Source organism: Bacteroidales bacterium, from assembly GCA_035299085.1.
Lineage (GTDB): Bacteria > Bacteroidota > Bacteroidia > Bacteroidales > UBA10428 > UBA5072.
Map to the genome: position 1 here is coordinate 57,672 of DATGXG010000017.1, position 57,671 is coordinate 115,342.

Annotated in this window: 35 protein-coding genes (2 of these 35 cut by a window edge); 11 read left to right on the forward strand and 24 right to left on the reverse strand. The window is 43.1% G+C overall.

The window, feature by feature from the left end:
* The 3 genes in view from VK179_04710 to VK179_04720 are tightly spaced (at most 38 nt apart) and all read right to left on the reverse strand, a layout consistent with a single transcriptional unit that may run on beyond the window.
* A protein-coding gene (locus VK179_04710; GenBank protein ID HLO58018.1) for a RagB/SusD family nutrient uptake outer membrane protein crosses the window boundary here: on the reverse strand, window positions 1-627 show its 5' portion. Its footprint begins 849 nt before the window's first position; 627 of the gene's 1,476 nt are visible here — the first part of the coding sequence; it begins with the start codon at window positions 625-627; the stop codon falls past the left edge of the window.
* Window positions 628-645: 18 nt separating this feature from the next.
* Window positions 646-3,861: a SusC/RagA family TonB-linked outer membrane protein gene (locus VK179_04715; GenBank protein HLO58019.1), complete on the reverse strand. Its 3,216-nt coding sequence runs from the start codon at window positions 3,859-3,861 to the stop codon at window positions 646-648.
* A gap of 38 nt (window positions 3,862-3,899) precedes the next feature.
* The gene (locus VK179_04720) at window positions 3,900-6,209 is read right to left on the reverse strand and encodes a fasciclin domain-containing protein (GenBank protein ID HLO58020.1); all 2,310 of its coding nucleotides are present in this window, start codon (window positions 6,207-6,209) and stop codon (window positions 3,900-3,902) included.
* 397 nt (window positions 6,210-6,606) lie between these two features.
* On the opposite strand from VK179_04720, the gene VK179_04725 reads away from it, so the two are divergent.
* Both VK179_04725 and VK179_04730 read left to right on the forward strand, forming a co-directional pair.
* On the forward strand, window positions 6,607-10,476 hold the full coding sequence (locus tag VK179_04725) for a T9SS type A sorting domain-containing protein (protein HLO58021.1): 3,870 nt from the start codon (window positions 6,607-6,609) through the stop codon (window positions 10,474-10,476).
* A gap of 117 nt (window positions 10,477-10,593) precedes the next feature.
* On the forward strand, window positions 10,594-14,760 hold the full coding sequence (locus tag VK179_04730) for a glycoside hydrolase family 44 protein (protein HLO58022.1): 4,167 nt from the start codon (window positions 10,594-10,596) through the stop codon (window positions 14,758-14,760).
* Between the two features lie 95 nt (window positions 14,761-14,855).
* Here the strand turns inward: VK179_04730 and VK179_04735 are convergent, their stop codons facing one another.
* Window positions 14,856-15,572, reverse strand: coding sequence for a methyltransferase (locus tag VK179_04735; protein HLO58023.1), 717 nt, complete (start codon window positions 15,570-15,572; stop codon window positions 14,856-14,858).
* A gap of 133 nt (window positions 15,573-15,705) precedes the next feature.
* Here VK179_04735 and VK179_04740 point away from each other — a divergent pair, with 133 nt between their 5' ends.
* Both VK179_04740 and VK179_04745 read left to right on the forward strand, forming a co-directional pair.
* Window positions 15,706-17,049, forward strand: a complete 1,344-nt coding sequence (locus VK179_04740) for a DUF4038 domain-containing protein (protein HLO58024.1) — start codon at window positions 15,706-15,708, stop codon at window positions 17,047-17,049.
* A gap of 171 nt (window positions 17,050-17,220) precedes the next feature.
* On the forward strand, window positions 17,221-18,585 hold the full coding sequence (locus VK179_04745; GenBank protein ID HLO58025.1) for a DUF4038 domain-containing protein: 1,365 nt from the start codon (window positions 17,221-17,223) through the stop codon (window positions 18,583-18,585).
* Between the two features lies 1 nt (window position 18,586).
* Here the strand turns inward: VK179_04745 and VK179_04750 are convergent, their stop codons facing one another.
* Window positions 18,587-19,687 carry a glucose 1-dehydrogenase gene (locus VK179_04750; GenBank protein HLO58026.1) on the reverse strand — a complete coding sequence of 367 codons (1,101 nt, stop codon included), beginning with the start codon at window positions 19,685-19,687 and terminating at the stop codon, window positions 18,587-18,589.
* Between the two features lie 145 nt (window positions 19,688-19,832).
* Between VK179_04750 and VK179_04755 the strand changes: the two genes are divergently transcribed.
* Window positions 19,833-20,603, forward strand: a complete 771-nt coding sequence (locus VK179_04755) for a TIGR02757 family protein (GenBank protein ID HLO58027.1) — start codon at window positions 19,833-19,835, stop codon at window positions 20,601-20,603.
* 137 nt (window positions 20,604-20,740) lie between these two features.
* Here the strand turns inward: VK179_04755 and VK179_04760 are convergent, their stop codons facing one another.
* From VK179_04760 to secDF, 3 genes are all read right to left on the reverse strand, one after another.
* The gene (locus VK179_04760) at window positions 20,741-21,397 is read right to left on the reverse strand and encodes an ABC transporter ATP-binding protein (protein HLO58028.1); all 657 of its coding nucleotides are present in this window, start codon (window positions 21,395-21,397) and stop codon (window positions 20,741-20,743) included.
* A gap of 18 nt (window positions 21,398-21,415) precedes the next feature.
* Entirely contained in the window at window positions 21,416-21,727 is a 312-nt protein-coding gene (locus tag VK179_04765) for a twin-arginine translocase TatA/TatE family subunit (GenBank protein HLO58029.1), read from the reverse strand.
* A 105-nt stretch (window positions 21,728-21,832) separates the two neighbouring features.
* A complete protein-coding gene (gene secDF / locus VK179_04770) occupies window positions 21,833-24,886 on the reverse strand; it encodes a protein translocase subunit SecDF (GenBank protein ID HLO58030.1) in 3,054 nt (1,017 codons plus the stop codon).
* Between the two features lie 389 nt (window positions 24,887-25,275).
* On the opposite strand from secDF, the gene VK179_04775 reads away from it, so the two are divergent.
* From VK179_04775 to VK179_04795, 5 genes are all read left to right on the forward strand, one after another.
* Window positions 25,276-27,147, forward strand: coding sequence for a PKD domain-containing protein (locus tag VK179_04775; GenBank protein ID HLO58031.1), 1,872 nt, complete (start codon window positions 25,276-25,278; stop codon window positions 27,145-27,147).
* Between the two features lie 129 nt (window positions 27,148-27,276).
* Window positions 27,277-27,873, forward strand: coding sequence for a DUF3109 family protein (locus VK179_04780; protein HLO58032.1), 597 nt, complete (start codon window positions 27,277-27,279; stop codon window positions 27,871-27,873).
* A 282-nt stretch (window positions 27,874-28,155) separates the two neighbouring features.
* Window positions 28,156-30,345, forward strand: coding sequence for a glutamine synthetase III (locus tag VK179_04785; GenBank protein HLO58033.1), 2,190 nt, complete (start codon window positions 28,156-28,158; stop codon window positions 30,343-30,345).
* A 176-nt stretch (window positions 30,346-30,521) separates the two neighbouring features.
* Window positions 30,522-32,510, forward strand: coding sequence for an OmpA family protein (locus tag VK179_04790; GenBank protein ID HLO58034.1), 1,989 nt, complete (start codon window positions 30,522-30,524; stop codon window positions 32,508-32,510).
* Between the two features lie 196 nt (window positions 32,511-32,706).
* Window positions 32,707-33,201 (forward strand): hypothetical protein, encoded by a 495-nt coding sequence (locus VK179_04795; GenBank protein ID HLO58035.1) that lies wholly within the window; start codon window positions 32,707-32,709, stop codon window positions 33,199-33,201.
* Between the two features lie 236 nt (window positions 33,202-33,437).
* Here the strand turns inward: VK179_04795 and der are convergent, their stop codons facing one another.
* The 6 genes from der to VK179_04825 form a co-directional block, all read right to left on the reverse strand.
* Complete coding sequence (gene der, locus VK179_04800; protein HLO58036.1) at window positions 33,438-34,742, reverse strand: ribosome biogenesis GTPase Der; 1,305 nt, start codon at window positions 34,740-34,742, stop codon at window positions 33,438-33,440.
* Between the two features lie 9 nt (window positions 34,743-34,751).
* Window positions 34,752-35,057, reverse strand: coding sequence for a Dabb family protein (locus VK179_04805; GenBank protein ID HLO58037.1), 306 nt, complete (start codon window positions 35,055-35,057; stop codon window positions 34,752-34,754).
* Window positions 35,058-35,080: 23 nt separating this feature from the next.
* Complete coding sequence (gene era, locus VK179_04810; GenBank protein ID HLO58038.1) at window positions 35,081-35,953, reverse strand: GTPase Era; 873 nt, start codon at window positions 35,951-35,953, stop codon at window positions 35,081-35,083.
* A 13-nt stretch (window positions 35,954-35,966) separates the two neighbouring features.
* Window positions 35,967-38,444, reverse strand: a complete 2,478-nt coding sequence (locus VK179_04815; protein ID HLO58039.1) for a DUF5686 family protein — start codon at window positions 38,442-38,444, stop codon at window positions 35,967-35,969.
* A gap of 4 nt (window positions 38,445-38,448) precedes the next feature.
* A complete protein-coding gene (glmM, locus tag VK179_04820) occupies window positions 38,449-39,834 on the reverse strand; it encodes a phosphoglucosamine mutase (protein HLO58040.1) in 1,386 nt (461 codons plus the stop codon).
* Between the two features lie 98 nt (window positions 39,835-39,932).
* The gene (locus VK179_04825) at window positions 39,933-40,112 is read right to left on the reverse strand and encodes a hypothetical protein (protein HLO58041.1); all 180 of its coding nucleotides are present in this window, start codon (window positions 40,110-40,112) and stop codon (window positions 39,933-39,935) included.
* Between VK179_04825 and VK179_04830 the strand changes: the two genes are divergently transcribed.
* The gene (locus VK179_04830) at window positions 40,111-40,944 is read left to right on the forward strand and encodes a pseudouridine synthase (GenBank protein HLO58042.1); all 834 of its coding nucleotides are present in this window, start codon (window positions 40,111-40,113) and stop codon (window positions 40,942-40,944) included. The genes VK179_04825 and VK179_04830 overlap by 2 nt on opposite strands.
* A 79-nt stretch (window positions 40,945-41,023) precedes the next feature.
* Here VK179_04830 and VK179_04835 read toward each other — a convergent pair whose 3' ends face one another.
* The 10 genes from VK179_04835 to VK179_04880 all read right to left on the reverse strand — a co-directional run.
* Window positions 41,024-41,374 (reverse strand): hypothetical protein, encoded by a 351-nt coding sequence (locus VK179_04835; protein ID HLO58043.1) that lies wholly within the window; start codon window positions 41,372-41,374, stop codon window positions 41,024-41,026.
* A gap of 96 nt (window positions 41,375-41,470) precedes the next feature.
* Window positions 41,471-42,733 (reverse strand): HAMP domain-containing sensor histidine kinase, encoded by a 1,263-nt coding sequence (locus VK179_04840; GenBank protein HLO58044.1) that lies wholly within the window; start codon window positions 42,731-42,733, stop codon window positions 41,471-41,473.
* Between the two features lie 4 nt (window positions 42,734-42,737).
* Entirely contained in the window at window positions 42,738-43,415 is a 678-nt protein-coding gene (locus tag VK179_04845; GenBank protein HLO58045.1) for a response regulator transcription factor, read from the reverse strand.
* A 65-nt stretch (window positions 43,416-43,480) separates the two neighbouring features.
* A complete protein-coding gene (locus VK179_04850; protein HLO58046.1) occupies window positions 43,481-46,630 on the reverse strand; it encodes a SpoIIE family protein phosphatase in 3,150 nt (1,049 codons plus the stop codon).
* Between the two features lie 6 nt (window positions 46,631-46,636).
* Entirely contained in the window at window positions 46,637-47,611 is a 975-nt protein-coding gene (locus tag VK179_04855) for a hypothetical protein (GenBank protein ID HLO58047.1), read from the reverse strand.
* 90 nt (window positions 47,612-47,701) lie between these two features.
* A complete protein-coding gene (locus tag VK179_04860; protein HLO58048.1) occupies window positions 47,702-49,123 on the reverse strand; it encodes a PKD domain-containing protein in 1,422 nt (473 codons plus the stop codon).
* Window positions 49,123-50,028, reverse strand: a complete 906-nt coding sequence (locus VK179_04865) for a PorP/SprF family type IX secretion system membrane protein (protein HLO58049.1) — start codon at window positions 50,026-50,028, stop codon at window positions 49,123-49,125. The genes VK179_04860 and VK179_04865 overlap by 1 nt, the downstream gene beginning before the upstream one ends.
* On the reverse strand, window positions 50,029-53,616 hold the full coding sequence (locus VK179_04870) for a gliding motility-associated C-terminal domain-containing protein (GenBank protein ID HLO58050.1): 3,588 nt from the start codon (window positions 53,614-53,616) through the stop codon (window positions 50,029-50,031).
* A gap of 108 nt (window positions 53,617-53,724) precedes the next feature.
* Window positions 53,725-57,378, reverse strand: a complete 3,654-nt coding sequence (locus tag VK179_04875; protein ID HLO58051.1) for an ATP-binding protein — start codon at window positions 57,376-57,378, stop codon at window positions 53,725-53,727.
* A gap of 10 nt (window positions 57,379-57,388) precedes the next feature.
* Window positions 57,389-57,671 carry the 3' portion of a 23S rRNA (pseudouridine(1915)-N(3))-methyltransferase RlmH gene (locus VK179_04880; protein HLO58052.1) on the reverse strand. It continues 185 nt past the right edge of the window, so 283 of the gene's 468 nt are visible here — the last part of the coding sequence; its start codon lies beyond the right edge, outside the window; the stop codon is at window positions 57,389-57,391.

A 57,671-nucleotide genomic window follows, 5' to 3' on the forward strand; every position in this document is an offset into this window, starting at 1 on the left:
CTTGTTTTCCTCAGGAGTCAGGTATCCATCGACAGTAGCCCAGTTACGGGCCTTAACCAGGTCTTCGGTAATACTCTGAAGGATATTACTTTCGGTGTCTTTCTTCACATACACATCAGTGGCATCAGTAAGTGTAGGCTCGGTAACATAAGGAACATCCTTAAAAATTCTGACCAGGTAGAAATAACTCAGGCTCCTCAGAAAGTAGGCTTCAGATAAATAACCATCGAGCAGGTAATCACTGAACGTATTGTCCTTTTCCTGCACTTTCGGGGCATATTCAATAACCTCGTTGCAATAATTTATAATTTCATAGAAAGTAGCCCAGTTGCATAAATAGTTGTCAGGGTATATGCTTCCTTCCATGATTTTGCGTTCATCGGAGGATGATTGGTTATAATCATATTTAAGAAATTCCCCGCGTAATTCACCGTATTTAAAAAGCCTGTCATCCATGGATGCAAATTTCGAATAGGTACCCATGATAACGGCCTCCACATCCTCCTTGCTTTTCCAGAATTCCTCACGGATCAGGCCTTCGCGGGGTGGAAGTTCCAGCCAGTCTGAGCATGAAAACTGACCGGCAAACATCAACAGGATCAATAACAATTTCGCTGATATTTTCATAATTTGATTTTTTACAGGTTAGAATCCAACAGATACAGCAATTGTGTAAACTCTTGGAGGGGGAGTATTGGCTTCATCCACACCAATCCAGAACGGATCCTGCGCATTCTGACCGATCTCCGGATCCTGGCCGGAATATTGGGTCAGAGTAAACAGCTTCCTGGCGCTAAAGGTAACACCCAGTGTTCTTAGGTTCAATTTATCACAGAATTCCTTTTCAAAGCGATAACCTAACATAACATTCAATAACCTGAGGTAATCGCCTTTTTCTACATAGCGGTCAGAACCAAGGTTGCTGGCAGGATGGCCCATATAAGCCCTGGGCAGCATATCTTTTTCATTCTGTCCGTCAATCCTCCATCTGCGAAGCACAGCCTTGCTCTGGTTGTTTTTATTATTCATACCCTGGGTTTCCATGGCCACTTTATTAATTATATCGAAACCCATCCGATAGTGGAAACCAAGATTCAAATCAAAATTCTTGTATTTCACTGCTGCACCAAAACCGCCTATAAAATCAGGGTTGGAGTCACCGATATATACTACGTCATTCAAATCGATACGACCATCGTGATTTATATCCGCATACTTCGGGTCACCGCCTTTGAATGTGTAGGTTCCATAAGACATGGGAATCGGATCACCGTTATAATCCCTGAGCAAATTACCACTGGCATCAACAGCATACGCTGCTTCATTTGTCGGGTAGACTCCCAGGTAATGGAATCCAAAGAAAGAACCGATGGGCTGGCCCTCCTGCAAGCGCAGGGGGTATTCCTCATTCAGGATGGATGTTGATTTTTCGCGGTTGAAATTATCCGGAAATCTGCTGAAGGAATTCACGTTATGAGATGTATTGAAATTTACGGATACCCTGAGATCTTTTTTACGGATAATCCTGTAATCAAACATTAATTCCCACCCGTTATTGACCATTTCACCGGCATTGAGGTAACCCAACTTATCAAATCCTGATGATGTAGGAAGTTTGTAGTCCTGGAAAAGAATGTTTGTACTCTTCTTTTTATATAGATCGCCCTGGATAAAGAGCCTGTCATTAAACATGTTCAGTTCAATACCTATATTTGATTGTGTAATCGATTCCCACTGGAGGTTATCCAACTGGATTTGAGAGTTGACAATACCGGGGTAATAAATATAATCGGTTGAAGAATTATAGGTGGCAAAACGGGCATACTGGTTGGTAGGCTGACGTCCGGAAACTCCCCAGGAAGCCTTGATCATACTTTCACCTAAGAAATTCAGGTTATCCATCCATGGTTCACTTGAAAAGCGCCATCCGAGTGCGACTCCTTTAAATAATCCCCACCTATGATTGGCTCCGAATGAAGAAAATGCATCGCCCCTTATATTACCCTGAATCATATAACGGTCTTTGTATTTGTAATTCAGGTTAGCCAAGGCACCAACGCCGCGGGATTCCCATGAAGCATCGCCTATCCAGTTAATCTGGCCGCTGACGGCAGGGTCCGTAATCTCAGTACTTGGAATTTTATTACTCTGCATGTTCATCCACTCACCGGATGCCTGATTTGTAATCCAGGTAATGGCTCCTGAAAGAACATGATCACTTGAATCAGCAAAGGGAACATCAAAAGCAATTTGCGATTCCGTATTAATATAGGTCTCCATTGAGTTACCTTCTTCCGCCTTATTCACAGTCCATTCAAGCCAGTCGGTTCCCAGCGCATTGTAAGGAAGGTAACGGCTTTCTTTTTTCCCGATAACCTGGAACGACAAGGTTTCACGGAATTTAACCCAGTCAAGGATGTTATAGCTTAATGTAAAGTTGTTTTGCAGGTAGTTTTCCTTCCTGTCGTTTTTACCCAGTTTGGCAACTGCTATGGGATTGAAAAAGGTGCTTCCGCTTCCCTGGTAACTATTGATAGGTGTAAAATATTCGCCTGTGGGCTTTCCATAAGCATCGTATTCCCAAATGCTCATGTTAGGAGCTTTAATATAGCCCATTTCACGCACATTTTTGCCACCTACCTCGGCATTGCCATCCACGTTATTATTAGAATAGCTGAACTGTATGGAGAACAGCGTCTTTTTTGAGAGGAAGTAGTCAAGATTAACGCGCGTCGAGAAATCTTTTGCGCCTGTGCTTATAGTAGTACCCTTCTCGTCGATATAACTGAAAGAAGTATAATAGCGTGTCTTTTCACCACCGCCTGATATATTAAAATAATGATCATGGGTACGGCCGGTTTGTGTTAAAGCTCCCAGCCAGTCGGTATTTGCAGAATAATTGTAGAAGCCGGGATAATCTTTATCATAGGCAATTTCTGAAGGAATATCAAAAACACCATTACTGTTATGCAATTCCTCAAGCTGAAGCATAATATACTCATCACCGCTGAGCATGGGGATCGCTTTGGGCTGATAGTTCAAACTTCCTTTATAGGTATAGTCGAACTGAACTTTCCCTAGTCTTCCTTTATAGGTTTCAATAAGAAGCACACCATCAGCACCTCTTGATCCGTATAAAGAGGTTGAAGCAGCGTCTTTTAATACCTCAATTGATTTTATATCCTGCAGCGCAATATTCAATTCGTTGCTTATATCTTCCTGGTCGGCGGAACTCAGGTCAAAGTCCTGTGACAATTTGTACTGCGGAATACCGTCAATAACAACAAGAGGCCTGTTATTACCCATTGAGCTCAAACCACGGATTACGATCTGGGATCCTGAACCGGGGTCTCCTGAAGCGTTCATGATATCAAGTCCTGCCACTCTTCCCTGTAACGCATCGGTTGCAGAAACCGCACCGGATTCGCGCATGTCGGCCATGTCAATTTTTACTGTGGCGGTTGCTACGTCTCTTGCGTCAACGTTGGTCAGACTTAGTTCCTGGCGTTTCCTGGCGGTAACAACAACTTCGGCCACCTGGTTAACCTTTGGTTCCAGTTCAATTGTAATGGAAGAGGAGGCACCCGGTGTGATGGTCTTGGTGTTATACCCTATCATAATGACCTTTATAACATTCTGAGGGTTTTTGACAGTAAGTACAAAGTCACCGTTCACGTCACAGACTGTTCCGTTCACAACACGGTTTTCTTTGTCATATTCAACGATGTTGGCACCAATAACCGACATCCGTTCGGTCTTGTCAATAACACGACCGCGGATTACAACTTCGTTTTGTGAAAATGCAGTTCCGAAACTGCAAAGACACACTACGAGCATCAGCACATATCTTATTTCTTTCATATTGGAGAAAAGGCTTAATTACTGTTTAATACAATCGGTTATTCAGTGTCAAGGTCACTATAGTTCAGGACACCATTGATTTCATGCAATACACCGTTTGTTACGAGTGTGGGGAAAGTGGTGGCCGCATTCGGATTGATAATGCGGGCAGCCATTTTATTAGTCGCATCGGATTCATTCACTGTAATGTTGGTGAATCCGTCTTTCCCACGGAAATAAATAGCATCTGATCCGGGTGTTATGTAAATCTTGGTATAGATTTTACTGTATTGGGTAGATTTCTCATCCACACGGGCAGTTTCATAATAACCCGCAGGCATTCTTCCGTCAGTAAAAATCAAAGAACCCTGGACAAAATGCATCATCAGGAATTTTTTAAGCTGTTCTTTGGGCAATGATGCATAATCGAATTCCGCAAGCACAGCATCAGTCGGAGCAAACACAGTGTAGTATTCATCATCCGACATAAAATTATAGCTGAAAGTGGTTGTATTAACAAGTCCCGCTACCTGCAGAAGATGGTGAAAGGCGGGATAGGAAGAAGATATTATATTATATATCGTAGTGGATGTGAAATTCATCCAGTTGGCTATATCGTAAACTTTCCCGTTATATGGGGTTATATCCGTGAGTTCCTGCGGATGTAAAACTACAGGAGCACCATGAAATCCAAAAGTGGAGGGACCGCTTCCTTTTACTTCGCCTGTTTCATTGTTGATCACAATGTAATTTCCTGCCAGGTTACGGATAAATTCTTTCCTTGCATTACCTGTGGGCAATTCCGTTCCGATATGATTTAAGATCAGGTTACGGATATCTGTTATAGTGGTAGGTTGTCTTGAGTTTACTTTACCCAATATGTTATACACGGCGAAATCTTCACGTTCGGCCGTATAGATCAGTGATGAATCGACGGCCAGGTTGGCATCGTTTTCAACAAAAAGCATGTAATGTGCTTCAGGCCTTTTAAGCGCTGTGAGCAGACCCGTCTGACCGATGGCATACATGGCGGTTGAATAACCCCTGCGAAGATAAACAGGGCCCGTTACACTTGTAAAAGCCTTAGGAACAAGCATCTTGTTGACACCAATAAAGGTACAATTGCTGGCGTATTCCTTTTCAACAATGGTTGACTGATCCAATTCCATCAGGTCGTTTTCACCGTTAAGAAAGCCGCGTTCAAAATTGCTGGGGTAAAGGGGACCGTTAGCCATTTGGGAACTAACGATCATTTTCCTTATATGCCGGGGAGCCTGTGCGATGGATCCCCAGCGTCCCTGGCCAACCAGGTAAGTATTGACAAAATCGTCAAAAGCAGCGTTTGTAGGTGCCACTAAACCATGTTGATAGCGGATTGTAGGATTGGGCACATAAGTTCCCCTGGGTGGCAAAGTTTTTTCATTTACTATTGAAAAAGTCAGGTCAGGATAGGTAATGTCGAACAGCGAGTCAACAGTCAAACCTTGATCAGCACCGGGCTGGTCAAAGGTTTTATCTTCGTTGTAATCAACTTCGGGAAAAGTATTGATAAGGTCAAGGAATTTATCATAGGCGTATGTCCCGTTCTTTTTACTAAGGATCTGAAAGGCATTTTCAAGAGGCTCCACTACCCTGTCAATAACATGAACAAAACCATTTTCAGCAAAAATGTCCTTTGTTATGATTTTTGCATTAGCAAAGTAAACGTTAGGCGACTCGAAAGGACGGCCAAAATAAAAGGCATAGTCCTCCGATTTCAGATCGTAAATTGAAAAGTAATCCTGGTAAAAAATAGGGGCATATTTTCTTGAATCAACTGCCTGCCTGCGGTACCAGTTTGATTTCAGCGTATCCACAATAATGTATTTCCTTCCCTCTTCAAGATCGGTGACATCATGACGGAGGTTAATACCGTATTTCATGTTAGGTTCTCTCAACAAGGTTTCCCGTTTAAATCCCCTCGGTTCGTCGTTATTCAGGTCGAGTGAGTCAATCCAGCCGTACACATCAAGTTGCTGCAACTGGTAAACGCTCCATGGACTCTGAACAATGTGGAATTTAACTATGCGGCTTAATACGCTTAGTGGAATGTCCTCAACTGAATTGAATTCCGGATGTTCTTCGAAGTAAAGGGCAAATGCATCATTGTCAGGAGCAAATACGGTATAACTTCCCGAAACGTTAATCACACTATCAAAACCAGTTAATTCAATGCATTTTGCAAACTCGCTCAATTCGGGCCTTGCCTTGATCTGTGAGAAAAGTTTTCCGGCGAGCCAGGGTGGTCTGGAATAGATATCTTCCTTTTTGCAATTATATGCCAATAACAGGTTAATTATCAGCAATAAGAAAAGTAAAATCTTCCTCATATGTAAATTTTTGTAAGGGAATAAAATTATGTTTTTTTTTGAAATGTGCTACCTGAAGTGCTATTTTTTAACAAAAAATAGTGTATGCAAAATTGAACAAATTGCAGAAATAGCGCGCCATCACGGTGTTAGCGTAACTTTTACAGTAACCATGGTTTTTTTTCGAACTCATTTAACATTTTTTAATTTTATTTTTACTATTTTTAATCTGTATTTATGTGCTTTGTCGATGATTTCTTTCAGCATATATATATAGGTACAACTTGAAGCCAACTCTAATCAGATAATTTCAGATAGTTTTAGTATTAATTAAAAACCCAAATTACACATCAACAAATTTTTTAACAACTTGATTCACTAACATTTTAATTTCTTTTCTAACTAAAAACCTAGCTTTATGAGGACTAAAATTTTACTATTTTTTTCACTTTTCTTGTGCGGTGCATTGAACGCCCAGGTGGACGATACCATCCGCACATTGATTATCTCAGAAGTAAGGCTTGATGATGCAAGGCGTGGCTATATAGAAATTGCCAACGTTGGTGCTACTGCAGTCAACCTTAAAGATTTTGAGATTGGTCGTATTGATGCCTGGACTGCCCCGTGGGGAAATCCGGTAGCTAACTGGCTGATGCTGCCCGACAAAGAACTTGCACCGGGAGCAACTTTTATTATTGCTGCAATGCGCGATTTCAGTCCCGAAATGGCAAAGAGCAACCCGGAACAATGGGATCCGGTGGGCACGAACAAGAAGGAATTCTGGACTCTGGCCGACATACAGGACCATGTTGATGAGCAATCGGTTGGAGATCCCGCCGGTGACTCCGTCAGCCCTGCTCATGGACGTGAATTGCTCACAGTTTGGAACGGACGTGATTGTTTCTATCTGAGATACCATATTGGCGAAGATTCAACCGTTGTTGATCAGGTTAACGGTATTTTTGGTGGCGGTGGCAATACAAGGCCTGACCCAAAAGGCGGTGTAGCTGTAGCCGGTGTTGATAATGCAACACAGACATGCACTCTTGTACGTAAGTTTTCGGTAACCACAGGTAATCTTAATTTTGCATCAGCAAAAGGAAATGACCTTACTGAATCGGAATGGATTCCCATTCCTCACCAGGCTGGTGGAAGATGGGCTGACAACACCAGGAGACTTTTCTGGACAGCCGGATTCCATGGCGATGCAGTTATTGATGACGGCACACTCGTTCCGCTTGAAAAATTCGCATCCACCGTTGCTGTTGACTGGGGCGCAAAAACTATTACTGTTCCCTGGGGAACAAGGCGTGATGACTCCATCATGTTCATGTTCAACAAGGTGCCGGGATTGGCTTGGCATTATGACTATCTGGATAACTATGAAGATTCAGCTTTTGTTTCCGCTCAGACAGGTGATTCACTCACTGTTTATGCAACCGGTAGTGAACTTACCCTGGCTAAATTCGGAATTGTAGTAACTCCTGCAACTAACGATGCAAAGATCGTTGTTCCGAAAAAAGCTCCGAATAACAATGGTTTCTACACAGGCGTTGACGATCCTGTTTATTTAATTACTGACGGACTCGAAATGGATACAATCGGCTCAATGAGATTCTTCGGTGTTCCGTTTGCAACCCGTGTTGATACTCTTTATAAATATATTGAGGCTCCCGCCGGTGCTACTCTTGATATAGTTTTTGTTGACGGCAACGAAAGAACCGACCTTAAAGAAGGCGATATTCTGAAAGTTACGGCTGCTGACAATTCAACAAAGGAATACTACATTAAGGTTGACCGCTACAGAAAAAGTCATGACGCTTTACTGAGCTCCATTACATGGCCTGACATTCCTGCAGATTATCGTGGTCTGTTCGGCTGGATGGGTGATACCATTCCTAATTTCGTTGCTTCATCCTTTGATTATGTGATCCAGGTACCGCCCAATACAGTCGGTGTTCCTGCACTCGTAGGTAAGAACGCATCATTACAGGGTAAACACACAGTTGACATCGCTACCACCCTGGACGGAACTGCAGAAGCTAAAACTGTAACCTTCAACTCAGTTGCTGAAGACGACACGTCTCACAAAACCTATAAAGTTCAGATTTCGAAGATGCAGGATCCTGCTTCAGTTCAACCCTGGGATGGTGATCCTTTCATTTCCGAATGGGTATTCTGGGAACAATGGGGTGAAAAGAACTGGATTGAGCTTGCTAACCCAAGACCCGGTGAAATGGATATGAGCCATTATATGGTTGTTGTTTCATGGGAAAACAATCCTGCAACAGCTATTTCCAATACACGTACACAGGCTGACCAGTGGCTGAACCGCTATCGCCGTTACGTTCCCGGTTACAAATGGGTTGATTCATTGACATGGACTGCCAACCCGGGTATGCTTGTACAGGACCTCGCCGTTAACCCGGTTGTAAAGGGTGGCGATGTATTTGTTCTTGCAACAGTAAATGGCGGAAGAGGCAGTGAGCCTGCTACAAACTGGTGGGCAGTAAAACAGACCGATGTTCTTCTTTCCCGTTTGAACGGGGCTTATCCTAACCCATGGAATGAAAGACTGAATGAAGGTGTTGCTCATTGGAAGAACAATAATATTTACCTCTTCAGGATCGATAACGATTCCATTCTCAATGGTTTGAAGAATGCCAATGATCCTAAAGACTTTACCCTTTTAGACGTTATGGGTAATGGCGACGGAACTGACATGGTAATGGGCGGAGTAACGGTAGATATGATCCAGGCATACTCGAGAAAGCCAGGTATTTACCATGGTAATCCTGTGTTCAAGGCTTCAGCCGGAACCACACCTGAAAACAGCGAGTGGATCAAGAAAACCGGTGATACTTATGCAAGTGAAGGATGGCCGAACAGCATCCTCTTCATTACAAAGGATATCGGCAGCCATTTCATGAACGATGTGACGATTTACAGATCCACTGTTACATCCTCTGTATATAAAGTCAGCCCGGGTTACGGCCAGGCAGAATCAATCAGGGGCGTAATAACCAACACTGATGTTGATGGCCTCTACGCTAACCTTATTAAGGCTGATGCCGGCCAGGTACTTAATGTTGTTTCAGCCACATCAGGTGAAGCACTTGCATCTACCGATTCAGTAGAAAACGGTGACACTCTTGTTGTACTTTCAGCTGACGCTAAAAATACTTCCAAGTATATCCTTGAAGTAACCGAAGGAGGATTGAACAATGATGCCACCCTTACTTCAGAACATTGGGATATAGCAGTAGATGGCAATGAAGGTGTAATATCCGGATTTGATCCGTTTATGTCATTCAAAAACCTCATGGACAGTATCCAGGTTCCTTCAGGTGCTGTAGTAATTGCCACAGGTGCTGATGGTAAGTATGTTCCTTACACTATGCTGAACTTTGATACAGCTTACGTTGCTGTACCTGTAAGTGACCAGATAGTACTTACAGTAACTGCTGAAAACGGTGTAAATAAGATTACCTACACACTCGAACCTGCCGGTAGCACTGCTGATGCTTATGTAACTTCATCAATCTTCGGTGTTGACCAGAACCTGTCACTTATATTCCTTGTTCCTCCGGGAACTCCTGTATCCAACTTCCTTGCTGGCCTCACACCGGCACCGGGAGCTACAATTGAGCTGCAGGATAAAATGGGATTTGTAAGAGAAATTGGTACTGTAATTTCCGATGACACCCTCATAGTGACTGCTGCTGATGGCACCACAACCAGGAAATACGGATTAGGTATGCTCGGCGGTTTGACAGCCAGTGATATAGCTTATGTTATTTCTGAAGTATATCTTGTTGACCAGGATGGTATGGTGATTTCAGGTGATGCAATCACTGCCGGAATTACTGTGGCTGCTTTCAAAGCCAACCTCATTGCTTCAACCGGAGCTTCTATAGTTATAACTAACGCTGCCGGTCAGCCGAAGAACTCAGGCAATATGGCAGAAGGTGACCTTGTAAAAGTTGTTTCAGCTAACGGTTCGAACATTGTAACTTATACAATTACCTTCCATGTGGCTGTTAACAACAATAATTCCGATAACCTCGTTGTATTCCCGAATCCTGGAAGAGGCCTTTACACTATCAGTGGTGTAAAAGCAGGAAACCGGATACAGGTAACCAACATTATCGGTGTTAAAGTTGCTGAAAAGATTGCTGTTGCTGACAGAGAATCTGTATCGATTGAAAAGGAAAATAACGGTATTTACTTCATCACTGTAAGTGATAATAACAAAGTTGTTGGCCGTTACAAGATTGTTAAAGAATAATTACAATCACTGAAATTAAGAAGCCCCGTAATCTTACGGGGCTTTTTTTATTATCTTACGATCCAGAATTATTTTGGATTTTAAGTAAAACGACTCCGCTAATTAATACTAACCGGCATGAAAAAGTTGTTTCCATGGCTAATACTGATATTCTTAGTGAATAACTCTCTCTATTCACAGTCAGTAACCCTGTCAATTGATGCATCGGATCAGAAAAAAAAGATTTCGCCATATATTTATGGTAAAAACAACAGTCTTTCAGGTAATCCTTCTGATCCGCTTACGATTATCGAATGGCAACGACTAAGGGACATGGGTATTACTATGTTCAGGGAAAACGGCGGTAATAATGCCTCCAAATACAACTGGCGAAGGAAACTTTCAAGTCATCCCGACTGGTACAATAATGTGTACGGCAATAATTGGGATTTTGCCGCATCAAGTCTTGGCCCTAACCTGCCCTATGCCCAGGGAATGTGGGCCTTTCAGCTAATGGGTAAGGCGGCTAAAACAACATCTGCCAATTTCAACGATTGGGGCTATAATGGTTCGGCATGGTGGTCGGGTACCGGACAAAACCTGGCCGGTGGAGGTACCGTGAATCCTGCTGGCGGAGGAAAGGCCCTTGTGGACGGTAATCCGGATTTATATCTTGAACCCTGGAATGCTGATTCAACAACAGGCATTCTCACTCATTGGTTTGGAAACAACGGACTGGGACTGGATTCAACCAAAATCCGATACTGGAGTATGGATAATGAACCTGAAATATGGAGCGGTACTCACGATGATGTATGGAAAACTCAACCTTCGGCAGAAGAATTCATGCAAATGTACTTTGCCGTGGCTAAAAAAGCCCGGGCATTGTATCCCGGAATTAAACTGGTTGGACCTGTTCCATGCAATGAATGGTTCTGGTATACCTGGAATGGCGGAAAGATAAGCTATAAGGGTAATCAGTACACGTGGCTGGAATATTTTATCCGGCGTATAGCCGAAGAACAAGCCGCCAGCGGAATGCGATTGCTTGATGTAATTGATATTCATTTTTACCCCGGCGAAAAGTCGGCATCCGATATTACCCAACTCCACAGAATATTTTTCGATACATTGTATGACTATCCCGGAGCAAACGGTGTAAAAACATCAGGATCCGGGGGCTGGGATAACAGTATCACAAAAGAATACATTTTCAAACGGTGCACCGACTGGCTTTTGAAATACATGGGACCTGACAACGGTGTAACGTTCTCCTTATCTGAAGTATCCCTTGCCCAGCATGACAATCCGAATCTCACTGCCAACTGGTATGCCTCAATGCTCGGGGAATTCGCCCGCCAGGGAGTCGAGATTTTCACACCATGGGACTGGTTTACCGGCATGTCAGAGGTGGCTCACCTTTATACCCATTACGGAAAGAAAAACTATATCCCGGCTGTTTCAACAGATGAACATTATCTTTCGGGGTATCCGACAATTAATGAATCGGGAGATACAATCACACTGTTCCTTGTTAACCGCGACCTGACCCATTCAAGAGAAACAGAGATAAATCTCAGCAATTTTCATATTAACGGAACATACAGCCTTTACACCCTTTCAGGACTTCCTGCATCGGAAACATTTCAGTCACACACAGTGAACGCACTTCAGAAATCCGAAATCCAAGCAAATGGTAATACGGTTAACGTTTCCCTCCCTCCTCTTTCGGTTTCTGCATTAATACTGGTAAAATCATCATCCTATGACAAATGGAGAAGTTCTCTTTATCCTCCAAACTGGACTCCTGGTTATAAAGACACTGGAGGACGATTCCTGCACGATTTTTCATACGCAGGATATCATAAAGGCGAACTCAGCGTTCCTGAAAGGAATCACAATATTCTTGATGTAACCGCACCCCCTTACTCTGCAGATAATACCGGAAACACCGATGTGACGGCAATAATCCAGAAAGCTCTTGATGATGCCGGCGAAGCCGGTGGCGGCATTGTATATCTTCCCGCAGGAAAATACAGGATCGGAGAAACAGATACAACATGGGTACTCAGAATATCCCATGACAGTACTGTTTTGCGGGGCGCCGGAACAGGACTCACATTTCTTCTGAATACAAAAACCGACATGAGGTATAAGGATATTATCCAGGTTAAACGAATTTATGGCAGTTGGTTTTATCCAAAAGATCCCTCCTCATTGATCACAATGGATCTTTCAGATCCTGTGCGAGCCATACCGGTTGAATCCGTAGCCGGATTTCAGAAAGGTGATCCCGTTGTGGTAATGTCAACACCTACAGATGCATTTATTCAGGAACATCAGATGACAGGACTGTGGACCGCATCAGGCATCAAGGGAGTGGCCTTTATGCGGCGTGTGGATTCAATTGATGCACATCACAACGTCTTGTTTATTGATGTACCCACAAGGTATCCGTTGAAGACAAGAGACCAGGCAAGGGTTTATAAAATTGAGGAACCCCTTAAAGAATCCGGAATTGAGAATATCTCAATCGGAAATTTAGAGAATAAAGGCTCAGGATGGGAAGAGGAGGATTATTCCACACCGGGAACCGGCTCTTATAATGTGCATAATTCGCACATGATACAACTTATAAATGCTGAAAACTGCTGGGTAAGGAATGTAAGTACTTTTCATCCGGATCAGAACACAGGTGACTTCGATTTACTTTCGAATGGTATAAAACTCAACCAGTGCCGTTTTGTTACAATTGATTCATGTAACCTCGAAAAACCCCAGTATGAAGGCGGCGGAGGAAACGGCTACATGTACACAATTGAATCAAATGACTGCCTGATTGAGAATAGCAGGGCAAATGACGGAAGGCATAATTATGATTTCAAATATCCTTACAGCAACGGCAATGTTATATTGAAATGCAGGGGCGAGAATTCAAGATATGCAAGCGATTTTCATATGTACCTCAGTATGTCAAATCTGGTAGACGCCTGTACATTCAATAAGGATTTTATTGAATCAACCTTCAGACCCTATGGTGGCCCGCTTCACGGGTATACTTCATCACAATCGGTATTTTACAATATTACCGGTGAAGCTTACCATGACGGCATTTCTTATCTGATTGAGTCAAAACAGTTCGGTAACGGTTATATAATCGGAACTTCCGGCCCTGCTGATGAAGTAATGGTTGACCCGGTACAAGGCACTATGAACGGCTATGATTATAACACATCTCCGCGCGATTTTAAAGAAGGGGTTGGTTACGGGGCATATCTAGAACCTTCCTCACTTTATCTGGATCAGCGGTCTCGAAGAAAATCGGATAAGTATCCTGTTTCGGGATTTACACTGAAAATAATTACCATTGATGCTAAAACACGGCTTCCCCTTTCAGGAAGTGTAATTAAGGCATTCAGTGACACCCTGATAACCAACCAGGATGGAATTGTTGAATTCAGCGATATGCCCGAACTGGTCAGAATAAAAACAAAGAAAGAACATTATCTGCCTGTTCCTGAAATGAATCTGCATTTAAAGGGAGATAGCACGATTACCCTTTTGCTGACCCTTGAACAATTCGATGTTTCCGTCACTGTTTTGAAGGCCGGCTCAACAGATCCGTTGAGCAATACCACAATCATCCTCGGAACTTCATCACAGGTTTCCAATACAGCCGGTAAATCTTTTTTTAATAATATCCTCAGGGGCTCCATGCCGTATTCAATTACTAAAACTTATTATGGCTCACTGCAGGGAGATATAACCATATCCTCGGATACTTCATTTACGTTTTATATGACAAAAACCGAAGGTATTCTCAGATTCAGACTAAGGGAAGGGAACACCCCGGTTTATAATGCATCAGTAATAGTCAATGATGATACTTTGAGTAGCAGCGCTATTGGCGATGCGGTTTTTAGTCCTTTGCCGTTGAACGGGTCTTACTCATACCGGGTGGTAAAAACCGGTTACCAGGAAGTAACCGGATCTGTCATGCTGACAAATGACACCCTTGTACTAGTGGCCATGATACCTGTAATCATTAATTCAGAGGACGGGTCAGCAGCAAAGGGAATTCAGATTTGGCCTAATCCCGCTAATGACCGGCTTCATTTTACACCTGGTAATGATTTAAACGAAGGCACCATCGAAATCATGAATATGCAGGGAATGGTTCTTTATAAAACAAAAAAAATCAACAGCGAAAATGAGATTGACATCCATTCGTTAACGCCCGGTTCTTATATTTTCCGTTTTCGTTCTCAAAAGAATGTTTTTATATCAAATTTTGTAAAAAACTAAAGAATACCGTAAAACACTGAACATGAACACCGATTTAAGAATATTGAAGATTGTATTATTAATCGTAAATCGTATATCGTAAAATCGTAAATCTCTTAAATATTCAGATAGAAATCCGCAGTAAGATCCCTGTATTCCTCCGAATATCCATCCTTCTCCCCTTTTCTGATTAAAATTTCATTGGTTTCAAAATTGGCAGTATGTTGCCGGCCAAATTCCACAAGGCATCGGGTGAAGTTTTTACCCGGATAAGGCCGCACAGTAGATTTTCTATAAACATAAAGCTGATTAAACCAGGCATGGTTTATAAACTGATCTGACTGATCGTAGGGCAGAATTACTGCCAAATGCCCGGTCGGAGATAAAAGTTTGATCGAATTATGAATGAGGGTTTCCGCATCAAGCCTGTCGTCATGACGTGCCAAAGACCGTTTTCCATCCGGCGGTTTTAATGAATTTCTGAAATACGGCGGATTGGATACGATTACATCATATGTGAACAGTGTTTCAAGGGCATATTGCTGAAAAGGCTTGCAATATACCTGTATCCTGTCCTTCCATGGTGAATTTTTAAAATTAACTGTGGCCTGATCCGAGGCATCCGGATCTATTTCAACCGCATCGATAAAGGAATCTGAACGTTGCGCGCACATTAACGCGATAAGGCCTGTACCGGTTCCGACATCAAGGATCCGTTCAGCGTTTTTTACTTCAGTCCATGCTCCAAGCAGAACACCGTCAGTGCCGACCTTCATGGCACACCGATCCTGAATTACTGTAAATCGCCTGAATGCAAAGTAATCATTCGACACTTTAAGAGATTTTTAAGATAAATGCAATATCAGCGCCTTTTTTTATGAAAAATTAAGAATTATTAGAATAATCAGTTCGGTGCGGGTATAATTATTGAAAAATTTAAAAGCAAATGGTTAATTGAAATTGGTCATGGTTAAACAAATTAAATCATATAGAGTACCTGCCTTTATCATGTTCATGTTAACAGCTTTTTTCGGCTGCAAGAAGGACGAAGTGCCTGATATTAAATCTCCGGAGGTATTTCCTTTGTCAATTCGGTCGGGACAATTAACAACCAGTAAAGGTGAACCATTTCTGATTACGGGCGATTCACCATGGTATTTGCTACAGGGTACTGACCGGAAAGGGGCGGAAACATATCTCGAAAACCGTCGCAAAAAGGGTGTGAATTCCATAGTATTATGCCTTATTGCCAGCCCGCTTTATGGAAAAGCCAATGCATACGGTGAAAAGCCGTTCATAACCGACAATGATTTTTCGACTCCCAATGATGCTTATTTCGATCATGCTGAATATGTTATCAGGAAAGCTCAGGACAAAGGTATAGCTGTCTTCCTTTACCCTGCCTGGCTTGGTTTTGATGATGGCAAGGGCCACACAGAAGGGTTTTACACGCAGATGATTCAAAACGGTCCACAGAAGCTCCACACTTATGGGGAATATATTGGTCAGCGTTTTAAAAATATGTCCAACGTAATTTGGGTAATGGGAGGAGACAGTCCTCCAAAAGACGCCCTTGAAGGAGTTCGTGCTATTGTAGAGGGCATTCAAACCACAGCCGGTGACCAGATATTTTCCACACAGAATGCCCGTTACAGTTCAGGTATTACTCATTATCACCAGGAATCGTGGGTTGACCTGAACACTACCTATTCGGATAATGACTCTATAGCAATACACCTGAAAGATGATTATGAAAAAGAACTGCCATTTTATTTTACCGAAGGCACCTATGAGAATACCGGTATTTCAGACAATGAACTCAGGGCCCAGATTTATCTTCCTGTCCTGATGGGTTCATCGGGTTATTTCTATGGAATAAAACCATTGTATGCTTTTGATCAGGGTTGGGAGAATCTTCTGGAAACACAGGGTTCTCATGATTTACAGCGATCTTCTGAATTTTTCAGGTCCAGGCCATGGTTTAATCTGATTCCGGATATCAGTTCGGAATTCCTTAAAAACAGTTCTGTTGAAAATCAGCTGTTTGCTGCTCTAACCGCCAATGGTAATACAGGGATCGTGTATGTTCCGGTAAAGCAGGAAATTGAACTTGACCTGACAAAGATGAGCGGTACAATTGTAAAAGCATGGTGGTATAATCCTGCCACCGGCAAAACGACTGACGGTGGAACCATTGATCACAACGCTTCAGTTAAACTGATGCCACCGGGTGAAGGGGATTGGTTGCTTGTACTGGATGATGCGGATACAAACCCGGCGCCTCCCGGGACCAAAATAACTTACAATTAAAAACAGACGATACGTTATTCAGAATAATTTTAAATTACGGTACACTCTTATACAAAAACAATATGAAACGTATAAATTAGTTATATAGATATATCTTAGCATAATTCGTGATATTAAAAGGGATTCGAAGCTGCGGGATGACTAACGGTTACTAATTTAAAAGTTATTGAAATGAAGTTTGCAATCAGGATACATATTGGGTTATTGCTATGCCTGTTGTTAGGGGTGAGTTGTTCGAATGATGAAAACAAGTCAACTGACACGAATATCCAGGTACCGGTGTCGAATGATCCGGAAAATTTTCCTTTGAAGGTAAGTGAAGGAAGGCTTGAAACTCAATCAGGACAACCATTTCTCATTGTAGGTGATTCGCCATGGTACCTGATGCAAAAGGTTGATCGGAGCGGTGCCGATAAATATCTTGAAAATCGTCACGCCAAAGGAGTAAATTCCCTTATATTATGCATGATTGCCAGTCCTATGGTCGGATCTGAAAATGTTTATGGAGAAAATCCTTTTCTTCAGGATCTTGATTTTTCAAAACCCAATCCCGCCTATTTTGATCATGTGGATTATATTGTCAAAAAGGCCGCGAAGGAAGGAATAGCCATGTTTCTATTCCCTGCCTACCTTGGTTATGATATGGGTGATGATCATCCTGAAGGTTTTTATGAAGCCATGATTGCCAATGGTCCTCAAAAAATGTATGAATATGGCCGGTTTATCGGAAACCGCTACAAAAATTACAGCAATATTGTGTGGGTTATGGGTGGTGATGCTTCTCCCGGTGAGACACTGGATGAAATCCGCGCCATGGTGAAAGGTATACAGGAAACTACCAATAACCAGATATTTACTGTTCACAATGGCCGTTACAGTTCAGGTGTCACTGAATACAATGGCGACAGCTGGATCGACCTGAATTCAACATACGCAGATTATTTAACTGCTGCCGAATATCTCATGAAGGATTATAACCGTAATTATCCTTTTTATTTTATCGAAGGAACTTATGAGAATTCAATACACAACGATATTTATGTAAGGAGCCAGATGTATACACCCGTTCTGCTCGGGTCACAGGGGTATTTTTATGGAAATGAAAAGCAGTATCCATTTGATTCGGGATGGGAAACCCAATTGGAAACCCAGGGTTCAAAAGATCTCGAAAGATCCGGGAAATTTTTCAGATCAAGAGAATGGTATAGCCTGGAACCCGATATTGCCGGAACATTCCTCGTTTCCGGGGCCGGAGATGTAAGTTCACCCGACTTTGCTCCTGCTGCTGTAACTCAGGATGGTATAACCGGGATTATATACACACCCGATAACCGTGAGCTTACCGTTGATCTCACCCGAATTAAAGGCCCCAGGTCACATGGATGGTGGTATCAACCGTCTACAGGCATTGTTACCGATATCGGGGTTATTGAGGACGCAGCGGATGTATCATTTGTACCGCCTATGGAAGGCGACTGGCTGCTGGTTTTGGATGATGCTTCACAAGTTCTTCCTGAACCGGGAACAAGCCTGTAATTTAGCGGCTCCATTCAACTATTGCCTTGATTTCATCCGATGAATGCAATTCAAGGACATTCCTGAAATCCCTGTAATTCACTCTTTCAGTAATGAGTTTTGAAACCGGGCTGCTGAAGGTGTTTTTAAACCTGACAAGTTCTTCGGAAGCTTTAATGTAATGATCATAGGATGCATTTACACTGCCCAGCATGACCTGGTTTTTAAGCACCATTTTTCTCATCAGGTCGGCGCCAAGAATGGTAACCGGTCTTTCCCCGGCCGGAATTCCGGCCAGTACATACACTCCGTTAACGGCAAGCGCATCCATAAGCTCGAATTCCAGTTTGGCAATACCCGTAGCTTCAAATATGAAATCCATAGGCCCGTAGGTATTGTCAATGTTTTCAGTCTTTAATTCGAGCCCGTTAATGTAATGTCCTCCGATTTCACTGAATATGGATGGCCTCACAGATGCCGGTTTTACAATGTCAAGACCATAAATATCCGCACCTTTTAGTTTAAGAACCAGGGCTGCAAGAAGGCCAATCGGTCCCAATCCAGCAACTAAAGCCCTTTTCCCTTTTATCAGATCAGGAACAATTCCGGAAAACCGGCACGACTGAAGCATGAGGGCTTCATCAACCGCTTTAATTACAACCGAAAGAGGCTCAGTAAGCACCCCGATATCGCGGATCTCTTCGGCTACCGGAATCACAAAGTTTTCATGATCAACGACAAATTCGGTTTGATATCCGTGAATTCCCTTTATACCCCTTTCGGTGTAGTCACCGCTTGAACACATGTCGCTCCGGTTATTCAGGCAAAACGGACAATGATTACAGGGTCTTCGTACCATGAGCATTGCATAGTCGCCCTTTTTGATTTTTGTAACACCCTTACCGGTTTCTACAACGCGTCCGAGCATCTCGTGTCCGATCACCAGTTCAGATGAACCGGATGGTGCATCGGCCCTACCACCCACAATTTCTTCACGGTCTGTTCCGCAAATGCCCACTTCAAGCACCTGGAGCTTGACATCCTTATCGTTTTTTACTGATGGTTCCTCGATATCGATCAGGCGGGCATCGCCCTTCCCGGGTGTTATGGCTATTGCTTTCATTCTTTCATTCTTTCATTCTTTCATTCCTTCATTTCTTCATTCTTTCATTCTTTCATTCTTTCATTCTTTCATTTAAATCAACAAACCGTCATACAAATAAGTTGTTTTGTATTTTTGCATCGTGCAGGCAACAGGCAAATTCGAATTGAATAAGACGAGAGATTTTCTTGAGGAAAAAGTAAGGCTGTTTAACAATCCGGCTTTTATAGAAACCGATCCGATTCAGATCCCTCATCTGTATACAGCCAGGGAGGATATTGAAATTGCAGGATTCCTGGCGGCAACCATATCATGGGGTAACCGGGCTTCAATTCTAAAAAATGCAAGGAGATTGTTATCCCTGATGGGTGATTCACCATATGATTTCATTTTAAATCACAAGACCCATCATTTAATGAAGTTTGAAGGTTTTGTACATCGCACTTTCAATACCGATGACCTGGTTACGTTTATAAACGGGCTTCGGCATTTATATAAGCGGGCCAACGGGCTAGAAGGGATTTTTTTGAAATATAAAACCGTTGATTCGCTTCAGCCTGCCATTCATGAATTGAAAAAAGAATTTTTCAGCATTGAACACCTGCCGAGAACCAGGAAACATCTGCCTGATCCTATAACAGGATCCGCAGCTAAACGTATTAACATGTTCCTCAGGTGGATGGTACGAAAAGATAATGCCGGCGTGGATTTTGGAATATGGAAAAACATTCCTCAATCCATTTTATCCTGTCCGCTTGATGTTCATTCCGGTAATGTGGCCCGAAAGCTCGGCCTTCTGACAAGAAAACAAAATGATGCCAAAGCCGTGTCAGAACTGGATGCCATACTCAGGCACTTCGATCCTGAAGACCCGGTTAAGTATGATTTTGCGTTGTTTGGATTGGGAATAGAAAGGAATTTACGATTTACGATTTAGTGATTTACGATTTAAAAGTGATTTGTGACTGGTGACTGGTGACTGGTGATTGGTAACTGGTAACTGGTAAGGTCCCTAATGTCCCTATAGTCCCTAACCGAATACCGATCACCGAATACCGAATACTGATTACCGAATTACGCCAGCAACCCGTCATGCATTGTAATGGTGCGGTCACTCATACCAGCCAGTTCATTGTCATGTGTGACAATCACAAAAGTCTGGTTGTATTGTTTTCGCAAAGTAAAGAATAGCTCGTGAAGTTCTTTTTTATTGTGCGAGTCAAGGTTTCCTGAAGGCTCATCGGCCAGCACCACATCCGGATTATTGATGAGTGCCCGTGCAACAGCCACCCGCTGTTGTTCACCTCCTGATAATTCTGCAGGTTTGTGTTCTATCCGATGGGTTAACCCGAGAAAGCCAATGATTTCTTTTGCTTTTTTAACAGAGTCCGATTTCGATAATCCTGCAATAAAAGCAGGAATGCACACATTTTCAAGAGCTGTAAATTCGGGCAGAAGGTGATGAAACTGGAACACAAATCCGATATGTTTATTGCGAAATCGTGCAAGTTCTTTGTCTTTCAACCGGCTGACCTCGGTTTGATTGATGATTACTGAGCCTGAAGTGGGTCTCATCAATGTTCCGGCAATTTGCAGGAATGTAGTCTTACCGGCTCCGCTGGCGCCGACTATTGTAACTATTTCACCCTGTTGAATGGAAGCGTTGATTCCCTTTAATACATTAACGGAACCGAATGATTTTGTAATGTTATTGGCCTCAATTAATGCCATTGACAAGGCATTTATGCATTATTTCGAAGCTTCGTTGATACTTTTATTGATGTCGGAAGTGGTTTTATTCAGATCCGATGTGATATCGCTTGTTATATCGGTAAGATTACGGCGTATCCCTCCCACGCTGTCACTGATATCCTGGGTAATGCCGTCGGTGCTCTGACTTATTTCGCGTTTAATATCATCAGTTGCTTTTTTGAATTCCCTCAGACCCTTTCCTAACCCTTTTGCCAGTTCCGGTATTTTATTTGAACCAAAGAAAAGCAGGAAGACCAGGAAAACCAGCACTAACTCTCCGCCACTGAGAAATACGAATGTATGGTACATATGCTTTAATTAAGGTTACAAATATAGCAAAAGATCAAAATAAAAACCCCGGATATTTTTCCGGGGTCTTATGGAGTAATCTTTTCAGAATATTTAACACTACAGTTATTTAACCGTCGATTTCAGTTCCTTTTTGTTACGCGTATCATAAACCAGGGCCGTTGCAATAAATACGGTTGAATAAACCCCTGATATCAGACCGAGCAGCAGCGCGAAGGCGAATCCCTGTACACTTTCACCGGTTACGAAGAAGATGATGGCTACTGTAATCAACACAGTGAGTGATGTGACGATGGTTCGGCTGAATGTATCGTTAATGGCCTTATTCATCAATTGGGCGTAATCCATTTTGGGATGAAGACCCCTGTATTCCCTGATGCGGTCGAAGATAACAACCGTGTCATTCACCGAATATCCGATGATCGTAAGGATTGCCGCCACGAAAGTCTGGTCGAGCTCCATGGAGAACGGCATGAATCCGTAAAGCAAGGAGAACATAGTGATCACAAAGAAGGCGTCATGTGCAAGTGAGGCCATAGCTCCCAATCCGAAGCTCCAGTTCCGGAACCTGAAACCGATATACAGGAACATAAAGAAGAGTGCGACAAACATGGCAATAATTGAATCCCGCTTGATATCGGCAGCGATGGTCGGCCCGACTTTTTGCATACCCTGGAGGTAATTATTCCGGAAGTCATCATAGCTTATATTGGGATCCATGAATGATTTAGAACCATCGTAAATCTTGCGTTCTATTTCATTCTCAACACCCGGGTCTTCTGAATCAATCTTATACTTTGTAGTAACACGCACTTTATTGTCTGAACCGTAAGTGATGACAGTCGGCCTGATGCCCAGTTCCTTTTCCATGGCGCCTGCCACTTCAAGATTGCTTACCGGTTTTTTGTATTCGATGATATAATTACGACCACCGGCAAAATCAACACCCTGGTCCAATCCGCGGGTAAACAAAGAAACGAGTCCAATTACAACCATTGTACCTGAAACAATATACCATGTTTTCCTGTGCCTGATATAATCCAGGTTGATATTCTTAAAGGCGCCCTGTGATAATTTGGTACTGAAAGTCATTTTATAACCTTTGTCCATCATAACCTCAAAAACGAGCCTGCTGATGAAAATAGCAGCAAACATGGAGGTAATGATACCTACAACCAGTGTTGTGGCAAAGCCTTTTACAGGACCGGTACCTCTGACAAACAGGATAATACCTGTGATCAGCGTGGTAAGGTTACCGTCGACGATTGCTGAAAGAGCATTTTTAAAACCGTCAGCTATTGCTATGCGGCCGCTCTTTCCGGAAGCGACCTCCTCGCGGATACGCTCATAAATCAGCACGTTCGCGTCAACCGACATACCGATGGTGAGCACAATACCGGCTATACCGGGGAGCGTGAGGGCAAGTCCCATTGAAGCAAGAACCCCGAAGAGGAAGAACATGTTCAGGAACAGTGCTATATCTGCAATCAAACCGGCACGGCGTGTATAGTAGAAAATCATGAATGAAAAGATCAGCACGAATGAGATAAGCAGTGAGTTGAGACCTGACTTGATGGATTCCTTACCAAGCGACGGCCCGATTACTTCTTCCTGGATGATCTTACAGGGTGCAGGCATAGTACCTGATTTCAGAAGGTTGGCAAGGTCACCTGCCTCCTGGGCTGTGAAATTACCTGTGATACGGGAGCTGCCGTTCGGAATTTCCTCGTTAACACGGGGATAAGAATAAACGTAGTTGTCCATTACAACAGCAATGATCTTACCCACGTTTTCACGCGTCATCCTTGCCCATGTTTTGGTCCCGTCAGCATCCATATCCATCGATACAAAAGCTTCTGCTGTATTCTGATCGAATTCATTCACGGCACGGTCAATCACGTCACCGGTGAGAGGAGCTCTGCCGTCACGGCTTGTTACCTTGATGGCATGTACCTGGTAATAATCGGTAGGTTTCTTTGTATTAGGATTTTCGATCGGCTTAGCGGACCAGAAATATTTGAAATCGCGGGGGAATAATCCGCGTTCCATGCCAAGGCGCAGGTATTGGTTAACCTTGGCCGTATCTTTATAATGAACCTGTCCGAAAACCGAACCGGGGATGAGTTCGTTGTTCTGCGTTACATAGGGTACAAGAACGCTGAAAAGAGGATTTTCCTTAAAGAAAGCATCCGAGGCTTTTGCGCTGTCAACGCCACCTTTAGCTGTTGAATCGGTGCTAAGCTGTTGAAGAAGGGATGGTGCACCTGCACTGGTATCTTTCTGGGCAGTTGCTGAAGTATTCTGAGCTGTAGCCTGAGCAGCGGCCGGTGTTGAGGCAGAAGATGTTTTTGCCGACTGGTTGATTTCACGAACCAGGTTATTCAATGACATCAGACCATTACGGATCTGACCATCGGTATTATCATAAGTTTCCCAGAATTCAAGTCGGGCAGCACCCTGCAATAATTTTCTCACCCTGTCTTTTTCTGACACGCCGGGTAATTCAACCAGAATGCGGTCGCCGTTCTGAAGGCGCTGAACATTGGGAGAAGTAACGCCAAAGTGGTCAATACGGGTTGTGATGATATTGAATGAATTGGCAATGGCCTTATCTGCCTCTTCCTGAACAAATTTAAGTACATCGGCATTAGATGTATTATAATTTACTTTTTCACGGAATTCAGCGGATGTGAATATGGCCGACAGTTTAGCATTGGGATCAATCTGTTCGAATGCCTTGCCGAAAAGAGCTACAAAGTTTTCGTTTGATCCGACCTGGTTCTTTTTAGCCAGGGCCAGAGCCTTGTTAAAAGTTGAGTCCTTGCTGTAATTAGCCATGGAACGGATTACATCCGACACATTCACTTCAAGCACAACGTTCATACCGCCCTGGAGGTCAAGACCGAGAGCAATCTCCCTTTCCTGGCACTCGCGGAAGGTATATTTCTTCATCCATAAAAAGTTGTAAACCGGCTCGCTGGCTATCGAATCAAGATAGTAATCAGCTTTTTTAAGGTCGACAACATTTGTATTTTTATCGCGTGCATAGGCTTTCGCGTCTTGTTTTACCTTGTAAGTCACCACAGTAAAGGATAACTGGTAAAGGCAAACTACTGCCAGCGCTATAGCCAATGTCCAAATGGCTCCTTTATTACGCATTTCTAGCTTTTTGTTAGTTTATAAAAGGTTTTTTTACAGTGCCGCAAATATATAAAAATTTCTGCATGGCAATACTTAAATTTAGTAGTTTAGAAGTTTAGAAGTTTAAGAGTTCGTCATTGCGAGGAGCCAGAAAAATTATTTGAGTTCCCGGAATTTAACTGCGACGAATCAATCTGCCAGCACTGGCACGACTTTACCAGGATATCTTTTTGATTTCTCACTTTGTCAGGCCCTTCCTGTTCGGGCAGATTGCTTCTGACCGCAGGAATCGGTCATCGCAATGACGATCTTTTGCGCATCCGGCATCTGTTTTTTTCCTACCTTTAAGCAACCTATTTACACCTTGTATCATCATAGTTTCAGTTATATAACCTAAATACTGACTTATGAAAAAATTCGCTACCCTTCTGATTGCATTGCTTGCAGGTATCGTATGCTTTGCACAACCCCCTGTTAAGGACACATTATATACATGCCGGAACGGATTCAATATCCTTCTCATTGAATCTTCACCCGACTTATACCGGTTTTTGCCGGTAAGAGATGACAGCCTTGGTCAATTTTTCTGGGATTTCGGCGACGGAACATATGCTTACGATATGAGTCCTTTGCACGCTTACAAAGTAACTGGCAACTATGTAATCAACTTTTATTATACCTCACCTGATGGGCAGTGCACTTCATGGGCCTCAGATACTCTTACTGCAACAGGATCTTCCAAATGCGATGCCTATTGGGTAGCATATCCGGCAGTCACCGTAAATAATTCAATAATTCCTGATTCGGGATTCTACTCAACTGGCAGTTATTTATTCGAAGACCTTTCTAAGGGACTTATCATATCGCGTAAATGGGATTTCGGGGACAGCACGTATTCCGAAGAACAAAATCCGGTTCATGTATATGCAAAAGCAGGAGTTTACAATGCCTGTCTTGTCATAACCACGGCCGACAGTTGTTCAAGTACCTGGTGCAGTGAAATCATTGTTGATTATCCGGGTTTCTGCTCACTGACAGGAACTGTAAAAGATTATTCAGGTCTCGATGGCTGCGGGCTTGTTATTGAACTCGATAACGGGGTAGTTCTTGAACCTGCTGAAATCGTTCCCAATTTTCTTTTGTATGACGGTGAACGGGTAAAGTTATCGTATACAGAATTAACTGACAGGGTAAGTATTTGCATGGCAGGTATAATTGCAAGGATTGATTGTATTACTGAAATACCCCGTGATACCTGCACAGCCGAATTCAGTTTTTATTCTCTCCCTTGGGTATCTTCCGTTCCCCCGATTTATCAGTTTGAGATGCTTACCAGCCATGAAAATGCTGAAGTAAGCTGGGATTTTGGTGATGGAACTGTTACAAATGAAATATCACCCATGCACAGGTTTCCCCATGATGGTTATTATAACGTATGCCTGACATTGAAGACTCCGGACTGCTATACAAGCAGTTGCCAGACGGCCTGGTTTGACGGCTATGATCCGGAACCCGGTTTATGTGAAGGCTTGATCCGGTTAAGCACGGATATTATTTTGAATGGGCAGCAGTGTAACGGTTCTGCCACTGCAACACTTGTTGATTCATACGGGAATGAAATGCAGGCAGCGGGATATTATTGGTCCACCGGTGAAGAAGGCCAGGTTATTTACAATCTTTGCCCGGGCTTAACCTATAATGTTGTTGTTACAGATACTACAGGATGTGCAGTGTCAGGTTCATTTTCATTCGGTGGTTCGGTTTCATATCCTGATTCACTTATTGGTTACTGGAACTACCAGCAGGACAACTTCGATTTCCTTTTTAACCTGCCGGTATATTCTGACAGTATATATTGTGAATGGGATTTCGGTGACGGAGAGAAAGCAGAAGGAGCATCAGTTGCCCATACATTTGATGAAGCCAGCAACTATATGGTAAACCTGAAAGTATATGACAATAATGGAAATGTACTGTATGATCAGAACATCCTAGTTTCAGCCGGACAGGCCATGGGAACAAACCATCATAATTCCGGCATGCCGGTAGTATACCCGGTTCCGGCGAACGACAGGCTTTTTATAACCTTACCGGGCCAGGATTTAAAAGCCGAAAAAATTGAAATACTTTCAGCCGGAGGTCAGACCATATTATATAACAGCATTTCACAGGAGAATAATACGGTTGAAATAAATGTATCCGATCTGAAGCCGGGATTTTACCTTGGGAGGATAATTTATCCTAAAGCAAATTCGCAGACATTCCGGTTTACGAAATAGGCTGATAGTCTGTTAGTCTGTTAGCAAATCTTCTTAAATCATAAATCGGTGTTCTATGTTCGGTGTTTTTGTAAGCAATAAAACACCGAACAAGGAACACCGATTTAAGAATATCGAAGTTTTTTATCTTTGCAGGAAACTTCTGCTATGCTCGCTATTGGCCGATCCGTTATCAGTATAGATGTGGTGACATCCCGTTTTTCGTGCGATCTGGATGCATGCAAGGGCGCATGCTGTGTAAGCGGTGATTCGGGCGCTCCCCTTGAATCCGATGAAGTTAAAATACTTGAAGACATCTATCCATCGGTTAAATACTATCTGAGTGCTGAATCTGTCAGAACGATTGAACAATACGGCACATCGGTAATTGATATAGAAGGCGACACCGTTACACCCCTGAATGATGGCAAAGAATGTTCTTACGTTGTTTTTGAAAACGGAATTGCCTTTTGTGCTATTGAAAAGGCCTTTAAGGACGGCGTAATCTCATTTCAGAAACCCGTATCGTGCCACTTATACCCTGTGAGAATTAAAAAACACCGCCATATTGATGCAGTAAACTATGACAGGTGGGAAATCTGTAAGCCGGCCATTGAAAAAGGGAATAAATCTGACACTCCCGTTTACCTTTTTACCCGAGCTGCTCTTGAAAGAAAATATGGAATTGAATGGTTCCAAAAATTAGTGGCTGAAGCAAAAAATTTAAGCATCAGTCGGGAAGAATAAGGGATTTTTATCACTTTCTTTTGTTTTTTTTATCCGCAAAGGCCTCAGAAAAGCCATGTTATACCTGTTTTTTTCAGTTTTATCCTTAATAATTCATTTTTGAATTTTCGAAATTTACATTTTGTTTGAAAAGATCTTTTTCGGTCTTATTTTTAAATTCATACCCCCTTCATTTTTTATTAAAATCACTTTTTTTCATTTTTTTATATTTTTTTCTTACTTTTTTTGGGGGTATAAGAATATTTTTTGTATTTTTGTCGCATAATACTAAAACACTAAACAATGTCCACAATTCGATTTACCTCTCTCGCCGCTGCTTTTAGCAGAGATATGAAACCGTACGCAAAGCCTAAAGAACCGATATCGGAATATTTTGGCTCCAATGTGTTTGACAGGAAAAAAATGAAAAAATACCTGTCGACAGAAGCTTATGAGCATGTTCATGAAGCCATTGAAAAGGGCACTAAGATCGATCGCAAGATTGCTGACCAGATCGCGTCAGGCATGAAAGCCTGGGCTGTTGAAATGGGAGCCACACATTACACCCACTGGTTTCAGCCATTAACTGAAGGAACCGCTGAAAAGCATGATGCTTTTATCGATTTCACTGAAAACGGTGATGTAATCGAATCGTTTTCAGGGAAACTCCTGGCACAGCAGGAACCGGATGCATCAAGTTTCCCCAGCGGCGGTATTCGTAACACTTTCGAAGCAAGAGGATATACAGCATGGGATCCTTCCTCCCCGGCATTCATTTTAGGTTCCACACTGAGTATACCTACAATATTCGTTTCTTATACGGGCGAAGCACTTGATAATAAAACACCTCTTCTTAAGGCACTGCATGCTGTTGATAAGGCAGCTGTGGATGTTTGCCAGTATTTTGATAAAGATGTTACAAAAGTGGTGGCCACCCTTGGTGTTGAGCAGGAATACTTCCTCATTGATGAAGCTCTTTATAATGCCCGTCCAGATATTGTTTTAACCGGCCGCTCACTTATGGGACATGCTTCGGCAAAGGATCAGCAGCTCGAAGACCACTATTTCGGATCAATTCCTGAAAGAGTGACTTCTTTTATTGACGAGCTTGAAACCGAAGCTTTCAAGCTTGGTATACCCATTAAGACAAGGCATGATGAAGTGGCACCCAACCAGTTTGAATGCGCACCGATTTTCGAGGAGTGCAACCTGGCAGTGGACCATAACGTGCTTTTGATGGACCTGATGAGGCGTATCGGCCGTCATCACAAGCTTGCTGTACTTCATCACGAAAAACCCTTTAACCACATCAACGGTTCGGGAAAACATGCTAACTGGGCGCTGGCAACCAATACCGGTATAAACCTTTTCTCACCCGGTAAGAACCCGAAGACAAACCTGCAATTCCTCACTTTCCTTGTAAATACGCTAAAAGCTGTTTATAAACATGCCGACCTCTTGCGCGCCAGCGTTGCCACTCCCGGAAACGCACACCGCCTTGGAGCTAACGAGGCACCTCCGGCTATTATTTCCGCTTTCATTGGCAAACAGCTCACCGATATGCTGAACCGTATCGAGAAGAAAGTGACAAATGAAAAGATGACGCCCGATGAAAAAATAGAACTCAAGCTCAGCGTAATCAAGGTTCCTTCGATTTTACTGGATAATACCGACAGAAACCGTACATCACCTTTTGCTTTCACCGGTAATAAATTTGAATTCAGGGCAGTTGGTTCATCAGCAAATCCTGCAGTTGCAATGACAGCTCTTAACAGTGCCGTCGCGCAGCAGTTGATTGAATTCAAAACCGAAGTGGATAAGCTTATAGAAAAGGACGTAAAGAAAGATGAGGCCATTTTCCAGGTTCTGAGACAGTATATTACCGATTCAAAACCGATCCGTTTTGAAGGAAATAACTACAGCGAAGACTGGAAGAAAGAAGCTAAAAAACGCGGTCTGAATAACATTACAAATACAGTTGAAGCTCTTGATGCATATCTGACTCCGAAATCGAAAAAGCTGTTTACTGACCTTGATGTAATGACAGAGCGTGAAAATGAAGCCCGCACATTTGTAAGGTGGGATAATTACACAAAGAGGGTGCAGATTGAAGCCAGGGTTATGGGCGACCTCGTGATGAATCATATAGTTCCTGTTGCTATCCGCTATCAGAGTGAACTTATCGAAAATGTAAAGGGCCTCAAGGAAATATTCGGCGAAAAAGAATTCAAGGAACTTGCCGGTGCAAGGCTCGAGCTGATCCGCACCATTTCGGGACATGTCAGTTACATTAAATCGAAAGTAAACGAAATGATTGAAGCCCGTAAGGTGGCCAACAAGATTGAGGATGAACGTGAAAAGGCAATGGCATATTCAACCCAGATATTCTGTTACCTTGACGATATCCGGTATCATGTGGATAAGCTTGAGCTTATCGTGGACGACCAGTATTGGCCGCTTCCCAAATACAGAGAATTGCTTTTCTCAAGATAGTCTAGTGTTATTGTTAGGTTTGAAGTGGACAAAAGCCGGTGTTATACCGGCTTTTGTTTTTATGTAAAGCGCTATTTACCTGTGCATATCTTCTTTTTACTATATTTGTTCATTATACTAATTTTGCATACGAAGCATTGTTTTTTTTCGTTTATCCGTTAAAACACAGGAATACAATGAAAGCGTTTACATACTTGCTGCTGATCTGTATTATTATCACTGCTTTTAGCCGTCACGTTGAAGGCCAGAGTAAAAAAACAGAAAAAGCCTATACAACATTTGAAGCAGGGGAATATTATGCAGCAATAGACCAGTTTAAGGAAGCCTATCAGAAAACATCAGATAAAAAGGAGAAATTAAACATTGCCTTTTATATTGCCGAATGCTACCGCAAAACCGATAATGCGCCCCAGGCTGCTTTGTGGTATGGCAAGGTGATCGCCAAAGATTATGACAATCCTCTTTCGATCCTGTACTATGCCGATGCACTAAGAATGAACCAGAATTACGAAGAAGCAAAGGCTCAGTACCAGCATTATAAAGAGCTTGTACCTGACGACCCGAGGGCATCTGACGGCATCCTCTCCTGTGATTTCTCCCTGCAGTGGATTGATCAGCCAACAGGGTACCAGGTAGAAGAGCAAAAGTTCATCAATTCGAAATTCAGCGACTACAGCCCCTCCTACTCCCGTGGCGACTATTCCGAAGTATTCTTCACATCTTCCCGTGACGAAACTACGGGCAATTCGGAACATGGAGGCACAGGACAGGAATTTGCCGATATTTTCTTTTCCACCATGGACAAAAAGGGCAAATGGAGTACCCCGGTTCCCCTGCCTGAACCGGTCAACACAGAGGCAGAAGAAGGCACTCCTGTTTTTTCGTCGGATTACAATACCATGTATTTCACCCGATGCAATGTGAGCAAACGTAAGGCACTCGGGTGTGAGATTTACACGGCCACACGCAGTGGCGATAAATGGTCGGATATTGAATCACTTGGAATTGAACCGGACAGCATTGTAGTGGCTCATCCTGCCATTTCGCCTGACAATAATACGCTATACTTTGTTTCTGATATGGATGGCAGTATGAAAACACCTGAAGGCACAAACAGCAAGGATATCTGGATGACAACCCGTGAGGGTAAAGGATGGAGTGCACCGGTTAACCTGGGAACGCCTATAAATACGCCTGGAGATGAAGTTTTTCCGTTTGTCCATTCCGACGGCACTCTTTATTTTTCATCGGACGGGCACATTGGCATGGGCGGACTTGATATTTTCAAAGCTGTAAAAGGTGAGAACGGTCAATGGCAGGTTGAGAACATGAAGTACCCTATTAATTCGGCTGCAGATGATTTCGGTATTGTGTTTGAAAAGGATAAGGAAAGCGGGTATTTTTCATCGTCCCGTAAAGGAAAAACTTCCGATGATATCTATTCCTTTATGCTACCTCCGCTTAAATTCACTATCACAGGCGTTGTGAAAAATGAAAAGACAGATGAGATTATCCCTGAAGCTGTTATCAAATCCATTGGCAGTGATGGTATCACTCTTGACACTAAAGCGGGGAAAGACGGAGTTTTCAAATTCAACCTCAAACCGGGAACTGACTATGTGTTCATTGCTGAAAAACCCGGCTTCCTGAAAGGAAAAGAACGTGAATCAACCAAAGGTGTTGCCAAGAGCACGGATTTTAAAACAGAAATTTACATGGCATCCACAGAAACGGCCATCCAGGTGGAAAATATCTTTTTCGATCTTGACAAGGCAGAGTTGAGACCAGAGTCGATGGTTTCTCTCGACAAGCTGGTTGAAACGCTGAACGATAACCCTACTATCGTAATTGAACTTGGGTCACATACCGATGCCCGTGCTTCGGATGCCTATAACCTCGATCTGTCGCGCCGCAGGGCTGAATCAGTTGTGAATTATCTCATCCAGAAAGGAATTGCAAGAGACCGACTGGTGGCCAAAGGCTATGGCGAATCACAACCAAAGATAGTGGATAAAAAGGACCATGCTGCTTACGCCTTCCTGCCGGTAGGAACCCGGTTAACCGAAGAATTCATCAACAGCCTGGGCGATGATGACCGCATGGAAATGGCACATTTTCTCAATCGCCGGACGGAGTTTAAAGTCCTTAGAACTGATTACAAATGAGGTTTGAAGTTTGAAGTTTGAGGTTTGAACATATCGTCATTGCGAACCCCGGTTCCTGCGGGGTGAAGCAATCTGCCCGCACAGGCAGAGCGTAGTTTGGGTTTGAACTTATCGTCATTGCGAACCCCGATTTCTGCGGGGTGAAGCAATCTGCCCGCATAGGCAGAGCATAGTTAGAAGTTTAAAAGTTTAGATTATGAGAAAGACTTCATTCATACTGGTATTGATTGTTATACTGGTTACGGTATTTGTCGGGTCATGCGAGCCGGTGAAAGACATAAGCGATATACCTGTTGTGAAATTTAAGAAATTTGATGGACCGTACCGGATAGTAAATGGTACAGTTACCTATATCGGTGCCACTCTTGTTTTTTCTTTCTCCGATGGTAATTCTGATTTTGGGGTGGATATGACCACCCATCCGGCCGATACTAATAATTTCTATATGATCCCTTTTCAAAAGCTGAATGGAAGCTATGATTCAGTGGATGCTGAAATTTACGGACGGAAATACATGATTAAAAAGGCGGACAAACTCGACCGTGACGGTGAGCCTATTCAGGGAGAAATAAGTGTGGACATCCAGTACCTGATTCTGCCTCCCTTTGACACCATGAAATATGAATTTTATATAACAGACAGGGCCGGGAATAAGAGCAATGTGGAGAGCACGGGGGATATTGGGTTTTGAATAAGAAGCAAAAGCCGTCATTGCGAGGAGCGTGATATACTTTTGATTATAGGATAATCTGACGCGACGAAGCAATCTGCCGGAACAGGCAGAGCGCAACCAAGAGAAAAAAATATAATTTCGATATTATCTTAATTAGGCTCTTCCTGTGCAGGCAGATTGCTTCGTCGCGATACAAATTACTATAATCATTAATTTTCACGCTCCTCGCAATGACGAACCCCTAAACCGCTATTCTACTTCTCCCTCATAAAAATCTGCACCGGCACACCGGTAAAGGTAAAGTTTTGTCTCAGTTTGTTCTCCAGGTAGCGCTTGTAAGGATCCTTTACGTATTTGGGGAAATTGCAGAAAAATGCAAATGCAGGGGCATGAGTCGGCAACTGGGTTACATATTTGATTTTAACATATTTCCCCTTAACTGCCGGAGGCGGGTAATCTTCAATGGCCTTTAGCATTACCTCGTTCAATTGTGATGTAGGTATTTTGCGAATCCTGTTTTGATAAACCTCCATGGCTGTATCAATTACCTTATGGATCCGCTGCTTATTCAAAGCGGAAATAAACAACACAGGTAAATCCCTGAAGGGCGCAATACGGTCAAGGATTTCCTTTTCGTAATCGCGGGCTGTGTTTGTTGATTTTTCAAGCGCATCCCATTTATTGATGAGTAAAACAATACCCTTGTTATTCCGTTGAATGATGCTAAGAATGGCCAGGTCCTGTGCCTGTAAACCTTCAACTGCATCGATCATGAGCAGAGATACATCAGAATACTCAATTGTACGGATAGATCTCATGACCGAATAAAACTCAATATTCTCGGTTACCTTTCCTTTTTTACGGATACCGGCAGTGTCGACAAGGAAAAAATCGTGATTGTATTTATTGTAACGGGTATAAATCGAATCGCGTGTAGTTCCGGCAATCGGAGTCACTATATGCCTGTCCTCTCCCATTAGCGCATTAATCAGCGTAGATTTGCCTACGTTGGGTCTACCCACGACAGCAAACCGGGGCAGATCGGGTAGTTCACCTACAGGTTCACCGGTGAAGGATTTTACCACATCATCAAGCAGGTCGCCTGTTCCGCTTCCGTTCATGGATGAAATCTTATACAGATCACCAAGGCCAAGCGAATAAAACACATCGGCTTCATATTGCTGCATTGTATTATCAACCTTATTCACAACCACCATGGCTTTCTTTGAACTTTTCCTCAGGAGCGCAGCAACCGTTTTATCCATATCGGTTATTCCGTCTCTCACATCCACTACAAACAGCATTACATCAGCTTCATCAATAGCAAGCAACACCTGCTTGCGGATTTCCTCCTCGAAAACATCATCCGATCCTTCCACGTATCCGCCGGTGTCAATTACCGAAAAATCGACACCGTTCCACACCGATTTACCATAATGCCTGTCGCGCGTAACGCCGCTTGATTCGTGCACAATGGCCTCCCTGCTTTCCGTAAGCCGGTTAAACAACGTGGATTTGCCGACATTCGGCCTTCCTACTATAGCAACAATATTCCCCATTTAATAGTATTAAAACTCGTAATCGATTGCAGCACGGGTTTGCCTTACATTACCAATATATTCCGCAACCTTCATATGATCCGGGTTCCTAAGGTAGGAATCCAGGTCTGCCCAGGAGTCGAATTCAGTTAAAAGAACAACGTCAAAATTATCGCCTGAAGCGCTGGGCGAATTAAAACCCACTTCAAGACGCCTGATCACCGGTATATATTCCCTGAGTTCAAGAAGCCTGGCTTTCATTTCAGCCATGCGCTCAAATTTCATTCTTGGTGTTTCACCCTCCTTTACTGTCCACATTACAATATGCCTGATCATGATAAAAAATTTCACAAATGTAATTAATATCCGAACCTTTTCAGTGCTTTGTCATTATTCCGCCAATCAGGCACTACCTTCACCTGTAAACCCAAGAAAACCCTTTTGCCAAGGAACTTCTCTATGTCAAGCCTGGCCCGGGTTCCGACCTTTTTCAATGATTCTCCACGGTGTCCTATTACAATTCCTTTCTGAGAATCACGCAACACGTTAATGATGGCGTTTATCCTTATGATATCGTCGCCCTCTTTGAACGAATCAATTACAACTTCACATGAATAGGGAATTTCCTTCTGGTAGGTCAGGAATATTTTCTCGCGTATAATTTCTGAAACAAAGAACCGCTCGGGCCTGTCGGTAAGTGAATCGTCAGGATAGTAAACCGGTCCTTCGGGAAGTTTCTGAAGGATTGTATCAAACAATAAGGCTGTGTTCTTCTTATAAAGTGCTGAAATGACAATAACCATAGCATCAGGAAGCAGCTGCTTCCATTCATTTTCAAGAGTTGCAATAGCATCCTCTTTGGCCAGGTCGCTTTTATTAATGGCGACAATCACCGGTGTCCGTGTTTTTTTCAGTTTATTGATGAATTCTTCATGCTTGTCACGGGTTTCAACCACATCCGTTACATAAAGAATTACATCGGCATCGGTAATGGCGGTTCTTACAAACCGCATCATGTTTTCATGGAGTTTGTACACCGGTTTTACAATTCCGGGCGTATCCGAGAATACAATCTGGAAATCTTCGCCATTCACAATACCCATGATCCGGTGACGGGTTGTCTGCGCTTTGGAAGTGATAATTGAAAGTTTCTCCCCTACCAGCTCGTTCATGAGCGTTGACTTCCCGACATTGGGATTTCCTATTATATTGATAAAACCTGATTTAAACATAGTATGTGGTGATTCACAGGTTAAACTGGAGGCTTAATTTAAAGGCAAAGTTATCAATTGTTTTCGGATACATATAAGGACCATACCGGTAGAAAACTCCGAGACCGTATTTGAACACCTGGATGCGGAAAAGATTATTGATCAGCAATCCGCCTTCAAAATATCCCTTCTCCATGGTTTTAAATGTAATATTTTTATGAGGTTCTTTGTTTACCAGACTTCCGAAACCAAGATTATGAACAAGCGCTATTTCAGGTTGAAATTTTCCTTTGGGTTTGAAAAGAAGCTTACCCAGGTCCTGTTTAAGAAACAATCCAAAAAAACGGTCAGAAAGAAATTCATTGAAACGCATGGTGCCGAAGGATTGTTCGGTTTCGAGGGTAAAAGGCCTGTAACTGCCTCTTCCGGCATATAATTTCGAATAAGGTACATTGCCACTTACCATTCCGGCAATCACAGCAGCATGGGTATTCCCGGCAAGCCGCGATTTGAATACCTTCGTCACTTTCACTTCAGTTCTCCAATAATCGAATTCACCCCCCAGTACTCTCATTCCGTGTCCAATATTAAAATAGAGAATTGGATAATTCGTTCCCATTGAAAACTTATTTCCCCTGGGCGACTTCATGAAAGTTTCTTTATAAGCATATTTAAGCCGTATACCCGTTTCGGTAAGGTAGAACCGTGTGAGCATGATATCCGGATTTTCATCACTGATGCTGAAGGCATAGTCATTTGAAGGAGTCAGGTCACTGTTCGTCAGGTATCCCTGGACTTTAAGGTATTTAATTGCCCTGAAACCTGCTGAAATTTCTTTCTCCCTGGTTTCATCCATTACACTTACCATATAGTCCCTGATAAAAGAGGATCCTGATAACGTCCATGTTTCATTGAACCGGATTCCGCCTGATTCACGAACATCATTCCGGTAAAGTAAGGTCATATCCACCTCATGCTCCGGCCAAAGATTAAATGTCAGGTATCCGCTGTACTTCAATGCTTTGTCCTTTAAACCATAAGCCAGGTAACCGCCCGCTGTAAGCCATTTAATAAGGCGGGGTGTTGTACGGCCGCCGGCACCAAGCCGCAGACCTTCAAACGGGTTATAGTCGATGAACCTGCGAATATCGAAATTCCAGTATTTCCCGGGTAAATATCCTGTAAGCAGGGTTTCAAGCGAAAGCATAGTCCGATCCAAATGTTCGGCTTTTCCCAGGCTGTCGATTACACGGTATGTCTCACGTTCACGGCTTGAAAGCGAATCGGTCCTGTACTTCTCCCATACGCTTTCGGGCTGTTTGTGTGCATCATCATTCACCTGCAGTTGGATATCGGAGAATTGTGATGCATCGAGCTGCGGGTTGAAATCAATATTTACAATATAGCTTTTCCCGGTGCCGACAAGGTTTACAGGGGCATTGTATCCGAATCGGGCCGGATTGATACGCACCGTCGAACTCAGTAAAACAGGGAACCACCGCAATCCGTTAACCAGTTCATATTGCTGCTGTATAGATACCATAAAGGGTCTGTCGCCCTGTTCGCTGGCTTCTGCAATCACGTTCTGAACGGCATAGCCGTGACTATTGATATACAACACTCCTTTAAGTCCTTCAAAGTTCTTCCCTTTTGCCGGCCGGAATGAAATAACAAAAACGGTATCTGCCCTATCGGTAAAAAGAGTATCCTGGATCAGGAAAAAGTATTTTTCAGTGCTTCCCGGGGCGATCGGGTTTAGAAACTGCCTGTCGGCAATGGTGATCAGGTTATCGTAAAATGAAAACGACTGAAATTGTCTTGCCATAACCATAAACGTGGGCTGAGAAATGCCGGAGACTTTGGATGCGATTACCTCTTCTTTATTTTTATCGGGAGACAGGAACTTTCGGTTGACAACCGATTCCATCATAAACAGGTATTGTTTTTCAAGAAACCGCCGTACATCAATACGGCCTTTACCATCCATCCCGTATTTCAGGGTGTCGTCGTAAAGATCAGCATGATCGGTTGAATCAGCGTTTTTTACAAGCGTAGTGTCCGATTCGAGTCCAAATATCACTTTGTCATAGGACACATAAGAAAACGGGCCTGATTTTTCAGGATTATTTTTATTCCTGTTTTCAGTGGCAAGTTTGATAATCCTGTGTGCCGGATTAATCCCGGGATAGACAACAACCTCCCTGATAAACGTAGGATCAGGGCTCAACCGGATGACCTGGTTCGGGCCAAAATCTTCAGGATGGAGGATCACCTTGTCCTTGTATCCCAGGTATTTTAACCGCAATGACCTGATTTTGGCCGAAACCGGTATCCTGAATATACCATCGAGATTGGTTACCACACCCTGCCCTGTTTCATTATAGAACACAGTGACAAAGGCCAAAGGCTCAAAGCTTGTACTGTCGATTACCTTACCCGAAATATATCCAGTTTGCGCATATGATCCTGAGGAAATAAGGATCGCGATAATCAACAGCCATTTCTGCTTCATTCGGTCATTTTACCAGTTCGTGAATTTCACGGATCATTTTTGATGACAGGGAATCTGCTTTTTCAGGAGTGGTGCTTTCGCTGATAACCCTGATAATGGGCTCTGTGTTCGACTTACGTAAATGCACCCATTCCCTGTCGAAATCAATACGGATGCCGTCACGGTCATTAACCGGGAATTCTTTGTATTTCTCCCTGACGGCGCCAATCAGTGAATCGACATTAACACCCGGATTAAGCTCAATTTTATTCTTGCTGTTAAAATAATCGGGGAAAGTTTTGCGGAGCTCTGAACATTTCATGCCCGATTTGGCGAGGTGTGAAAGGAAAAGTACAATTCCCACAAGCGCATCGCGCCCGTAATGCAGGTCGGGGTAGATTATACCTCCGTTACCTTCGCCACCGATAACGGCATTTGTTTTTTTCATTTCTTCCACCACATTCACTTCTCCTACCGGGGCTGCGGTGTATTTGCCGCCATATTTTGTGGTAACATCCGCAAGTGCCCTTGTTGAAGAAAGATTCGATACCGTATTTCCGGGATTGTTTTTTAAAATATAATCTGCAACTGCAACGAGGGTATACTCCTCGCCAAACATCGATCCGTCTTCATTAACAATTACAAGACGGTCGACATCAGGATCCACAACAAACCCTGCATCGGCTTTATGTTCTGCAACGGCTTTTGCAATATCGCCCAGGTGCTGTGGCAAAGGCTCAGGGTTATGGGGAAATATACCGGTTGGTTCACAATACAGTTCTACCACTTCAACTCCCAGCTTCCGGAACAGTTCAGGTAATATGATACCGCCTACTGAATTCACGCAATCGATAACCACTTTAAATCCGGCCTTTTTAATGGCCTCCGTATCGGCATATTTCATGCGGGTTACCGCTTCGATATGGATATCGTCCATCTTGTCGAACCGGCTGATCTTCCCAAGTTTATCATACGTTATATATTCTGTTTTTTCAGAAGCGGCGATAGTCAGAATTTCAGCTCCGTCAGATGCTGAAAGGAATTCGCCTTTTGAATTCAGCAGTTTCAGCGCATTCCATTGTGCCGGGTTATGGCTCGCCGTTAAAATAATGCCGCCATCAGCTTTAAAGTGAGTGACGCCTATTTCAACAGTTGGTGTGGTGGCAAATCCAAGATCAATGACATTTATACCCATGCCCATCAGGGTGCCTGCAACCAGTGAAGCGACCATTTCTCCTGATACACGGGCATCGCGACCCACAACAACGGAATATTCATCCTTTTTAATTTTCTGTTTTAACTGCAGGCCATAAGCCGATGTAAATCGAACCACATCAATGGGTGTCAGCGAATCGCCGGGCATTCCGCCAATAGTTCCGCGAATGCCGGAAATGGATTTAATCAGGGTCATACTTTGTTTTTTAAATTAAATAACTGAGACGGTAGTTAAATTTCGTAATTTTAACACTCCAAAAATAAGAAACAATAGCACATGGCGGTTGTAAGAACTCAAAGAAAAACAAGGCCCACGGGTGATAAAAAAGCACCGCGTTCATCATCCGCAAAACGGAGCTCCCGGCCTTCAGGCGACAAACAGGGACCGCGGTCTTCAGCTGATAAACGGGTATCACGGTCTTCGGCAGATAAACGCGCACCACGGTCTTCAGCAGATAAACGCGGACCGCGCATGTCAACAGATAAAGACAATAAAAGAACCCGCGTTCTAGCCCGTAAGAGTTCCGGAAGGAAACTGCCTGCATCCAAACACGACGGGAAAGAACTTCCAAAAACAGGTCACGAGAGCGATCTGATCAGGCTGAACAAGTACCTTGCAAGCTCAGGCATATGTTCACGACGGGAAGCGGATGAGTTCATCACGGCAGGTTTGGTATCCGTTAACGGGAAACTGGTGACCGAACTTGGTATGAAGATAAGTCCGGGTGACGTGGTAAAATACAATGGCGAGACCCTGCGCGAAGAGAGGAAAGTATACATCGTGCTAAATAAACCGAAAGATTATGTGACAACGGTTGAAGACCCGCATGCCAAAAAAACGGTACTCGACCTGGTTAAAGGTGCCTGCAAAGAGCGTATTTATCCTGTAGGCAGGCTCGACAGAAACACGACCGGTGTTCTGTTGCTTACAAACGATGGAGAACTCACCAAAAGACTGACTCACCCTAAATTTGAGAAGCTTAAAATATATCATGTGTTCCTGAATAAGAATATCCGGCCAGCGGACATGGAGAAGATATCCACGGGAATCAATCTTGAAGACGGGCTCATTAAGGCCGATAATGTCAGTTATGCCGACCCTGTTGATAAAACACAGGTGGGCATTGAAATTCATTCGGGACGAAATCACATCGTGCGCCGCATATTTGAACATCTTGGATATGAAGTAGTCAAACTCGACAGGGTTTATTTTGCCGGGCTGACAAAGAAAAACCTCCACCGTGGAGAATGGAGGTTCCTGAATGAGAAAGAAATCTCTATGTTAAAAATGAATGCCTATAAGTAATGTGTCAATATGCCAATGTGCCAATTAAATCTTCTCCCTCATTGGCACATTAGCACATTAACTCATTAGCACATTAACTCTACTTCTTTGAAAGTGGTTTAACTTTGCCGGTTGATGCTGATTTTGATGCGGCTGACGGTCTGCTTGCAGCAGATGCGGTTACCGGGTGACTATGTTCTCTCTCAAATTTGCCATCCTTGTCATAGAAAAGACTCATTTCTTTCTGGCCTTCTTTGCCGATCACTTCATAACTGATGACATTTTTTGTATCAATCTTAAAAGCCTCCTGGGCTGTAAATCCCTTGTGATTGTTTGCCATATTTTCAGAAATTGCTTTTGGCAGATCAGAGATTTTAACTGCTGTCCGGGTTTGTGCATTCACTGCGATCACACCAAGGATCATAACGGTCAACAAAACTAATTTTTTCATATCGAATTTTTTAATTGGTTTTACGATCCGAAATTATGTCCCGATTCTGTAGAGATTCTGTAGATCAGTGGTGTTTAACAGATTTTAACGATTTCGTTAAAAGAAAATAGTGACCGTATGGAAAGGTGCTTCGAACCTATATTCAATCTTCAAATTGTAGAAATCAATAACCTTCTTAACAATAGACAAGCCGAGTCCGGCTGATTCTGAGCTCTGATCCGCTTTCCGGAAGCGCTGAAACAGAAATTCAGTGCGTGTCTGCGGATCCGGTCCGGTGTTTCGTATCATGAACCTGTCGTGATGTATTGAAATCTCAATACTTCCATTTTCGAAATTATGTTTAATGGCATTGCCCAGAAGATTGGTGAACAGGAACCCGGCAAGATCCTCATTCATACTGATATTGGCCTCTTCGTGTTGATCAATGCTCACTTCAAGCTTTTTTGACTCAATGAAATCACTGAACTGTTCAATTAACTGATGAATCTTTTGGTTGAGATTAATCTTGCCGGCAACCGGGTACTGATTGTTGTCAATTTTCGACATCAGGGTTATTGCCTGGTTAATTCGGGAAATTTTAGATACCGATTGGTTGATGGCATAGAGTTCTGAAGCCAGCTTATCCGTTATGGCCTTAGATTGCAGCAGCTGGTCAATTTTCACGCGAATGACCGAAACTGGTGTTTGAATTTCATGAGAGACATTCTCGGTGACTTCTTTAAGATTCTGATAATCCGACCTGATTTTGCGGGTCAGGCTTTCCAGCACATCGTTAAGCTGAGCAAACTCATGAATTTGTGTTGCCACCGGTTCAAACCGGCTTTCCGTTTTGATATCAAACTGACGGATATTACTTAATATGTGGTAAAAATCACTCCATGTGTTTTTCGAAATAGAATAGACTGCGATAATGAGAATCAGCAGTAATACAGCAAGCACGGTAAGAATGATCGTAAATATTTCATAAACCAAATCCTTTTCTTCCTGGATCGACTGTGACGTTTTAATTATAAAACCCCTGCCATCGGGTGTATTGCCTGCATATTTCAAAAAACGGTATTCCGTCATACCTTCATGAACCGAGTCGGTTATCATGCTGTCAATAAAGTTCAGTGATGGGCTCAGCCTGTGTTTATATACCGAAACTTCAATCTCATGGTTAAAAATTGATGAAAAATCAGGCAGGCTGTCAGTCTGGAATATCTCTTCTTCAATGATTTGTTTTTCTGTCAGTAGCGTATTAGAAACCTGTTTCAAAATGCTGTAGCGGATTGAAGTATACAATACGATTCCCATTATGCTGAAAAGCACAAAAGCTGCAATTGAATAAAAAATCAGGGCTCTGTAAAGAAGTTTCATTCAGTTATGACTTTATATATTTGTAGCCAATGCCGTAAATGCTTACTATGTTGTCGGTACCGCCGTTCTCAGTTATTTTCCGGCGTATATTCTTGATGTGGGAATAGATAAAGTCGTAATCATACGTGAAATCAGCCACATCACCCCAAATATGATCGGCTATGGATTCTTTTGTAAGCACCCTGTTTTTGTTTGAAACAAGAAACAACAACAGGTCAAATTCCTTTCTTGTAAGTTCAATTTCTTTATCCAATACAAAAACCTGGAAATTTTCAGGAATTATTTTCAGATCATCAATCGTAATTACTTTGAGTCCCTGCGACTTTCTCCGCCGCAACAACGATTTAATTCTTGAATTAAGTTCTGCCAGGTGAAATGGTTTTGAGAGGTAGTCATCAGCACCCAGGTCAAGTCCTGCCACGCGGTCGTTCAGAGAGTTCTTTGCTGTAATGATGATGATGCCTGAATCGTCATTCCTTTCTTTTACCTTGTTTATCAGGTTGAGTCCGTTTCCGTCGGGCAATGTAATATCAAGGAGCAGGCAATCATAGAGGCAACCGGCAATATGTTTGTCGGCTTCCCTGTAATTCTGAGCCCTGTCGACAGAATAGCCTTCTTTTACAAGGAAATGAATGATAGATCGGGCCAGTTCAGGTTCGTCTTCAACCAATAAGATTTTCATCACATCGTTAACAAAACAATGTGCTAAATAACTTTAATCACCTGAAATAAAAAACACAAGAAAAATTAAATCTTTATACCCATGAAGAGTACGTCATCCACCTGGTCAAAATTCTCTTTCCAAAGGTTGAATGTGTTTTTCACATGAACGCACTGGTCGTCCATGCTTTTTGTGTGTATATCCTGCAGCAGGTTTTTGAGCCGTACCATTTTGAACTTTTTACCCATAGGACCGCCAAACTGATCGGAGTAGCCGTCAGAAAACATGTATATCAGGTCGCCCTTGCTGAGTTGCAGCCCTTCGTCTTCAAACAGGTTATCGGTTTTATCGTAATGTCCGCCTACTGAATTGCGGCTTCCTTTTACAAAGATTTCTTCGCCGTCTTTGTAAATGATCATAGGGCGCATAGCGGATGCAAAGCGCACATAATGCGTTTTCAGATCTATTTCGCAAACAATGATATCCATGCCGTCGCCTGGTTTTGTGCCGTCGTCAAGGTTCTGGTTAAGTGTATTTCTCAATTCGCAATCAAGAACCTGCAATACCTTTGACGGAGAATTACCGGATTCACGGTTACAAATATCTTTTATGAGTGTGGATCCGATCATTGACATAAATGCGCCCGGAACGCCATGACCGGTTGAGTCAGCACATACAATGACGAATTTATTGTCATTTACCTTATCAAACCAGTAAAAATCGCCACTCACGATATCACGTGGACTGTAGAAGACAAAACTACCTGAAAAATGCTGCTGAAGTCTTTTTACAGGGGGCAGCATACTGGTTTGAATACGCTTGGCGTAATTGATGCTGTCCGTTATATCGCGGTTCTTGATTTCAATTTCTTCCTTTTGCTCAACCACTTCTTTTGTACGGGCAGTAAGCTCCGTCTCGAGGTATTCCTGTAATTGCTTCTGTTTCCTTTCCCTGTACTTAATGATCAGGTAAACTACAGCCACAAGGAATGCAATAACAAGCAGGATAAACCACCATGTCTTCCATAAGGGAGGCAAAACCCTGATATGAATGGTAACCGGTATGGCCTGACTTAATCCGGCTCCATTGTATGATCTCACATAGAATGTATAATCACCGTCCTCGATTCTCGGGTAAGAAACGAATGATTGAGAAGTAACGTCCGACCATTCAAGGTCATACCCGTCAAGTTTATACTGGTAGCGCACTCCCTGGGGATCACTGTAATTCAACCCTATAAATTCGATCCTCATCCTGTAGAGTTTATACGGCAGGACGATGTCCTGGCTGAAATCATATGGTTTATCGTAAATAAGCAGACTTACAATATTGGTGAACGGGGGAAGAGGTTTCCTGTTGTCTTTTGAAGGATCATAACTGACCAATCCGGCTGTCGTTCCGAAAAATACCGTACCGGACCTGTCACGGAAAACTGAATTTGTATTGCAGTCGCCTGACATGCCCACATGCTGGTCATAAACACTTACAAGCAGGTTGTTCACATTGATGCGGCTGAGCCCCATCCGGTGACCCACCCATACACTTCCTTTACCGTCGGATACAATGCTGTAGCAGAAATCGGCTTTAAGACCGTTCTGAACCATGAACTGGTATACTGAATCGTCTTTGAAAAGCAATGCCCCGTCTCCATATGTTGCTGCCCATATGTTTCCATTTTCATCCTCGGTGAGCGATTTAAACTCAATTTCACTTCCGGTAGGATACAGGTTGTTTACCGTGCCGTCTTCCTTAATTTCATAAATGCCGTTTGTTTTGGTTGCAAAAAGGAGCCGGTTGTTATTATCCAGCATCACATCCTCGATGTTATTGTGTGGCATGCTGTTGGTGGTGGTATAATGAGCCTGTTCAACAAGGTCCCTTCCGAACTGGTATATACCGTCTTTTGTTCCCAGGTAAACATGTTGTGAACTGATGGCTATTGAACTTACCCATAAACCCATGGAATACGCGTCGTAATTAACCTTACGCACGGTTTCACCGGCTGTATTCATCACAAACAAACCTTCAGTCTCAGTACCAATGTACAAATCCTTTCCATCTATAGCCAGAGCCGTAACCTTAACCGCGGGAATGCTTTTTATCCTGACCGGCTGTTTGTCTTTCTGCAAATTAAATCGGAACAGTCCGGCAGGACCGCCTGCATAATACAAGCCATTGTCAGCTGCGATGACCGATTGCAGATCATTCTCCAGTCCGGGGACATCCATGGGAATGAACGACATTGGCTGGCTTGTAAGCATACTCAGACCGTCGCCATAAAGGGCTACCCAGATATTTCCCTCCAGGTCCTGGAATACTTTGCGGGCCGAATTACCGGCGAGCCCGGATTCTTTATTGTAATGCGTTATAACGGCAAAATTCCCTTTGCCGTCAGGCTGTGAAAGCCTGAAAACGCCGTTGCGCTGGGAGCTGATCCAGAGATTTTTGTCTTCATCCTCAAAAACCGACTGCACTCTTTCGCTTTCGAGCTTAAATGAAGCACCTGTCTGTAAAAGAGTATATTTTTCACCATCTACGGCAAGTCGGAAAACACCTTTATCTTCAGTGGCGATCCAGAAAATATTTTTTGAAACGGAAGGTTCAATATCCTGGATTCGCGTTAAATCAAGTTCAGGAACAACAACCTTAACAGATATTTTTGTTCCGGCATTATCTACAGAGCATATCGACATGCCATCCATAGTGCCGAGTAACAGGATGTTTCCTTTGGCATAAATGGCATTGATCATCATATCCGAAATCCCTTCAATTTTTTTGCCTTTGCCTGTTTTTCTGTCAACGGCAAACAGCCCGCTGCTCTGGGTTGAAACAATAACAGGCCCGTTATCCAATTCCGTTATGGAGGTAATGGCTCCGACTGATTCACCAAGATTGACGGAAGTGAATTTGATACCGTTGTAACTCACCAGGTCACCGCTCTGGTAACCAAACCAAAGAATTTCGTCGCTGTCTTTGAAACTTACCGAAGCTACCTGCATGGACAGGGAATCTTCTGCGTTTTCGGCATTAAACACAAAGCCGTTGAACCGGTTAAGGCCCTGGCCTGTGCCGGCCCAGATAAATCCTCTTTTATCCTGGTTTATGGTATATACAAAAGGATAAGAAATTCCTTCGGTTATACCATAATTAATGATCCTGTATTCCTGTGAACGAACATTTGCCCCTGAAAACAGCAGGATTATGAGCAAAAAAGCAGGAATGATTTTTTGAAACATACTGTATTATTTTTTGGGTGTAGCAGGATGGACACCGATGCCGGAAACATATTTAGGTACTCCACCGATTGGGATTACATAGAAAGGCAACAATTCACCGTACTGGTTGCGGACATTAACCACCACGTTATTATTTCTTACAGGCGGGCTTTTTCTCTTTATAAACTGAATATCAAGTGATGAGTTTTTTTCCTCTTCATAAATACCGAATTCATAATTAACCCATTCATTTTCGCCTGAAGCTTTGCTGATCTGGCCCTTACGCGCCCTTGAAACAATACGGATCAATCCGTCAGAATCCCAGTCGAAATTCGATAATTCAACTGAAATGGTTTTATCATCCACATACGGATAAATATGGGAAACTTCTGCAGGATCATCATGCATGCGGAATGAATACTCATAGGCAAAGGCATTTGCGCCCTCAACAGGCCTGTTCTCATCGATTTTGGTTGAAAGATAGTATCGGTAAAGGTTTCCGTCGTCTCCTGAAAGGCCGTCGCAGATCACTTTGAAAATATACCCTGCGAACTTATCCACATACTCGCCTTCAGAAGGGTTGAACGGACCGAAAGTGTACCATTTGTTGTCGTACTCAGGCTGGTTTCCGAATGTTTTAGAAGCAAGCAGGACTCCGCTTTTGTATTTTCCGGTCGGCTGGGTATTCCTGGCATCTTCGCTTGAATAGGAATCTTTTCCGCCATACACCGAATACATCATTTTTGAGTCGAATACACCGTTCAGCTCATCTGTAGTGCCGCTCACATCAGGATCATAAACCCGGATATAAATGGGCTGATTGAAATTTTTGGGTATCAGGAAAAAGAAAGTCTGCGAAAAATCATCATCGCCCCAGGAGGTTCCGGCTTTGGGACCGAATGTCATCAGGTAGGGTATGTTTTCATCACCGGCAGGCACGGGTTGAGATTTCAATCCGGTGAATAATCCAAGAAAAACGATACTTAATAGAAGATACTTCATAGGTAGAAATCAGATTTCCGGTTCGTAACAAAAGGTAATACGAGAAATTGAGGGTTTGGATACAATTTTATTAAAGAAACCTGATGATTCTTAATTCCGGCGGTTAACCACAACGATCTTGCGGCTGATGCAATTGCTTGTTTCGGCATTTGAATTGTCTTTTCCGGTAACTCCAAGGACGACAGAGTACGTACCTGTTTTATTCCAAGTATGCCGTGCATCGGAGCCATGGAAGCGGGAACCATCACCGAAATCCCAATAATAGTTCTGAATGGTTGTATTTTTAAGGTATGACTCTCGGCCTGTAAGTGTGGCTTCTGCACCTGCTGTTACTGTATCCGATACTGCAATGTAAGGCTGTTCAATTTTCTCCACGGTGAAATCATAACTGGCCTGGCTTACCATGACGTCTTTAGTGATCTTGTCAATGATATTCAGTTCTACATGGTATGTACCCGGCCGGGCAAAACAATGCTCTGCTTCAATAGCGTTTATTTTGGTGCCGTCGCCCAGGTTCCATTCATAGTCAAATGAAGCCGTGTCTACATCACCGCTGTTTGATTCATAAAAAACAAAACAGTAATCGTTTTCTTTCTGTTCAGGGCAGTTCGAGAAAGCCGGCAATGTCGAATACACGGCAAAAATATCAGCATTCCCCATGCGGTTTGAAACAAAATAAGCTGTATCGGAAGTCGGGTTAAATATCACGCCATAATCGTCAAAATTACTGTTAAACGGCACAGGGAGCCTGACAGGTTTCTGCCATTCGCCATTGTCCTGCCAGGTATAATAAATATCGAGATCATCCCCGTCTTTTAATCCCCTGGATGCAAAATAGAGTTTGCCGTTATTCATCAAATAGGGAAACACCTCGTTTTTGGCTGTATTGATATTCGGCCCCAGGTTCACCGGCTTGCTCCAATTACCTCCACGCTGGCTGCATGAATAGATATCATACCCTCCTTTTCCGCCTGGCATGTCTGAACAAAAGAATAACGTATTACCGTCCTCCGAAATGCACGGATATGCAGAATTATAGGCATTGCTGTTAAAATTCAGTGATGCTGTTCCGCCCCACCGGTTATTTACACTGCGGGCCGTGAATATTCCAAGCGTAGTATCTGTCCGTGCTTTGTTTTTATTACGCGTTGAGATATCCATGCTGCGGGTGAAATATATCGCCCGGTTATCCGCACTGAAACATGCAGGGCCTTCATACATGAAGGTTGTGAGTTCCTTTGCCAGTAATGAAGGATTTGAAAAGCCCCCGTTTTTCTTCTGTTCCGAAAAATAAAGATTCGTCAGGGGTTCCTGGTTGTAATCGGTATAGGTGGTCAGAAAATCGGTTCTGCGATCGGAGCAGAATACAAGTCCGTTCCTGAAAAAAGCGACTCCCAGTTCTTTTGCGCGGGAATTGAAATCAACCGGGGCAATTGTATAGTCGTTCTGTGCAAAGACCCTGCCCGATCCTGACAAAATAATAATCAATAATATAGTTGCTCTTCCAGTCATCAGAACACAGTAGGATTAGAAGATTTAATCCGGTAACCGAAATTATATTCAAGCGCTACTTCAAATGAATTGCGGTTGTAATTATTGATTTCACTCATGCCGTATTCATAAGCAACGCCCAGTTTAATCTGGTAATTGAGTTTTATATCCACAAGGGCTATAACTGCTTTGCTGCTTCTGTAAGAAGCCCCGATTTCAAACACATCCTTATAAAGTAATCCCATTCCGCCGTTTACAACAGCTTTATCTGCCTTATCATACATTACAAGGGCAGAAGGATGCACCTGCCAGTCCTGTGCCAGCGAAATTTTCAACCCCGTTGTAAGATAGTAGATGTAATTACTGAAGCTATGATAAGCAGTCACTTCGCCGTTACCCTCTGATTTATAATGCATCAGCAGGGGAACTGAAAGGCCTGCATAGAAATTTCGTGTATAATAATAGGCTCCCACACCAAAGTTCGGAAGAAGATAGCTGTTTGCATTCTGGCTGAACACAAGGTCATCACCCAGGTCAAGACCCTGTATTTTACCGGTGCCTATGCCCCCTTTGAGCCCGAGAGAAAGCTTGCCTGCGCCTACTTGCATCCGGTAAGCATAATTGAAATAAATTCCCGTAAAATTCCTTAAGCCGATACTTTCATTCATTACCAATAAACCCAGGGCCATGTGCGTGTTTTTGTAGGGCGCGTGAATTGCCGCAACATTAAATGAAGGAGCTCCTTCAAAGCCTACCCATTGCGACCTGTGTGAAAGTCCAATGCTCAGCATGTCGTGACTGCCTGTATAGGCAGGGTTAATGGCAAGGCCATTGAATGAGTAATGTCCGTAAAGAATGGCTTTTTCCTGGGCATTCAGCAACCCGGCAAGAGCCAGGCAAAAAAGTATGACGGATAAAATTCTCATTTACCACATAAGTTCAACAAATGACCTGTATTGCAAAATCTGCTCTTTACCGGCGACTTTAATTTCAACCACATAAAAATATGTGCCCTGGGGAAGTTTAATACCGTTCATGTTTTCCCCGCTCCAGGTATTATCTCCGGGTTCACAAATATCAACCCTGCAGTAATCATCAGATTCATATACGAGGACTCCCGCACTGTTAAAGACTTTTATTTTAATATTTTCAGCATGACGGGCTCCGATATCAAAATAATCATTTTTACCGTCGTGGTTCGGAGTGAAACCCTGTGGAATTTTAAGAGGAGAAACGGTGATCAAGAGGCTGTCAGATTCTGTAGGGCATATGCCGTTTGTAACCGTCCATTTGAGCTTTGCCTGATCCGATAAGTCACTGACAGCGGCATCAGGTCTTGTATCATTGTCAAACATGGCGGATCCAGTGAGAATACTCCATTTTCCCTCACCTACCGAAGGCGCGGATGCAGCAAGTTGTGTTTCATATACAAACGAAAGATCCTGATCAGGTCCTGCATCCGGTACCTGGGGATGCTCCCAGAAGGTCACATTCACATAATCCTGCGTCGAGCAATGCCAGTTTGATTCAGTCCAGGTGAACGTATTTTCCCCATAGTTGTCCGCTGTAACGACAGAGCCTGCCAGAGTATCATTTGTAAACGTACATCCGGTGCCTGTCCATAAGCCATGATAGGCTGGATTTGTTTTCACAGCAGACAGGCTGATTGTATTGCTGCAAATTTCAGCATCCTCCCCGGCATTGGCCACTGGAATTGCATAAACTGTTCCCGGACTGGCTGGTATGAATCCGGAAGCATCGGCCATACAGGAACTGTCATCTTCAACTGAAGTCATCACATATTCCGATGTCAGCGCAGGATGGAATGCAAGAGAATCCACCGGTCCGGCGATATCAATACCTGAAACCGTCTGCCCTGCCCCTGTGATGGAAACCGAGAAAGGCCCGTTTCCTGCAACATCAAATTTCACATAAAGTGCCGAGCCTGCACAAATTGTGTCAAAGGTTGCTTTAACATTAGCCACGGGCAGCGGGTTTATCCTTACCTCAACCGGATCACTTACATCCGTACATTCATGGTAAAACTGTCCGGAATAAACTGTTCTTCTGAAATACCTGGTTTCAGTAAGTGCCGTAGTTTGAAGATCTTTAGTAGTCGAAGGATTTATTGACAGCCAGTTCAGATTATCATTACTCGCTTCCCATGCATAAGCGTAAGTTCCGGGGCCGAATCCATTAGCCGGATCTGACCCTTTCAGCTGTATCGGGGAATTAAAGCAGGTATATTGTATAGCAGAGCCTGTCACGGCATTGTTCGAAATCAAAGGCCTGATAATAATATTGCGTGCGTTGCTTGTATCTATGCAGGCGTTATCATTCCCGGAGAAAACAATTCTGCGGTATGATATTGTATCGGTTAAGATTCCCGGTGTGTAACTGATCGAATCAGAAGTAAGTGCAATGGACTGCCAGGTTGTTCCGTTATCCGATTGCCACTGGTATGAATAGTTTCCGTCACCGCCGGCAGGTGTGGGAAGGACAATGCGTCCGGGAGCCGAATTCTCGCAAATTGAAGTATCTTCTGTGATAAAATCATTCAGGGTAATGGAAGAAATTACTTCAATTGTAACATGACTGCTTGTGTCGGAACACCATGCGGTTGAGTTGACGATCCTCCTGTAATGTGTTGTTACTGTAAGTGACGCCGGATCAAAAGATGATGAAGTGCCCGCGTTGTTCCATTCTGTCAGGTTGGTGCTTTGCTGCCAGATATAGCTATAGGTTCCATTGCCTCCTGTAAGTGGTGAAATATTCCCTTTTACAGGTTTTGCATCAAGGTTAAAACAGACCGTGTCGGTTCCGAGTATTGAATTATTAGCGATTGACGGGTAAACGAATACTTGCTGTGTGCGGCTTGTATCGCTTATTATTTCGAAAGTAACGGGGTTGTAGGAATTAACGATTCTTCTGTAATAGGTTGTCTGTGTAAGCGCTGCAGGCTGGAAAGACATCATTTCACCCGCACCGGCGGCTGCATTCCAGGTTACCTTATTTGTACTCTGCTGCCATGTATAGGTATAAGTTCCGTTACCTCCTTTAGGTTTGCTGGCAGTGATTAAAGCGGGTGTCTGATGACTGCAGATGGTATCAATTCCTCTTATGCTGTTAAAAAGAAAACCAGTTAACGGCATGACCAGGTTTTTTATCCTGAGTCCTTTTTGTCCCTGTGAACCGTATTGTGCAGCACTTAATGGTCCGCATGCAGCACCAATGGATCCGCCTGTGCTGTCGAGTACAACCAGTGGCGAACGGTTTCCGGAATACCAGAATACACCGCCACTGCCACTTCCGCCTGCGCCGTTGCACCAGGGTGTGGAGAGTGAACTTGAACTTCCGCTGCCTCCTTTAACCTGCATCCTGATGGCAGTACCTGTTACGTAATTTGCATCGAGCAAAATGGATCCGCCCGCGCCTCCACCTCCACCGCTGCCGTCGGTATTAAGAGGTGTACCGTTTTCGCCGTTTACCTTAATGTAAACATTGGTACCGCTTACAAGATTTTCGGTTATAATAATGGCGATACCTCCCCCGTTTCCTCCTCTTGAAGCAGTAGAACCGGCTTTATAGCTTCCGCTTCCCCCGCCTCCTCCGAAAATAACTTTAGGTTGCAGTCCGTCCATATACATTTCATAACAGGCCAAGCCTCCCATTCCTCCTTTTACCGACAAGGGTGATGTACAATAATTGGATTGCTGTCCGCCATCTCCCCCGCCAAGGTAGTTGCTTCCACCACCGCCACCCGAAAAGAGACCGCTGCCGGATCCTCCGCCATTAAGATTGAATGCTCTTCCACGGGTATAGGGCCACGAGACTGATATGATACCTTCACCTTTAAACCCGGCTCTTTTCAGATCGGTCGTACGGAAATATAACGTGTCCTTAACAACGGCGCTGATATCCAGACGGCATACCCCTTCGGGGTAAATATCCGAAGGCACTGCCCCACCCCTGAAGCCTTTACCGCTTGCATCAATAACACTGTTATCGGCGAGCTTAACCGTATCAATACCAAGTATTGCCAGGATGCCCCCGGTATTGCCATCCCAGGCTTTTGCCGTAAGCGTTCCTGTAACTGTAATGGTTTCCCCTTCAATGATCTTTACAGCCTGGATTTTTTCACCGGCATTATATTTATTATTGAAATCGTGCGTAAAATAAATGGTAGTATCTGCTCCCTTTACAATTTCGGCAACCTGCAGAATTTCGAATTTACCGGTGTTGCGCAAACTGTCTTTCAGCTGGGAAGAATTGGTTTCAAAACCGGGATTCGAAACCAGGGTGGCGCCGGTCATCTGGATAACGATTACTTTGTCGCCTTCAGTAAACTGGTCGAGTTGGCCCGGAGTCGTTTCCGAAACCTTAATTCCATTGGAAAATACAGTATTAACTTTAAGAAAATAGTTGGGACTTTCCCCTGTAAGGGTAATTTGCTGTGAGTAGCTTATCTGAAAAAGGCAAAAAATGCCTGATAGTATGAAAAAAAGCCTGCCCAAGTAAAAATGCCGGTTTGGTTTTATTAGTTCTGTTCAAATATAAAAAAATCTCCTTTTCAAGACTTTCTGATTTATCAACATAGTGCTGAAAACCAGATGCCATAGTGTTTAACCCTGCACTGATGGCCGGTATACCGGCAGTTCAATTGTAAATGTGGTGCCGTGGTTAACTTTTGTATTAAACGTAATGTTACCGCCAAAAGATTCAATTATACTTTTTACAATTGATAAACCCAATCCCATTCCGCTTGATTTGGTAGTAAAACTTGGAGTAAAAAGTTTATTCTGCAACTCATCGGGTATGCCCTTACCATTGTCGGTTATGCTGATCCTTACCATATTCCGGTTCTGAACCAGCGTGATCCCAATTTTCCCGTTCCGGTTATCGGGAATCGACTGGATGGCATTTTTTATTAGATTAATGAATACTCGTGAAAGTTGCTCTTTATCAGCATAGACAGGAATGTCACCGCTTTCATGTTCAAAAACGAAATCCACATTTTCGGTATTGGTAAACAGAGTCAGTGTTGAACGGATTGAATCTACAATATTTATTTCTTCACTGATCGCCTTGGGCATTTTTGCAAAATTGCTGAATTCGGAAGCAATGAATGAAAGATTGTCGATTTGCTCGATTAATGTCCGGGTTACTTTTTGCAGGTACTCATCAAAATTTTCCCGGCTGTCATTCCATGATCGCTGAAGATGCTGAACGCTCAACTTCATGGGTGTAAGAGGGTTTTTAATTTCATGTGCCACCTGTTTCGCCATTTCACGCCATGCACTCTCCCTTTCTGAACGCGCCAGCATTTCAACGCTTCGTGCCAGTTCCCTCACCATACGGTTATATTCATCCACCAGCCCGGCGATCTCATCCTGGCCGTTATAAATAATTTCTTCGTTTTTTCGACCCAGTTTGATCTGGCTGAATCTCTTCTGTATCATTCGTAACGGCCTTGTTATCTGGTCGGAGATAAATGCGGCCATTCCAATAGTAACCAGGATCAGCAGCACATAAACATTCACAATGGCCACAACCAGTGTTGTAATTTCATTTCTCAGAACGTTTTGCCGTGTGAAATAGGGCAGGTTAATGAATGCCAGCAGCTTGTTATTATGGGCACTCACAAAAGGTATATAAGCAGAAAGGTAATCCTGCCTCCCGATATTTTCCCTGTGGATGAATTCAGCCTGTTTACCTTTTACCATACGACTGTAGGCAACAGGATTCATTTTTTCACCCATCAGGCCCTGTTCATAAATCTGGGGTCGCGAAGTGGCCAGCAGGTTCCCCTCAGGATCGTAAAGATTGATATCGGAATAAAAAACATCTGAAAATTTAATCAGAAGCTGGTTCAGATCACCATAATTTTCATCTTTCCAGTCAGGTGGTATCCGTTGTGGAAAATAGGCAAGCAAATGATCCAGTTCAACATAAACCGATTGAATTTTTTCGCCAAGGATATCGTGCTGTTTTCTCTGGTACTGCTCTATGCTGAAATAAATTGTTCCTCCTCCCACGAGGAACAGTGAAAGAAATATAAGTGCGGTGATTGAAAGCTGAATTTTATTTTTAAAATTGAATTGTATTTCCTTTCCAAGCTTTGAAAAATCGCGCAACAGGATGAACAGCAGCACAAGGAAATAATAAACAATAAAAATATAGGAAAAGGATACAACCTGGTTGAAAAAGGATGGCGTTGGCTTGCTGACAATAACCACGTTGTCCTTGCTCAGATCACTTATGTAATGCTTATAGCCGCCGAATTCTTCAGGCCTGTTTTTGTATATATTCAGATCAAGGCTGTAATGAAACGTTCCTGACGTGGCCAGGAGCTGGTTTTTATAGTATTTGGCATAGGAATATTCGCTGAAAATGGTGTTCTCCTGGTAGCGTTTATCGATCAGAAGTTCAGGGAAACCCAGTGTTTCAGTAACCAACCTCGATTCGAGCTCAAGAAAAAGGGATATTTCCCGGGTGCTGTCGGGATTGAAGTATTTGAACCAGCCTACATAGTTGATCCTTCCGTTCTGGCTGTCGAGGAAATAGAAATTCGTGCGGGACAGGCGCATACTTTTCCCTTCACTGATGATCCTTCCGAAATATTCATAACAATTCAGTGTATCGGTTCCGTAAAGGTCTGTCATTGGCTCGCACGGCGTATAGAGCAGGCTGTACTTCCCCCAGAAACCGTTAAAGTAATTACTGAGCAGGTAATTGTGAATTTGTTCGTCGGTTGTGTTTGAGTTAAACAGGTAACGTGTAAGCGTTGCATCTTTTTCAAGCCTGTTATTGATATCGCCGAGAAGGTACTCAGCCACACCGTCATGCTGTGCTGAAAGATTTTCTCCCAGAACAGCCATATTGTTCATTGTTTTGCGACCGTCAAAATGGATGATGATATACACCGAATAAGCGGAGAAAAGAATCACCATGAACGTCATTGCCGTGTAATTGCCTAACGGAATATGCCTGTACTGCATCACGGCAAGACTCACAAAAATAATGACAAACGCCAGGCAGGAACCGGCATCTGGTATATACCCTGTCAACAAATATACGGCAAGAAACATCACTGAACCGGCAACCAGGAAAATAAGTATCAGCCGTTTAAACCGGCACCTTGCTTTGCATAGCATCAGCAGTTTGTTGGCAAGGAAAAGAATGCAGGCAAAATAAATGGCCATTATGATAAGGCCAATAAGGGTATAAATGCTGAGACCTGCAGCTTTATAGAATTCAAAGCTTATAGTGGAATTCAGGATCAGGTTAGAAATGATATAATGGCTGAAGATAAAAAAGCCGCTAAGAAACAGGATCATTAAAGAGATAGTGATCACACCCCTTAAATACCTGCCAAGATGTATTTTCTCACTGATCCGGTATGTAAGGTAGAATTCGACAACCACAAACAGGATGAGGATTGTATTGATAAACATTTCACCCAGAGAGGGAAGAAAGTCGGATTGTCCGAAAGGAATGGGAGAGAAAAGTTCCAGATCATACAAATCGGCCGGAAGATGATACCGGTATTGAATCCAACGGATGGCTGCAAAAAAAACAGGAAGCAGCAGGATGAGCATGTTTTTTATCCTTGACCTGTGAAAACCTTCTATAAAATGGTGAAGCAACATCAGAAGGCAGAACAAGGTAAGCAGAATAAGGATAGGAATCAGGTAATGTTCAACAGTGGCAAACCGCAGTTCATTCATGCTGAATCGCACTGAAAACAGGTATATGCCTTCCCAATCGACTATTGAATACGACCGTGGCTCAGGCTGGATAAGAAGCTGCGTTGAAGCGGGTAAATGCAGATCAGGCTGAAATCCATTATGCAGAAAATCATTCTCATAAGGGTAATGCGTTTTGATAAGGATCAGTCCATACGCACGAATTGAATCGGTTATATAGGGTTTTATAACGTACCAAGCGTTGGAAATCGAATCAAAATGCCGGTCGTTGAAATCATCATTTTTGAACCGGTTATAAGAAAGCGAGTTATCCGACCAATACCTGAGACTGTCGTCTTTAAAAGCCACCATCGAAATGCCTTCATTTCCGCCTATAGGAGTATCAAGCTGCCAGTTATTATCCTGGAGTTTCCGGTAAACTCTGTCGAGCTCTTCAAATTTCCGGTTCATTTCTTTTTGCAAGCGCCGGTGATCGCCTTCCCTGTAATGCCAGTTGTCGAGTAACAGGTCCGCCGATACGGTGAGAACAACCATAAAAAGAAACAGCAGAAAATATTTACTGGTATTCATATTTGCCTGTTTATTCGTGATGATAGGGTTCACCCCGGATAATAGTGAACGCCCTGTAAAGTTGTTCTATAAAGATCAGTCTGATGAGCTGATGTGAGAATGTCATCGCCGAAAGAGAAATTCTTTCCGGAACCCTGCTGTATACTTCGGCAGAAAATCCGTAAGGTCCTCCTATGATGAAAGCAAGGTTACGGGTGCCTTTATTCATCCCCAGCTGGATAAAACGTGCGAAACCGGCTGAATCCGTCTGTTTCCCTGAGACATCCAAAAGAACAGGAAAATCAACCTTCTCA

What these genes read in the sequence shown, in the direction of transcription:
- VK179_04715 (HLO58019.1), bottom strand. Translation starts at nt 3,861, where the DNA reads ATGAAAGAAATAAGATATGTGCTGATGCTCGTAGTGTGTCTTTGCAGT.
- VK179_04720 (HLO58020.1), bottom strand. Translation starts at nt 6,209, where the DNA reads ATGAGGAAGATTTTACTTTTCTTATTGCTGATAATTAACCTGTTATTG.
- VK179_04725 (HLO58021.1), top strand. Translation starts at nt 6,607, where the DNA reads ATGAGGACTAAAATTTTACTATTTTTTTCACTTTTCTTGTGCGGTGCA.
- VK179_04730 (HLO58022.1), top strand. Translation starts at nt 10,594, where the DNA reads ATGAAAAAGTTGTTTCCATGGCTAATACTGATATTCTTAGTGAATAAC.
- VK179_04740 (HLO58024.1), top strand. Translation starts at nt 15,706, where the DNA reads ATGGTTAAACAAATTAAATCATATAGAGTACCTGCCTTTATCATGTTC.
- VK179_04745 (HLO58025.1), top strand. Translation starts at nt 17,221, where the DNA reads ATGAAGTTTGCAATCAGGATACATATTGGGTTATTGCTATGCCTGTTG.
- VK179_04750 (HLO58026.1), bottom strand. Translation starts at nt 19,687, where the DNA reads ATGAAAGCAATAGCCATAACACCCGGGAAGGGCGATGCCCGCCTGATC.
- VK179_04760 (HLO58028.1), bottom strand. Translation starts at nt 21,397, where the DNA reads ATGGCATTAATTGAGGCCAATAACATTACAAAATCATTCGGTTCCGTT.
- VK179_04765 (HLO58029.1), bottom strand. Translation starts at nt 21,727, where the DNA reads ATGTACCATACATTCGTATTTCTCAGTGGCGGAGAGTTAGTGCTGGTT.
- secDF (HLO58030.1), bottom strand. Translation starts at nt 24,886, where the DNA reads ATGCGTAATAAAGGAGCCATTTGGACATTGGCTATAGCGCTGGCAGTA.
- VK179_04775 (HLO58031.1), top strand. Translation starts at nt 25,276, where the DNA reads ATGAAAAAATTCGCTACCCTTCTGATTGCATTGCTTGCAGGTATCGTA.
- VK179_04785 (HLO58033.1), top strand. Translation starts at nt 28,156, where the DNA reads ATGTCCACAATTCGATTTACCTCTCTCGCCGCTGCTTTTAGCAGAGAT.
- VK179_04790 (HLO58034.1), top strand. Translation starts at nt 30,522, where the DNA reads ATGAAAGCGTTTACATACTTGCTGCTGATCTGTATTATTATCACTGCT.
- VK179_04795 (HLO58035.1), top strand. Translation starts at nt 32,707, where the DNA reads ATGAGAAAGACTTCATTCATACTGGTATTGATTGTTATACTGGTTACG.
- der (HLO58036.1), bottom strand. Translation starts at nt 34,742, where the DNA reads ATGGGGAATATTGTTGCTATAGTAGGAAGGCCGAATGTCGGCAAATCC.
- VK179_04805 (HLO58037.1), bottom strand. Translation starts at nt 35,057, where the DNA reads ATGATCAGGCATATTGTAATGTGGACAGTAAAGGAGGGTGAAACACCA.
- era (HLO58038.1), bottom strand. Translation starts at nt 35,953, where the DNA reads ATGTTTAAATCAGGTTTTATCAATATAATAGGAAATCCCAATGTCGGG.
- VK179_04815 (HLO58039.1), bottom strand. Translation starts at nt 38,444, where the DNA reads ATGAAGCAGAAATGGCTGTTGATTATCGCGATCCTTATTTCCTCAGGA.
- glmM (HLO58040.1), bottom strand. Translation starts at nt 39,834, where the DNA reads ATGACCCTGATTAAATCCATTTCCGGCATTCGCGGAACTATTGGCGGA.
- VK179_04830 (HLO58042.1), top strand. Translation starts at nt 40,111, where the DNA reads ATGTCAACAGATAAAGACAATAAAAGAACCCGCGTTCTAGCCCGTAAG.
- VK179_04825 (HLO58041.1), bottom strand. Translation starts at nt 40,112, where the DNA reads ATGCGCGGTCCGCGTTTATCTGCTGAAGACCGTGGTGCGCGTTTATCT.
- VK179_04835 (HLO58043.1), bottom strand. Translation starts at nt 41,374, where the DNA reads ATGAAAAAATTAGTTTTGTTGACCGTTATGATCCTTGGTGTGATCGCA.
- VK179_04840 (HLO58044.1), bottom strand. Translation starts at nt 42,733, where the DNA reads ATGAAACTTCTTTACAGAGCCCTGATTTTTTATTCAATTGCAGCTTTT.
- VK179_04845 (HLO58045.1), bottom strand. Translation starts at nt 43,415, where the DNA reads ATGAAAATCTTATTGGTTGAAGACGAACCTGAACTGGCCCGATCTATC.
- VK179_04850 (HLO58046.1), bottom strand. Translation starts at nt 46,630, where the DNA reads ATGTTTCAAAAAATCATTCCTGCTTTTTTGCTCATAATCCTGCTGTTT.
- VK179_04855 (HLO58047.1), bottom strand. Translation starts at nt 47,611, where the DNA reads ATGAAGTATCTTCTATTAAGTATCGTTTTTCTTGGATTATTCACCGGA.
- VK179_04860 (HLO58048.1), bottom strand. Translation starts at nt 49,123, where the DNA reads ATGACTGGAAGAGCAACTATATTATTGATTATTATTTTGTCAGGATCG.
- VK179_04865 (HLO58049.1), bottom strand. Translation starts at nt 50,028, where the DNA reads ATGAGAATTTTATCCGTCATACTTTTTTGCCTGGCTCTTGCCGGGTTG.
- VK179_04875 (HLO58051.1), bottom strand. Translation starts at nt 57,378, where the DNA reads ATGAATACCAGTAAATATTTTCTGCTGTTTCTTTTTATGGTTGTTCTC.